The following is a 57,671-nucleotide window of genomic DNA, read 5'->3' as shown; positions in this document are numbered from 1 at the left end:
CAGCGGGGCCGAAGCCAACTGAGCTCGGTGTCCACTATTCGTATCGAGAAGCGGGATCCCGTCGATCGGACCGAATAGTGGACACTCAGCGCACCACAACACTCAGCGCATCAGGAAGCTCGGCTAACCGCGCAGGCGAGCCGCCGCAGCCTCGATGCGTTCGTCCGTCGCAGTCAGTGCGATGCGGACGTGTTTGCCACCGTTCGGTCCGTAGAACTCTCCCGGTGCGGCGAGGATCCCGCGTTCGGCGAGCCAGTCGACGGTGTCGCGGCACGGCTCGTCGCGGGTGGCCCACAGGTAGAGCCCGGCCTCCGAGTGGTCGACGCGGAATCCGGCTGCCTCGACGGCAGACTTCAAAGTCGTTCGACGGGCGCGGTATCGCTCTCGCTGGATGTTCTCGTGCTCGTCGTCGGCCAGAGCGGCGGTCATGGCGGCCTGAATGGGCAGCGGCACCATCATCCCTGCGTGCTTGCGAACCTCGAGCAACTCGGCGATCAGGGCCGCGTCGCCGGTGACGAAACCGGCGCGGTAGCTGGCCAGATTCGAGGTCTTCGAGAGTGAGTGCACTGCAAGGAGGTTGGTGTGATCGCCGTCGCAGACGCGCGGGTCGAGCACCGAGACTGCGTCGGCTGCCCAGGTCAGACCCAGGTAGCACTCGTCGGAGACGACGATGGCGTCGCGCTCGCGGGCCCACTCGACGACCTTGCGCAGGTGCTCGACTCCGAGCACCTTCCCCGTCGGGTTCGACGGCGAGTTGACGAAGATCAGCGAGGCACGTTCGGGGCCGAGACGATTCAGTCCGTCTGCACGAAGAATTCGTGCGCCGGCGAGCAGCGCACCCACTTCGTATGTGGGATATGCCAGTTCGGGGATGACGACCAGATCATCGGCACCCAGACCCAGCAGACTCGGCAACCAGGCGATCATTTCTTTGGTGCCGATGGCAGGAAGCACCGCGTCGGTCGAGATACCGGTGATCGAGTAGCGACGTTCGAGCGACGCCACCGCGGCCTCCCGAAGCGCCACGGTACCGACGGTCGTCGGGTACCCGGGCTCGTCGGCCACCGAGTTCAACGCGACCCGAATCACCTCGGCGACCGGGTCGACGGGCGTGCCGACGGACAGATTCACGATGCCGTCCGGGTGCGCCGACGCCTTCTCCTTGGCAGCGGTCAGCGAGTCCCACGGAAAGTCGGGCAGCGTCGCTGCCACCGCTCTACGTGCCAAGGCGTCAGTTCTCGCCCATGGGAGGCAGAGCCTTGATGAACGGCGGGTCGTAGTCGGTCTTGCCGAGTTTCGCTGCGCCACCCGGAGATCCGAGATCGTCGAAGAAATCGACGTTGGCGCTGACGTATGCACTCCACTGCTCGGGCACGTCGTCTTCGTAGAAGATGGCCTCGACGGGGCACACGGGTTCGCAGGCTCCGCAGTCGACGCATTCGTCGGGGTGGATGTACAGCATTCGGTTACCCTCGTAGATGCAATCCACCGGGCACTCTTCGATGCACGCTTTGTCCAGTACATCTACGCACGGTTCTGCAATCGAGTAGGTCACTGCTGCTCTCCCCTCCTTGTATAGATCGTGGGCGCTCTCGCGCCCTCAGCATCCTAGTATCGCGGTCCGAACCTGGGACAATCCGACCAGGGTGACCTCACCTGCTCCGGCCTGCTATCGCCGGAGCTGCTTCGCGGGCTGGGCCACCGAAGCCGACGCCGTCTTGTGGGCGGCGAGCCACTTGCGTCCCTGCTTGGCAGCGCGCGACAGTGCGCCCCGCTCACCGAGATATCCGGCGACGCCACCGACGAGCGGGATGGCTCCGAGTACCCGGTAGAACCCGCGTGGATGCGGGCGCTTCTCCAGCTCGCCTGCCACGTCGCGCAGCACGTTGGCGATCTGCCACATTCCGCGCAGCAGTGCGAACGGGCCGGATTTCGGCGATTCTTCCTTCTTCGCAGGAGCACTGTCGGCCAAGGACGTCAGGTCACGCTTGCACAGCACCGACCCGAGCAGCGCCACGTGCGTCTCGCGGTCGGTCACTCCGGATTCGCGCGCCACGGCGACGAGCACCATCGCCTGGTTGGCGAACCCGAGCAGATCCTGGATCGGCAGACGGTTGACCAGGATGCCGAAGACGCCGGGGAAGGCGACGGCGACAGTGTTGAGAGCTCCGATGCGATTGACCCACCACTGCGAACGAGCATCACTGTCGAGCTTCTCCCAGCCGGCGGTGCCCGGGAAGTCGGTGGTGTCGAACGCCTTGGCCAGGAAGTCGATGACGTTGTCGAGGGTCGAATCGTCCGCGGAGGACTCGCGGAACGTCCGTCCCTTCAGTCCGATCGGGTCACGTGTGGCCAGGATGTCGAGCACGGGATGAATGATGGCGACGGCACTGCTCAGTACCGCGGCGACTCGACGGTCGTCCATGTCGGGCAAACTCCGTTTCGGGTAAAGACCTGTAGGTCAGATCAGGCCGGCGACCGACACCGCCGGTGCCGGGCCGTACGTGGTGGTGCGCTGACGAACCGGTCGTCCGATGCCGTCGGCGATCTCGTGCAGTTCCGCGACGGTCTTCTCCGAACCGTTCTGCGAACCCGCCATGCGCGAGATCGTCTCTTCCATCAGGGTCCCGCCCAGATCGTTCGCGCCTCCGTTCAGCATCGCCTGGGTACCCGTGATTCCCAATTTCACCCATGACGTCTGAATGTTGTCGATACGGCCGTGCAGCATGATCCTGGCCAGGGCATGCACCGCGCGGTTGTCCCGATTGGTCGGGCCGGGACGCGAGGCACCCGCCAGATACAGCGGCGACGACTGGTGCACGAACGGCAGCGGCACGAACTCGGTGAATCCACCGGTCTTGTCCTGGATCTTCTTGAGTACGTTCAGATGCCCGACCCAGTGCGACGGATTGTCGACGTGGCCGTACATCATCGTCGAGCTCGATCGCAGGCCCACCTCGTGCGCGGTGGTGATCACTTCGATCCATTCGGCTGCGGGGAGCTTGCCCTTGGTGAGCACCCACCGCACCTCGTCGTCGAGGATCTCCGCGGCGGTACCCGGAATCGAGTCCAGGCCGGCTGCCCGCAGCTCGGTGAGCCACTCGCGGATCGACTGGCCGCCGCGAGAGGCCCCGTTGACGATCTCCATCGGCGAGAACGCGTGCACGTGCATCGACGGCACTTTCGCCTTGACCGCACGGACCAGATCGGCGTATCCCGTCACCGGCAGTTCGGGGTCGATGCCGCCCTGCATGCACACCTCGGTGGCCCCGACGACGTGCGCTTCCCACGCACGGTCGGCGACTTCGGCGGTGGACAGCGTGAACGCGTCGGCGTCGCCCTTGCGCTGCGCGAACGCGCAGAAGCGGCATCCGGTGTAGCAGATGTTGGTGAAGTTGATGTTCCGGTTCACCACGTAGGTGACGGTGTCCCCGTTGACCTGCTTACGCAGATCGTCGGCGAGCGCGGCAACGGCGTCCATGCCGGGGCCCTCGGCCGTCGCCAGTGCGAGGTACTGCTCGTCCGACAGACCGGCCGGGTCCTTCTCCGCTGCTGTCAATGCCGACACCAGGTCGCGGTCGACTCGTTCGAGACCGGCCAGATCGCGCACCTGCTCACGAATGGAATCCCAGTCGCCGAACGCATTCGCCAGATCCGAGCGCGTCTCGGTGTTGCGGCCCTGGGTGTCGATCTCGGTGTTCAGATCCACGCGTCCCGAGGACTCCCATTCCTCGTCCGGCTCCTGCCACGGCAGACCGGTCGGGTTGACGCCCTCGCGTGCCATCCCGGTCTCCGGGTCGGCCACTGCCCGCACGTGTGCCGAGATTCGCGGGTCGATCCACGGTGCACCGGCCAACACGTACTGCGGCTGCGCGGCAGTACGTTCCACGAGCGTGTAACCGGCGGCCGCCGACAACTCGGCGAGAGTGTCGAGGTTCGGCCAGGGCCGCTCGGGATTGACGTGGTCGGGAGTCAGCGGCGAGACACCGCCCCAATCGTCGACGCCTGCGCCGAGCAACGCTGCGGTCTCCTCCGCTGCGACGAGGTTCGGCGGGGCTTGAATTCGCATCGACGGACCGACCACCATGCGCGTCACCGCGATGGTCGCCAGGAATTCTTCGAGACCGGCATCGGGCACCGACCGCATCGCGGTATCGGACTTGGCCAGGAAGTTCTGCACGATGATCTCTTGCACATGACCGAAAGACTTGTGCACCTTACGAATTGCCATGATGGACTCGGCCCTGTCCTGCAACGTCTCACCGATGCCGACGAGGATGCCCGTCGTGAAGGGAATGTTGAGCCGGCCCGCGTCGGTCAGCGTGCGCAGCCGAACCTCGGGATCCTTGTCGGGACTGCCGTAATGGGCCTGCCCCTTCTCCTCGAACAGCCGACGCGACGTCGTCTCGAGCATCATGCCCATCGAGGGGGCCACCGGCTTGAGGCGCGAGAGTTCCTGCCACGACATCACTCCGGGATTGAGGTGCGGCAGCAGGCCGGTCTCTTCGAGTACCCGGATCGACATGGCGCGCACGTAGTCCAGAGTCGAGTCGTAGCCGCGTGAATCGAGCCACGCCTTGGCCTCGGGCCACCGCTCCTCCGGCCTGTCGCCGAGCGTGAACAGCGCCTCCTTGCAGCCCAACTCGGCCCCCTTGCGGGCGACGTCGATGATCTCGTCGGGATCCATGAACATCCCGTGCCCGGCCGCATTGAGCTTGCCCGGCACCGTGACGAACGTGCAGTAGTGGCACTTGTCGCGGCACAACCGCGTGATGGGCACGAACACCTTGCGTGAATACGACACGGTCTTGGGACGGCCCGCCGACTCCAACCCGGCATCGCGAACCCGGGACGCCGACGCCATCAGATCCACGAGGTCGTCACCGCGAGCGTGCAGCAAGACGGTTGCCTCGTCGACGTTCAGCGACACCCCGTCGCGGGCGCGACGCAGGACGCGGCGCATGGCGGAGGCGGCTGGAGCGGTATCAGGCTGCGAAGTCACCAGTCGATCATGCGCCTTCTTGGTACGCACGTGCCACCCGCGGGTGGGCCTGCGGCCCTTGTGCGCGTTTTGCGTACCTGGAAGGGCGCACAACGCGCACGACGGGGCAGCGCTAGGTTTGTACCGTGACAACGATGACAGACCCACAGTGGCAGCCTTCTCCCCGTGCGCGTCTGCTCTGGACCCTGAGCGCCGGACTGCTGTGGCTACCGGTCTTCATCGCTCAGATCGTCTGGTTTTTCGTCGACTCGAACCGGACGTCGTGGCTGCACGTCACCGTCCTCGTCGTATCGGTCGTGCTGACCGCACTGCACCTCGCGATCGTGCCGCAGTGGCGCTACCGGGTGCACCGCTGGGAGATCAGCGATACCGCCGTGTACACCCGCACCGGTTGGCTCAGCCAAGAACGACGCATCGCCCCCATCTCGCGGGTGCAAACCGTCGACACCGAGCGCGGACCACTCGATCGTCTGCTCGGGTTGGCGACGGTCACCGTGACGACGGCATCGTCGGCGGGCGCGGTGAAGATCACCGCACTCGATCAGGCCGTTGCGGACGAGACCGTCACGCGACTGACCGATATCGCCGGCCGCACCGTCGGAGATGCCACATGACCGATCAGGCGGAGTTGCTGGCAGTCGAAGAGGAGCAGCCGTGGTTGCGCCTGGACAAGCGAATGTTGTTGGTGCATCCGGTGAACGAGGGCATCAAGATCCTGCCGGTACTGCTGATCTCGTTCTTCGTCGGCAGTCAGAGCGGTAATCACTACTGGAGTCTGGGCATCCTCGCGGTCGTCGTCGTGTTCGCGATTGCGCGCTGGTTCACCACCAGCTACCGGATCGGGCCGGTGCACGTACAACTGCGCACCGGGGTGTTGCAGAAGAAAGTACTGTCCATCCCGCGCAACAGGATTCGGTCGGTCGACGTGGAAGCGAACGTACTGCACCGAGTGCTCGGCCTGTCCATTCTTCGCATCGGGACCGGCCAGCAGGCGGGCAAAGGCGAGGCTTTCGAGCTCAACGCCCTCGACACGTCACTGGTGCCGGAGCTTCGCGGCGAACTGCTGCAGCGGGTGTCGGGCCGAACAACGCCGAGCGACGGAATGCCCGTTGCCGCAAACGACCCCGGCGTCGAGATTGCGCACTGGCAGTTCTCGTGGGTGCGGTTCGCGCCGTTCTCCATCACCGGCATCGTCACCATCGCCGCGGCAGTGGGCGTGCTGTTCCAATACGGCATCGGACAGACGTTGGCAGAGACGTCGGTGGTCTCGAACAGCGTCGAATCGGCGCAACGGTTCGGCATCGCACTGTTCGTCGTCTTCGCACTGATCGTGCTCCTCGTGGTGTCCAGCATCTTCGCCTGCGTTCGATACCTGATCACCTACGGCAACCTGACCGTCACCGACCAGGGTCGCACGTTGCACGTCAGCCACGGGCTGCTCCGCACCCGTCAGTCGACCCTCGACCGCAAGAGACTGCGCGGCACTTCTCTGTCGCTGCCTCTACTACTGAGGTCGGTCGGCGGGGCCCGACTCGACGCCATCATGACCGGAGTGAGCGCCGAGAAGAAGGAATCGTCGCTACTGCTTCCCCAGGCTCCGCGGGCCGAGGCGCTGCGCATGATGACCACGGTGCTCGGCGATGCAGGCATGCACGGCAATGCCGACCGCCCGCTTCTGCAGCACGGACCTGCCGCGCGGCGACGCCGCTACACCCGGGCGGTTCTACCGCTGCTCGTCGTCGCGGCCGGACTGGGAATTGCGCAGTCTCTCGGCGCACCGATCCCGATCCTCGCGTGGATCGCCGTGGCCGTGCTGTTCGTGGCCGCCGTCGGACTCGCTCACGACCGCTACCGCGGCCTCGGGCACGCCGTCCTGCCCGGCTGGCTGATCACCCAGCACGGATCGCTCGACCGCACCCGGCACAGCCTCGAAGCCGGCGGCATCATCGGTTGGACGGTGCGGCAGACGTTCTTCCAACGTCGCGCCGGCGTGGCCACCGTCGTGGCAGCGACACCGGCGGGCGTCGGACGCTACGAGGTGGTCGACATACCCATCGAGAACGCGTGGGCCATGATCGACGCCGTCACACCGGGTGCCGGCGACATCTGGCTTCGACGCAGCACGTGAAGACGCAGCCGGTAAAGAAGGAGCCGATGAAGAAGGAGCGCCCGCAGACCATTGCGCAGCTCGACCTGGCGGTGTCCCAGTGTCGCGCCTGTCCACGGCTGGTGCAGTGGCGCGAACAGGTCGCTGCCGAGAAGCGCGCCGCGTTTGCCAACGAAACGTATTGGGGGCGAGCCGTTCCCAGTTTCGGCCCGGCCGATGCGTCGATGTTGATCGTCGGACTCGCCCCGGCCGCCCACGGCGGCAATCGCACCGGACGGATGTTCACCGGGGACCGCAGCGGAGACGTGCTGTACCGAGCCATGCATGCCGTCGGGCTCGCCAGCCAACCGACCGCGACGCACATCGGCGACGGGCTGACTCTCAACGGAGTTCGTATTGCAGCCCCCGTGCACTGCGCTCCGCCGCAGAACAAGCCGACTCCCGCCGAGCGCGATCGGTGTCGCCCCTGGCTCGACGACGAATTGCGCTTGCTGCGTCCGCGACTGAAGTCGATTCTCGTGCTCGGGGCGTTCGGTTGGCAATCGCTGCTGCCGATTCTCGCCGCGAACGGGTGGGAAATACCCAGGCCTGCAACGAAATTCGGGCACGGCGTGCAGCTCGATCTGGGCTCGATCACCGTGTTCGCCAGCTACCACGTCAGTCAGCGAAACACGTTCACCGGACTGCTGACTCCGACGATGATCGAGGACGTGCTCCGGAATGCGGGTCGGCACGCACGCTTGCTGTGATGGCTTTCATTCTGAACATGAACAGCAGCACACCGGCCGGCCCGGCACCGGCCACGATGAGCAGCATCGTGCGCCAGTCGGCCAGCAGCAGAACATCGTTGCCGGGGCCGCCGAACATGCACAGCACTACTGCGACGAACCATCCGATCAGCGGCGACGCCACCCAGATCGGCCGTTCGGCGACCTTACGCGCGGCCAGAACCAGAGCGACGTTCGCGATGCCCCCGAGCAACGCGCTGATGGGAAACTGCACCGACCCCACATAGGTCGGGAGAAAGAAGACCGACAGGATTCCGGACAGGAAGCCGTCGAACACCAGTACTGCGACCGTCGCCCACGACACCAGGGCGACAGTATTGGATGCGGCCTTCGAGATCATGCGCCCAATACTGCCTTGGCCCGGGTCGTTTCAGTGCACCGCATTCGAAGACCGGGCATCGCATTCGAAAAACCGGGCACCGGCACTCAAGAAACCGGCGGATAGCCCAGCGAGGTGAGCAAGTTGCTCGCACCCATGGCGATCTGACCCAGAACGTACTGGTACAGATCTGCCTGTGCGCCGAACTGCGGCTTGAGAGAATCGACGAACGCGACGATTGCGTCCTGCACTACCCAGTTGTACATGTGTGTTCCGCCCCTGTTGTCATGAGATCAGTGATTCGGAACACAGCCTAGTACGCCCGCGAACAAGTCGTTCTCCCTGCCCGCCCCGTCGGAGCCGAGCACGCCCCGCACGAGTACGTACTGCTCGTCGAGCAGGATCGGCTGAACGATGTCGTTGGAGAGTGCGTACTCGGCACCCGAGGGCGCAACCGTCACCTGAGTTGCGTGCGCACGCAACGCGTCGGTCTTCGCGTCGAGCACACCGCGGACATCGATGCTGGTGGTGATCATGTCCTCGGCCACACTCGGCAACTCACCGTCGAGGGGCATGCGCCACCCCTCGGGGATATCGGCGATCGCCCGTAGTCCCGCGTCCAGTTGATCGCGGCCGGTGACGGTCCAGTAGAACTTCGCTACCTCCCACGGAACTCCGGCCGTGGGATGGGCGTCCGTTCCGCAGACCTCGACCGCCTCGGTCACCAGGGAGTGGACCTGCTGATGATCGGGGTGGCCGTAGCCGCCCTCGGGGTCGTAACCGACGACGACCTGAGGCCGGAGTTCGCGGATCACCGACACGAGCGCCCCGAGCGCCTCCTGCCGGTCGGCGTTGACGAATGCGCGCGGTTTGAGAGCAGCCGGGGTTCCGGCCATTCCAGAATCTCGCCAGCGGCCGGCACCACCGAGAAAGCGGGGCGGGTTACAGCCCAACGCCGCGAGCGCGCGATGCAGTTCCAGAATCCGGTAACCACCGAGTTGGTCGGCTCGGTCGACCACGAGATCGGCCCACGTATCGCCGATCACCTCACCCTCTTCACCGAGCGAGCACGTGAGCACGGTGACGTCCACGCCCGCGCGCACGTAATGGGCGATGGTCCCGCCGGTGGTGATGCTCTCGTCGTCCGGGTGCGCATGGACCAGCAGCAACCTCTGCGGCTGCGTCATTGCTTGTTCTGTCACAACCTGCTCTGTCACAACCTGTTCCGTCATGCCTCGTCGCTCGCTACTCGCTGTGTCATCGTTTGTCTCGGTCTCTGGGTCGGGCAGCCGTTCATCGCTCGCCGAGCATTCGCGCCACATCCGGTAACGACTGCGCTGTCACATCGGCAGGCACGAAATGGTCGGGATAAGGACGGTTCTCGCGATCGAGCCACGCCGTCGACAGGCCTGCCCGGTGCGCACCGTCGATATCCCAGGGGTGCACGGCCACCAGCATCGCGTCGCCGGGTTCGACACCGCACTGCTCCAACCCGTAGCGGTAGGCATCGGCGTGCGGCTTCCACCGTCCGGCGTCCTCGACCGAGAGCAACAACTCGAAAGCACTCCGCACGCCGGCTCGTTCGAGCAGAGACTGCGCGAGCGACGCGGACCCGTTACTGAGGGTGATCATCCGAATACCTTGCGCTGCAAGCGCATTCACTCCGGCTACCACATCGGGATGGACCTCGAGCTCGGCGAAACCGGCCATGATGTGGTCCACTGCATCGTCCAACCGGCGATCGATCGCGGCATCGGACAGCAACGCCTCGAGCACACCGGAACCGACCTCGGCGAACGGCCGAGCGGTACCTGCGACCGCGAGCGCGAACCCGTCCCGCAGCACTCCTGCGAACCACGTCGGGAACAGGTGCTCGGGCGCTCCGACGTCGGCGAATCGCGCCGCCATGGGAGCCATGTCGGACAGGGTCTCGTTCACGTCGAAGATGATCACCCGAGGCAAGCGCACGGTGTTCACCGGACCGTCCGGATCCACTTCGCGGCATCGGCGAAGATGCCGACCTCCACCGGCCCGGTCAACGAGACGCCGGTGATACCAGGCACCGCAGCCACCACGGACTGGTCCTGCATGATCGGCAGCGTCGACGCCAGAGACCACAGCTTGGGCTCGATCTCCTCGGCAACGATCGTCGCATCGGCGCCGGTTATCAGGGCGCGGTCGATCGTCGGCTGTAATTCCGGAACACACAGACCGGACAGATTGCGCGGGGCGTCCACGCTGCCGCTGCTCCCCGGAGCCGGCTCGGCAACACAGCCGAAGCGCGAGGCCAGGGCCGTTGCCGGGTCCACGCCCGCACTGGTCCACCCGACCACGGCGTCGACGCCGCCGTCGGTCAGCGCCGTCGAGTACAACTCGTCCGCGGGCAGCGGAGTGACGGTCGCGTCGATACCCGCACTGACGAGCTCGTCCGCGGCGGTCCCGGCCACGGCCAGTGCGATGTCGTCGTTCTCGACGGCACCGATGACGAATCGCAGCGCGGTACCGCCGGCGTCTGCGAGTCGGGGTACTCCGGGAGCCGGCGCGCTCGTGGTCGGCGCGCTGGTGGTCGGCGGCGCAGCAGAGGTCGTGGATGCGCCCGCGCTCGGCGTCGAGGTCACGATCGCGTCGGGTGTCGGAACGAAGCCGGCGCGGCGAAGCAGGTCGAGGGCCGCGGTTCTGCCGATCGGGGCGGGTGCGGTCGCGGTGTACCCGGGGTCCGACGGCGACGACAACTGGGCCGCTGCTCGGCGATCCGTCGCCCCTCCGCCGGCCCCGACCGTGGCCAGCAGGTTCGGGTCCAGCAGACCCATGATCCCCTGCCGCACAAGCGACTCCGACATGTTCGGTGCCCGGCCGTTCACGGTCATCGACAACACTCGCGATTGGTGAATCGTGTCGGTGCGGACCCCGGGAATTGCCGAGAGTTGAGCGCGCGTCGCAGACCCACCCCGAACCTGTGCGATCTGCGCATCACTCGACCGCAACGAATCGGCCAACTGTGCGGGGGTGCCTCCGCGCCGAATCAGGATCTGGTCGGGCGAGGCGGGTTGGTCCCAGAAGCGATCGTTGCGTTCCAGCAGAATCTCGTCCCGGCCCTGGTCGACGGTCTTGATGTTGAACCGCGAACCGGAGACCGGCACGTTGTCGGTGAGGCCACCCTCGAAGCCGCCGGGCGAATCCTTGAGCAAGTGGGAGGGCACGAGGTCGGCGAACAATCGCTGCCACGCCGGATACGGCGACTCGAGGGTGACGTCGACGGTCTTGCCGCCGCCCGAAGAGGCAACATCGCTGATCAGTGCGTAGCCGGCCGGATCGACGACGCCCGGCTGCGTGATCATCTGCTGCCAGAGGTACCGGAAGTCCTCGGCCGCGATCGGTGCGCTGTCGGACCACTGGGCCTCGTTGCGTAGCTGGTACCGGATGGTGAACGGAGACTGAGACGTCACTTCGGCGGAGATCAACAGCGACAGGTCCGGCTCCCACATGGTCACGCCGGTGTCGGGGTTCAGGGTGGGACGGAACGGGCTGGGCAGCACGAGCGAACTGACCGCAGCGGTGGCGGGCGACTGGTCGGCCAGCAGGTGTGGGTTGAACCCGATGCCCACGTCGTCGATCGCCACGACAACGGGGTCGCCGGTCTTCGACGGCACGGTCGTCGTGGTGACCGGAGTTTCGACGCTCTCGATCGGTGGCGGTGGATCCGCGGTGCATGCGGTGAGTACCAGGGCAGTGGCGGAGGCCAGAACCACCGGCATCAGTACGTTACGCAACGAGGATCTCCTTCGTGATCGGCTACAGGTACGGCAGAAGCGACGTCCCACGATGGTGACACGTCGCTTCTGCCGTACAGGATCTGTCTTACAGAGCAGCCTTGTCGCGCGTCTTGCTGCGCGAACGCTCACGGGCGCGCTCGTTGGAATCGAGGTGCACCTTGCGGACGCGGACGACCTCGGGGGTCACCTCGACGCACTCGTCGCCTGCACAGAACTCCATGGCCATTTCCAGGTCCAGCTTCTTCGGCTTGGCCAGGGTCTCCATGACGTCGGCGGAGGACTGACGCATGTTGGTCAGCTTCTTCTCGCGAGTGACGTTGATGTCGAGGTCTTCCTGACGCGGGTTGATGCCCACGACCATGCCCTCGTACGTGTCTGCGCCCGGCTCGACGAAGAACGTGCCGCGGTCGGCCAGCTGGATCATCGCGAACGGGGTCACGGTGCCGTGACGGTCCGAGACGAGCGAGCCGGTGTGGCGGGCGCGGATCTCGCCGGCCCACGGCGCGTAACCGTGGAAGACAGCGTTGGCGATGCCGGTGCCGCGAGTGTCCGTGAGGAACTCGGTGCGGAAACCGATCAGGCCACGCGAGGGAACGATGAATTCCATGCGAACCCAGCCTGCGCCGTGGTTCGTCATCTGGACCATCTTGCCCTTGCGTGCGGCGAGCAGCTGCGTCACTGCACCGAGGTATTCCTCCGGTGTGTCGACCATCAGCTCCTCGAAGGGCTCGTGCAGTTTGCCGTCGACCTGCTGGGTGACCACCTGGGGCTTGCCGACGGTGAGCTCGAAGCCTTCACGACGCATCTGCTCGACGAGGATGGCGAGCGCGAGCTCTCCACGACCCTGGACCTCCCAGGCATCGGGGCGACCGATGTCGAGGACCTTGAGCGAGACGTTACCGATGAGCTCCTGGTCGAGGCGGCTCTTGACCATGCGCGAGGTGAGCTTGTGGCCGCTGACGCGTCCGACGAGCGGGCTCGTGTTGGTGCCGATGGTGACCGAGATGGCCGGCTGGTCGACGGTGATGCGAGGCAGAGCGACCGGGTTCTCCAGATCGGCGAGGGTGTCGCCGATCATGATGTCCGGGAAGCCCGCGACGGCGACGATGTCTCCTGCGACACCCTTCTCGCCGGGAACGCGCTCGACGCCGATGGTGTTGAGCAGCTCGGTGATCTTGGCCTTCTGGACGACGGGCTCGCCGTCGACCTCACGCATCCAGCTGACGGTCTGGCCCTTGGAGAGCTGGCCGTTGTGGATACGAACCAGGGCGAGGCGGCCGAGGAAGGCCGACGCGTCGAGGTTGGTGACGTGTGCCTGCAGCGGCGCGTCGACGTTGCCCTTGGGCGCGGGGACGTAGCTGAGCAGAACCTCGAACAGCTCGTCGAGGTTCTCGGCGTCGGGAGCGTGTCCGTTCTGGGGCTGGACCTTCGAGGCCTTGCCCTCACGGCCGGAGGCGTAGAGAACGGGGAGGTCGAGGGCGAGCTCGGCTGCCTCGGACGCTTCGTCGTCGAGATCGGACGCGAGGTCGAGCAGCAGATCGTGGCTCTCCGAGACGACCTCTTCGATACGCGCGTCGGGACGGTCGGTCTTGTTGACGACCAGGATCACCGGCAACGACGCGGCGAGCGCCTTGCGCAGCACGAAACGGGTCTGCGGCAGCGGGCCCTCGGAAGCGTCGACAAGGAGCACGACGCCGTCGACCATGGACAGGCCGCGCTCGACCTCTCCGCCGAAGTCGGCGTGGCCGGGGGTGTCGATCACGTTGATGACGGTGATGGTGCCGTCGGCATTGCGCTTGTGAACGGCCGTGTTCTTGGCCAGGATCGTGATGCCTTTTTCTTTTTCGAGGTCACCCGAGTCCATGACGCGGTCGATCGCTTCGGCACGTTCCTCGAACGCGCCGGACTGCCGAAGCATGGCGTCGACCAGGGTGGTCTTGCCATGGTCGACGTGTGCAACGATGGCGACGTTGCGAAAAGTAGTGGTGCTGTCGATGTTGTCTGCACTGCTTGGGGCGCTCACGCGAAAAATTCTCCTGGAGTCGAATGCGGGCTCTTGTTCGCTAGCGGGCTTATGTCGCTAGAGAAGCGCGCTGCACCGCGAGGTTCTCGCGACTGATCGAGTTTACCCGTAGTCCGGCAGTGCCCCGCGCCACCCTCAGGTCTGTGACCTGCGCCACCCATTAGTCTTGGTGCCCATGGGCAAGATAAAGGCCGCAGATGTCTCGGGGATGAAGCCCAAGAAAAAATGCTGCCGCAAGAAAGTTCGTTGCATCAAATGCCCCGTCGTGATCATGCGAATGAAGAAGTTGGAATCCGCGGGCGCGACCAAGAAAGACCTCAAGAAAGGTCTGAAGACCGCTCGGGCGAAGTGAGCAGAATTTCCTGTAGGTCCGGCAGCCAGAGTCGGTCCGCATCGACCAGATCCACCGTCGGCAGCGTCGCGGCATCGACCCACCGTAGAGCCGAATGCTCCAGCGGCGCAGGGGTTCCCGAGACAATTGAGGCTCGGTAGGCCCGCAACACCATGCCACCGGAAAGCTCGACGTCTCCGCTGAGCGCGGCACCGATCGAACACTCGACCCTCAGTTCCTCGCGCAGTTCGCGCGCCAGGGCGACGTCCTCGGACTCCCCCGGCTCGACCTTGCCGCCGGGCAGCTCCCACCGACCGGCCAACTCCGGCGGACGAGTTCGTTGCGCGAGCAGCAGACGACCGTCGTCGATCAACGCGGCCGCGACAACCACAGCGGTAGGGGTACCGGACATGCCACCATCTTTCTATGACCGAATTGCTGACCGACCGCGATATCGAGGGCGCACAGCTCACCCACTGGACTGTGACGGAGAAATCTCTGACCCGCACCGTCGAGCTGACGTCGTTTCCCGCCGCGATCGAGGTGGTGAACCGCGTGGCCGACGCCGCGGAGGAGGCGGACCATCACCCCGACATCGACATCAGGTGGCGGACGCTCACGTTCACCCTGTCCACGCACAGCGCCGGCGGTCTCACGCAGAAGGACGTGGATCTGGCGCGTCGGATCGATGCACTGACCGCGAATTGATGCGTCCCGCATAGACGACCCAGCCGAGGAACAGGGCCGATCCGATCACGTCGACGGCTCCGGCCCAGGCCTCGAGCCCGGGACGGGGAATGGTCCAGATCGATTCCTGGAAGAAGCTCAGCAACCAGGGCACCCCCACCGTGACCGTCACCAGCCAGTAGCCGGCAACGATCTTGGCTCCGGCGATATCGCGCAACGGCCCGTGCAGCAGCCAGATCACCATCGGAATCACCCAGATCCAGTGGTGCGACCACGAGATAGGCGACACCAACAGGCCCAGGAGTTGGACGATGACCAGGGTTCCCAGGTGGTCGCGGCGATCGAGTGCTCGCCATGCCAGCACAGCGAGGACCACGGCGATCACTGCGGCGGCGATCCACAGCGGTCCCTGGCCGACGTCCTCGCCCACGATCCGGCTCAGAGCTCCACGCAGAGACTGATTCCAGACCGAGCCGACGGGTCCGATGCGGTCGGCATCGCCGAGCAACGTGGTGAAGTACGTGGCCGCCTGACGCCCCAGCACCGCGTAGCTGACCGCGACACTGAGTGCGAATGCCACCGCCGAGAATGCTGCAGCTTTCCACCGCCGAGTGGCGAGGAAGTACAGGCCCGTGATGGCCGGGGTCAGCTTGATGCCTGCGGCGAACCCCACGAGTCCGCCCGCCACCCACCAGCGCGAGCTGCGTACCGCGAGTAGCGCGAGCAGCACCAGGAACACATTGACCTGGCCGTAGTCGAGTGTGGTGCGTACGGGTTCGGACCACAGCCCCAGCGCGGTCCACAGCATGGCGATTCTCACCCAGCGGTTCTCGGCGGCCCGGTCGTCGCCGAGAACCATCGACACGGCGAGCCGGACCACTGCGAACAGCGCGATCATCGTCGCGGCCTGCCAGACGATGCCGACCACCGTGAACGGCAGATAGTGCAGCGGGAAGAACACCAGGGCGGCGAACGGTGGATACGTGAACGGCAGCGGGAAGTCCGGGGTCTGCACCGAGTACGTGTAGTCGTACAGGTTGTCGCCGAGCAGCGCAGCGGAGCCTTCGACGTAGACGTGCAGGTCGACGAGGTTCATACCGTTGGGGGTGACGAACGCCCACACGAATCGGCTGATCACCGAAACTGCCAGCAGAACGGGGGCCAGCCGAACAAGTCGGTTCACGGTGCGTGTGGTTCCGTTCGGTATCGATGCCGTTTATCGACAGCCGAGCTTATAGGGCGATCGATACCCACCCTAACCGTGCCGATCCCCTCGTAACATTTACATCACCTTTCACACTGGTCACTCGTGTAACACGCTATTGTTCGATTCTGCGGAGAATTCGCAGCGCGTGGCCCATAGAATCCTCGATAGAGTTCAGCCGGGGAGGACTGGACCTACTACGGCTGTACATCCGGGATCGCTCTACATAGAGTGACCCCTCGGGCACCGGCTGTCGCCGTGGACCTGCGTCATGATCAGAATGGGGAATATCACCGTGCTTCGTACTCGCGGAACGCGTCGCGTCGTCACAGCTCTGGCTGTGGCCGCAGCCGCCGCACTCGTTGTGCCGACCAGCGCATCCGCTCAGCCTCTGGTGCCCATGGCTCCGGCAGATCTGCCGGCTGCTCCGGCCGATCCCGCAGCGCTGATCGCCCAGTTCCTGCCCGCTCCCGGTGAACCCCTGCCCAACCTCTCCGACATCGAGGCACTCGCGTCCTTCGCGCCTGCCATCGTCGGTGCAGCTGCAGGACCGGCCGATGTGGGTGCCGCTCCCGCAGCAGATCTCCTCGGCCAGGCTCGCGCCCTTCTCGAATCCGCGCAGCTTCCGGACCAGGTCAAGTCGCTGCTGGAATCGGTCATCACCTTCCTGGACGGATCCGGCGGCGGCGGGCCCGAGCTGCCCTCCGACGGCCCCGTCATCGCACAGTTCCTGTACCCGACCCTGGGCAAGGGCTGCATCTCCGACACCGCAGATTCCGTCGGAACCGCCTTGGCCGTTCCCGGACCGGCCACGTTGCCGCCCCCCGGACCGGCTGCAGGCCAGGCCGGTTTCGTGTTCACCGCCCTCGGTACCGCGCCTCTCGCCGCGCAGCAGTCCGCTCCGCTCACCGTGACGTGGCTCAACATCGACAACCGCCGATCGGGAACCCAGGACCTGACCGGCGCAGCCAAGATCAACGCCGACGGCCCCGCGACGTTGTCGGCCATCGCTGACACCGGTCCCGGTCGCGTGCTGTCCGTGGTGTCCGGATCGATCACCACTCAGTCCAAGGAAGACGCCGCAGCGCCGCCGCGCAGCTGCAACTTCCTGCCGACGATCGGCACGGTCTACGTTCCGTAGCTCACGAGACCACAGCAATTCGCCCCCGGCTTCCTCGAAGCCGGGGGCGAATTGTTTTCGTGCTTATCGGCCGGGGAAAAGACCACCGAATTACACGGATGGTATTCAGATGATGTCGGCACCGGATTTCGACCACTGGCCGTAATCGGACTTCAAGACATTGTTGATATCCACTTTCACTCCACCCACCGTGTCCTTGTCGATACGAATCTGGTGAATGTGCGCTTCGGGATGTACGAACCCCTTCGGGGTCCCCCAATTGTGCTGCCAATACCACTGGCCCAGCCCTGCGACGGACGCCAATTCGATGGTCGGAGCATTTGCGTAGATACCGGTGTTCTCCGCTCCGATCACCGACTGCCAGCCCAGGATGTACGGCGCGATGAGGGTGGCGAACTCGACGGCTGTCGGGTTGTCGTCGATCGATGCGTAGATCGGCCGATCGGACGGGCCACCGGCCGCCAGATGGAGCTCGAGTCCACGTTTCGCATGCTTGACGCCCGCAACGTACCCGCCTCGCCAATCCGCGGTGGCACCCTTACCGAACTGGTAGTTGGAGACCACCTCCAAGCCGGCCTCGGTGAGGGACTGCGCCTCCGACGCGGTCATCGGCTTGCCGACCATCCAGGTCGCGTCGGGACGCCGATCCGAGACGTAGCGGACAGCTCCGAGATGGCCTGCGCTCTTGATGGCCGACGCCGACGGCACCCCACCCGCGTAGTCGACGAGCGTTCCCAGCCCCGCGTCGGCGTGAGCGGTGGCCGAACCCCACGCGGCCAGGCCGACGGCGGCTGCGGAGCCGGCCGCGGCGTACTTGAACAGTTCACGTCGCGAAACCTGCACAAAATCTCCCATGCCGTTCGATTGCCACGGCGCGCCTACGTAACGAAACGCGCCGTCACTGCTATTTTCTGATGTTTTGTCGTATCCCATCACAAACACATGTGCACCGCCAGCCCCACTGCTCACACCCCACCCGCGTGGCTCGTCGTTCACACATGCAACTCGAGCACCGCACCCGCAGTCATGAATAGGGTGGGGAGGACGAAGCACGAACGACGCGTGAAGGAGTGGTTGGACATGGGCGTAACACTCGCCAAGGGCGGAAATGTCTCCCTGACGAAGGAAGCACCGAACTTGACCGCGGTCACCGTCGGACTGGGCTGGGACGTTCGCTCCACCACCGGCGGAGACTTCGACCTCGACGCGAGCGCGATCGGCCTCGGTACCGACAAGAAGGCGCTCAACGACAACTACTTCGTCTTCTACAACAACCTGCGCTCCCCTGACGGCGCGATCGAGCACACCGGAGACAACCGCACCGGCGAGGGCGAAGGAGACGACGAGAGCATCGACGTGGACCTTGCAGCGCTGACACCCGAGGTGGATTCCATTGCATTCCCGGTCTCGATTCACAACGCGGACGCGCTGGGACAGAACTTCGGTCAGGTCGTCAACGCCTTCATTCGCGTGGTCGACAAGTCCGACGGCCGCGAACTCGCGCGCTTCGATCTGAGCGAGGACGCGTCGACCGAGACTGCGATGGTCTTCGGCGAGTTGTACCGCCGCGGTGCCGAGTGGAAGTTTCGCGCAATCGGTCAGGGCTACGCGTCCGGCCTGGAGGGCATCGTGCGCGATTTCGGCATCGACGTCGGCTGACGCAGGGTGCGCGAGTCCGTCTCGATTGCACAACGGTCTACAGCTGAGCTTGTGACGCCAAGATGATGTGTGGTGATATCAGCGCACACGCAACATCAGCCACATAAGTCACAGGAGTCACACATGTCTCGTCGCCTCAGCCGTCTGGCGGGCGCGCTCGCGCTCTCCTGCGCGGCATTGCTCGCCGTTCCAGCCACTGCGGCAGCGGACCCGGCTCCCGCTGATCCGCTCGCCCGGGCGATCGCCGCATTACAGGGGCAGGACGGTGCTTCGCTCGCCGCAGCGAATGCCATCGCCGACTCGCGCACCCCGGTCGCCGAGAACACCTCCGCAGACCCCTTCGCGGCCCTCGACGCGGCCAACAAGGCTCTCACCGACTTCGGCATCACGCCGTTCTTCTACCCGACCGCTGCGATCAACTGCGCCGCCACACCGGGCGCGCCGCTCGGAATCGTGCCGGGCGTCGCCGGTGGTGCCGGCGGACCGTGGCCGCAACTGAAGGCATCCGCCATCCCCACAATCCCAGGTGTGCCGTCCTTGCAGATTCCCGATCTCAATGCCGTCGACAAGGGCGAGACGATGTTCGCATTCGTTCCGGCCGGCATCGTCAACGACTCGGCCGACAAGTCCGGCATGCAGGTGGCGTGGTTCAACGTCAACACCCTGCAGGGCGGCTTCGCCGACTTCGGCGGCCTGGTCACCACCATGGCCCAGTCGATCCTCGACAACTCCGGAATTCCGGCGGAGTTCAAGGACTTGGCCCGGCCCCTCGTGGTCAACGCACTCAATGCGTTGCCCGCTGCCGGTGCGCGCGCTGTCCCCGTGCAGACCGGATCGGGAACCGTTCTGGCCGCGGTGTTCGGCACCGTGAACCACAAGGCAGTCGACGGCTCGGACAAGAGTTGCTTCTTCTTCCCGACGGTCGGCCTGGTGAACGTCGCCTGACTCAGGTCCAATCGAACGATCGAAAAGCCGTGCAGCTCTGCGCTGCACGGCTTTTCGCTGCATCAGGAGCGATCGATGCGGCCGAGCCGACCCAGAACCGCCTGCATCTCGGTGCGCCGCGCGCGTGCGGCCCAGGGACGCAAGCGGTTCCGTCCGCGCATCTGCATGACCGCTCCGGTCACGAGATCTCCGTTGGGCGCGAACCGGACCCGCACCATCTCGTCGAGAGATCGCCCGAAAACGGAGCCGGGGAAACCTCGACGGAACCCGTACGGAAACAGCGGAGCATCGGGTTCGTTGTACTTCCCACCGACGAAAACCGGTCCTGCAGTGCGGAAGTCGCGACTCTGCGCAATGAAGCCGTGGAATGCGCGACCGGCCTCCCGCCCGTAGTACGAAATTCCGACGCGCCCCGATCCGGTGGCGGTGATCGCACCGAACCGCGCCCCTCGCACTCCAGGAGCGGACACCACGACGGGTCTCGACCAGCTGTTCGCGCCGTCGGAAGACCACGAAGCGTGCAGCAATCCGTCCCGGTCCGGCCACAGGGCGTACAGGGTGCCGTCGCAGTCGACAGCGACCGACTCCGGCAGTAGGTATCGGGAAGCGAGCAGCAGAAGGTGCAACGGGTTGTGATATTTGGCGAGCGCCGATCCGGGGACTATGCGGACATCCCAGGTCAAACCCTCGTCGCGGCTGACCGCGACCGCGAAACGACGGCCGTATCGGCCGCCGATGTAGACCGTGCCGTCCGGGCCGACGACACCGGTGCCGAATGCGACGTAGTCCGTACCGGGAAGTCCCGAAATGTTTTTCGGGTCGATGTCGAACCCGCCGGCTACCTCCCATTTGGTCCCGCCGTCGTACGAACGCCAGATCACCTGGCGAGTGGCGTTGATCAAAGGTCGCACGCGGAGGGCGAACGGCGTGGGAGCGGACAGGTACGTCACGCGAGCAGAAGACGGAGACGACGCGTCCGGTGCGGACACCCGAGGTCCGGCGAATACCTTGGCACCTGTCCTCGCCTTGGATGCCACCCTCCGGAAGCGCCACGTTCGACCTCGGTCGTCGCTGATTCCGAGGTCGAAGCCCGATCGAAACATGCGCGTCGGTGTCGAGTCGACGCGACCGGCGGTGAGAAACAGCCGGTCGTCGGCATCGTCGAAGTACATGTGCGCTCGGCGGCCGGTGTTCACCGTGCCGTCCGGCACCGATGCTCGCCAGGATTGTCCGAAATCGGAGGACTGCAGAACTCCGACGCCGTCGACGGTGTATGCCGGGGCGAGAAAGACGGTGTTGTCCGCGGCTGTTCCGAGGGTGCACGCGGACGACCCGTATTCGGTGTAGGAGATATCGGTGGCGTAGTCGGCCGATGCTGCCGCGTTGGTCGAAAAGCGAAGCCCTGCTCGATATCCCGACGCGACCCGCGGTGTCACGACACCCGCCCGCGGCGGCGCGGGCGTCGTGAAATCGGGACGCGGTGGTGCATTGGATCAGGCTAGCGTCGATTCACGCCGAAAACGCCGAGGCCGATGCAGAAGTCCTGGGCCGAACGTCGTGACAGCTCACAGAACGAAACCGGTCTGTTTCGAGACCGTCGACCGGCGATGCACGCCCTAAGCTTCTGGTGTGCCCTGTGCGATCGCCGAAACTCTGTTGTCGGGCTCTGCGCGTCTCCACCCGGTCGATGCGCAGGCGTACTGGATGGCGTCGAAGGTCCCCAGTGACCAGTTTCTGCTGTATTGCTTCGAGGGAGCGCGCGAACCACTGGAGTCCACGGTGCGACGGCTGCGCATTCGCAGCGCGGGTATCGAGGTGCTCGGTCTCCGAATTACAGAGGTTCCGTTCGGTCTCGAGCGTCCGCACTGGACTGCGATGGACCCCGGCACGGACACGATCAGCGTTCACCCCGAACCCCGGACGTGGCAGGAATGTCTCGACGCCGTCGCGTCGTCGTTCGAGCGTCAGGTCGACCCGCGACACACGGTCTGGCATCTGCACCTGTATCCGAACGTATCGGGTGCTCCTGCGTGTGACGGACCGAGTCTTGTTGCTGTTCTGCAACTGTCGCACGCAGCCGCGGACGGAACACTGGCCGCCCGAACTGCTCGCGAGCTGTTCGGTACACATTCCGTGCCCTCTCGGCCCGTTACACCGACTGCGCCACCCGCACCCCTGACCGCCGCCGTAGCCGCCCTGACTCTGCCTGTGCGAGTAGTGCGCATGGCTCGCGCCGGCATTCGGGCGCGACGCGACGCACTGCGATTGGAGGAAGATACCGCGTCGGGTTCGGTCCCTCCTCCTGCACGTTCTCGCGCGTTGACGACTCTCGACGTTGCGCCTACGGACCGGACGGATCTGCGAACGATCGTGCTGCCCAAGCCGGCTCTCCAGTTCGCCGACACCTCGATCACCGTCACTGCCCTGACCGCCATTTCCGTTGCACTCCAACGGTTCCTCGGCGATTCGGACGATGCTTCGGCCGATCTCGCCGCCGAGGTCACCGTCGCACGGACGGCTGCAGTGGGCGCACGCAACAACTTCGGCAACGTCGGCGTCGGCTTGTTTTCGGCCGAACCGGACCTGCGGACTCGCAGCCGACTCGTGGCCGCAGACCTGGCCGAGCGCAGAGCGCGAGCAGGTCACCCGGTGTCGTTGACAGCCCGCGCATCTCAGAACGAGACAGAACGCCATGTCCCGGCATTCCTGGCGGCGTGGGGAGTCGCACAGTTCGATCCGACTGCGGTGCCGCCGACCGTCACGGGCAACACGGTCGTATCCAGTGTCTCGCGCGGTGCAGCGGACCTCACGCTCGGCGGCGGGCACGTTCGATTCACGGCAGGGTTCCCTGCCCTCTCCCCTGCCATGAGCCTCACGCACGGCGTGCACGGTATCGGCGACACCGTCGCGATCAGCGTGACGTCCAACCGAGCGGCCGTACCGGATCCGGATCGCTACGAGATACTTCTGCGCGATGGCCTCTACGACGTACGTGCCGCACTGAGCTGAACGCGTCAATGCCAGACAGTTCTCAGCATTTGTCGGGCGTTCGGCTCAGGTTCGTCGGCCACACTCGGTAACCATGAACCAGGAGCAGGTAACCGTACTCGCGGTCGGCGGCACCGGCGAATCGCGTCCGGCCGACCATCGGACCCGCGTCACCGGTCTCCTGTCGTGTGTCGTCGGTGCACTCGACGATCGTTTCGTCGGCCGCTGGGTGGGCTACCCGGCGTCGTACGGGCCCGTTGCGTTCGGGGGACTGAGCTACCGGCACAGCACCGAACTCGGAGTTCGTCGCCTGCGTCGCGCGATCGAGAACACCACTGGCCCTCTCGCTCTGATCGGATATTCGCAGGGAGCCACGGTCGTTCGCGAAGTACTGGGCCTCGTTCACGACGGAATCGTCGACGGCAGCCGCATCGTCGCGGCCGGTCTGGTCTCGGATCCACAGCAGCCGGCCGGTGCGGTGCCCGGCTGCACCGGCCGCGGGGTTGCCGGAACCGGGCCGGCTCTGCCGGAGTCGATTCCCACCCACTGGATAGCTCTCGCGTCGGACATGATCTGCAACGCCAGCGACGACAGCCTCGTTCGCGACATCGCCGACCTGACGCGCTGGATGTCGTTCCGCACGCCCAAGACCTGGTTGCGCGAGCTCTGGCTACTCGTGCGCAGCAACAGCTTTCAGAACGCGACTCGTACTCGCCTACGACCGGCCCAGTGGGCGAAGGATGTTCGACGCCTCCGCACCGCGGCCACCGAGGTGTCCGGGTACCTGCCCACGTCGCTCGGCTGGAGACGATGGGTGTGGACCAACTCGGGTGGCGGTCGGCACATCGCCTACGCGTCGGAGCCGTACGCAGACGGCCTCACCGGATGCCAGGTTCTCGCCCGCTGGCTCGGTGAGCAAGAGGATGAGCGGCTCGGCCGAGCTGTACCGGCCGCGCAGGTCGCGCAACGCAGATCAGTCTCGCTTGCAGAGACAGAAGATGTGGCCGACCGGGTCTCGGTACACCCAAAACGACTCGTGCGCGTCGTCGATCAATGTCGCTCCGGCACCGACGACGAAGTCGCGGGCCCGTTCCATCTCGTCGACGACGAAATCGAGGTGAATCTTGATGCCGTCGTTCGGCCAGTCCACCGGGGTGAAGTCGGGGGCCTTCTGGAAGGCCAACCGCAGTTCGCCCGGACCGTGGACGACCACCCAATCTCCGTCGTCGCGCACCGGTTCCCAGCCGAGGATCGTGCTGTAGAACCGGGCGAGCGTTGCCGGATCGGGACAGTCGAGAACCGTGTAGTCCACGGCGATGACGGGTGCATTCATGTCGGAATCGTAGCGAGAATCACCCGGGTCGGACTATCGATTACTCGCTGCCGATCAACCGCCGACTGCCGGGGCAATGGTCTCGAACCACGCCTCGTGCAGATGCTGCTGCCAGTGGTTCCACCAGTGCACGCCGGTGCCGGTGATCTTGACGTTGGGTCGACCGCCTGCGGCCTGCAACAACGGAACGAATGCCCGACTGCTCATGCCTGCGGCGGTTTCGAGCGGCACCATCTGCGCGAACTTGACGGGGTCGAAGCGGCTGCTGGCCGGGTTGAACACCGGGTCCGTCGCCGGTGAGCCGCTACCCGAAGAGACGAAGACTGCCGTGTTGCGCAACGCGCCGACATTGAGCGACGGATCGTTGCGGATCCAGTCTGCCGACGGCCAGGTGCCCCACATGTTGCGCGCGTTGCCGCCCATCTCGCCGACGGCGACCGAGATGCCCTGAGCGAATCCGGGGCTGCTGGCCGTCGGGTAGCCACTGAACGACGCCACCGCCTTGTAGAAGTCCGGCCGGTGAGCCGCCAGGTTCAGTGCCGAGGTGCCGCTCATCGACAGGCCGGCGACGGCGTTGTTGACGTTGTCGCTCCCGAAACGATCGGCCATGAAGGGCGGCAATTCCTGGGTGAGGAACGTTTCCCACTTCACCCGTCCGAGCTTGGGGTCGTCGCGCTGCCAGTCCGAGTAGAAGGTGCCGCCGCCGCCGAACGGAATGACCACGTTGACGTGCTTGTCGGCGAAGAAGCTCTCGACGTCTGTTTCGATGAGCCAACCGCTGTTGTCCTCGGGCGCACGCAGCCCGTCGAGCAGATACAGCGTGGGTGCAGGGCCGCCACCAGCAGCTCGGAGCACCTTGATCGGGATGTTCTTGTCCATCGACGGCGAGTAGACGTAGACCAGCTCGGAGTCGGCTTTCGCCACGCCGGTCCCCATCAGCACCGTTGCCATCGTGGCGACCATGACCGCTACCAGAGCGAGCACCGTACTTCGTAACCGACCGCGCATCGAGATTGTCCCCTGTTCGTATCCAGCCCCACCGTCCCGGGGAGGGTAACAGCTCGGTTACGGTAATGCGTCCTCTAGCGCGACGGGCTGTCGACGATCCACCAGGCCGCGTACGGCGGCAGCCATACCGATCCGTTGTCGTCGACCGCCAGGTCGTGCTGCGAGAGCACCTCGGTGGGGGCCGGGATGCCGAGCTCGATCAACTGCGCATGGGGGAACGGGCGGTGCTCAGAAGTGACGTTGTAGAGCCCCACCAGGGTGCCGCTGGGATGACGTCTGCGCACCACGAGCAGGCCGTCGTCGGATTCGGTCTGGACGTCGACCGGCGCCTCGGCGTGCAACATCGGTAGACCGGAGCGCACCTTCGCGATGCGAGCGATGCCGTCGAACACTCGTTGGGCGTCGCTCCCCTGCTGAAATCGGCCGGCGCGGTCGGCGTCGGTGACGCGGGGTCGATGCACCCACCTGTTGTCCTCGGCATGAGCTGGTTCGTCTGCCCAGTTCGGGTCTCCCGGGGAGCCGAGCTCGTCACCGCTCCACACGACGGGAATGCCGCCCCATCCGGCAATGATGGCGTGCGACAGAAAGATTCGCCCGAACGCGCCGTCGGGATCCAGGCGGGCCGGGCCCAGACCGGTGAGCGCGGCTGCGGTTCCACTGATCCGGCGATCCCCGGTGTCCGGATTGTACTGGAACACAAGCCCTTCGGCCCAGGAACCATCGAACTCGCCGGAGTACCAGTCGGCCAGAAAATGCCGATGGCCTGCACCCGACAGTCCGAGCGACGCTGCGTCACCGTCGTCGATGGCCCAGCCGATGTCGTCGTGGCATCGCACGTAGGTCACCCAGGTGCCACTCGGTGGCGTGGGCGGTAACGACGCCAGGGCATGACGCGCCAAAGCCGTACTGCCCGTGGCCAACATCGACCAGACCTGCACCATCAGCGAGTTGTGGTAGGCGATGTCCGATACTCGCCCGGTGTGTCTGCCCTGCCCCAGATACGGCAACAGATCGCGTGGGCCGACGATTGCTTCGGCCTTGAAGAGCGTTGCCGGAGCGGCAAGGCGAGCGGTCGCTCGGAGAGCCTGGGTGACCGCATGCACTTCGGGCTGGTTCTGGCAATTGGTGCCGAGCCGCTTCCACAGAAATGCGATCGCATCGAGGCGGAGCACTTCCACCCCGAGATTGGCCAGGTGCAGCACGATGCTCGCGAACTCCTCCAGCACAGCCGGATTGGCCCAGTTCAGATCCCACTGCCACTCGTTGAACGTGGTCCACACCCACTCGCCGAGTTCGTCGTCGAACGTGAAGCTGCCCGGCGCGAAGTCCGGAAATACCTCGGGGAGGGTGCGCTCGTAGGAATTCGGGGTCGTCCGATCGGGGTAGATCAAGAAATAGTCGCGGTACACGGGATCGCCGGCTCGCGCCTTGACAGCCCATTCATGTTCGCGAGCAACGTGATTGAGGACCAGGTCGACCACCATGCTGATACCACGTCCGCGCAAAGTCTCGGCGAGAGTACGCAGATCCTCGTTGGTGCCCAGATCTTCTCGCACCGCGCGATAGTCCATCACTGCGTAGCCGCCGTCGTTGTCGCCCGGCCGCGGTCGAAGCAACGGCATCAGATGCAGGTAGGTGACACCCAGATCGGTCAGATGATCCAGTCGTTCACCGACTCCGCGCAGCGTCTCGCCGTAACGGTCCACATAGCAGGCGTAGCCGAACATGTCCGGCTGCTGAAACCAATCGGGTTCGAGCAGTCGACGCTGATCGAGTCTGTGCAGATCCTCGGACCGTTCCGCGTACGCACGGGCGGCGATCTCCACGAGCGTGGCAGCCACTGCATCAGGCTCGGGGTAGACAGCCGTGACGGCGTCGTGCAGATCGGGAAACCACTGTTCGAGGCGGAGCTCGAACGTCTCGCGTCGATGGGCGGGCAGTTCGGCGAGGATGTCGCGGGTGACGTCTGAGACCGTGGTGTGCGCCATGGACTCATCATGGCATCGAGCAGTCGCTGCCGACGCGCATACATCCCGACTCCCCGGGGTACTGCCGCAGCATGTCATTGCTGAGCCGCACGGTGGACACGATTCTCGACAGAGCCGTCGTTCCCGGCTACTCCCGAATCGGTGCCACGGTGCGTCGGCGATTCTGGGCCGCCGATCCGTTACCGTTCGCCTCCCCCATCGACATGGTGGTGACCGGCGCATCCTCGGGGTTGGGAGCAGCTACCGCGAAGCAGCTCGCCCGCCTCGGAGCGCGGGTGCACCTGGTCGGACGATCGGCCGAGCGACTCGACGCCGCCGCTGCTGCCATCCGAACCGAAGTGCCCGACGCCTCGCTCGTGGTGCGTGAGTGCGATATCAGCGATCTCGATTCGGTGGCGGCCCTGATCGCGGCATTGGCGTCCGAACTGACAGCGGTGCACGCGCTCGTACATTGCGCCGGGGTGATGCCGGACGAGCGGCGGTTGTCGGCACAGGGACACGAATCCGCTTTCGCCACCCATGTTCTCGGACCGGTCGCACTGACGGTGGGACTGAGAGAATTGTTCGACGCCGGATCGCGGGTGGTGTTCGTATCGAGCGGCGGCATGTACGCGGTGCCCCTTCAGAACCCGGACTTCGAGTACGAGAACGGCAAGTACTCCGGCATGACGGCGTACGCCCGAACGAAACGAATGCAGGTGGTGGTGGCCGAGCAACTGGCCGAACGCTTTTCGTTCGAGGACGATCCGGTGGTGCACAGCATGCACCCGGGCTGGGCGTCCACGCCGGGCGTCACCGGCTCTATGCCACTGTTCGATTCGGTGATGAAGCCCATTCTGCGCAGCGCCGACGACGGTGCCGACACCATCGTCTGGCTCGTGGCCGCCGATCCCGCGTTGACCAGCACCGGCACATTCTGGCACGACCGAGCGCCGCGGCCGACGCACTATCCCTCCTGGCGCGGAGATTCCGTGCGGGTGCGAGATGCATTGTGGGCGAATGTGGTCGAGGCAACGGGAATCGAGATCTGATCGCTTCTCAGCCCGGGCTCTAGCCACTTGCGCCCAACCTGGCCCCGATCCGAAGAGCCCGATCGACGTCACAGACCCAACAGGTCGGCCGATCTGCGCAGCCGCATCAGGACCTGAAGATCGAGAGCATTATCCGGGTCGCGCCAGTGCGTTCCGATCAGGCGGTCGATCGCGTCGAGTCGTTGATAGAGCGTGTTGACATGCACCCCGAGAGCCGACGCGGTTGCCGAATGATGGCGTCCACGCGCCAGATAGGTCGAGAGTGTCTCCATCAGCGGAACCCCGCGCTTGTTCTGCTCGGCCAACAGCGGACCCAACTTTTCCTGCGTGAGTTCGTCGAGATGTTCACGCGCCAAGTGGCTGAGCAGAATTCGATAGATTCCCAGCCCCCGCGCCGAACATGCTTCCCCCTCGCGGCCGAGGGTGACCAACACGTCGACGGTCTGCCGAGCTTCCCGATAGCCCTTTGCCAGTGCCTCGGGTCCGGTGCTCGGCTCGGAGATTCCGACGGTGGCACCGGCGAAGAACATCGGTGTGACCGTCGCCGAATCGTGCGCGGGCACCACCACGATCAGGCGCGAACCTTGCTCCGCGACAACAGATCCTGCCGGAAATCGGCCGAGCTTCGTTCTCGACGCACCCTGCGCGACGGCTACACAGTAAGACGTGTCGGGGGCAAGTCCGGCCAAATGGAGTTGTCGCCGTTCGGCATCCGGAGTGGACGCCGGGTGCGAGAGCAGGTCCACCAGGAACGCATCCTGGGCGCGCCGCGCGGAATCGGCGGCGGCCCGCTCCTCGGCAAGTGACAGGGCAACTGCAGGCGCGGCTCGGTCGAGCAGCAGACGCGTCCTGGCATCGTCCGGTCCGATCGAGATCAGCGCGCCGAGGAATTGACCGGCTGCGGCCACCCGATGAGCCGTCATCGACGGCGTCGATACGGAGTCTTTGCCGTCGCCACACATGCGTAGCAGTTCGTCGACCTCCGCCGAGTGGACGGCCAGTGCCACGGGAATCGCAGCGGCATCCGGAACGAAGTACGCCGGACGCTCGGTCAATACGGCAATCTCGCGCACCAGTGTTCGTACGCCGCCGCCGCGCAGGACCACCTGGGTCAACGTTCGGTCCCACTGCAGTGTCTGTTCGAGTTCGGCTGTGCGTTCGGATAATTCGGCATTCAGCGTCTCGAGCCGGTCGATGGTCCGAACGTTCTCGATGGCGATGGCCGCGTGCGCGGCCAGCGCCGAGAGCAGGGCGATCTCACTGTCTGCGAAGTCGCGTTCCTGGCGCTTGCATGCAAACAGTGCGCCGATCACTCGATCGCCCACCCGCAACGGCACGCCGAGCAGACCGCGCATGTTCTCCGAGCGGGCCGCGCTGTCCGCACCGGTAATGTGCTGGAACGCCGGCTCGCTCTGGTAGTCGGGGGTCCACGACGGCGACGCACTGCGCACGATGAGTCCGACGAGCCCTGCATCCTGTTCGAGCCGAAGACCGACGAGCCTAGGAGTCAGGGCTCCGCTGGTGACGTCGATGACGAACTCGTCTCCCTGTACGGACCCCATGTAGGCGAGGTCGACGCCGAGAAGCCTGCGTGCCTGATCGACGACCTCTTGGAGAAGAGCACGGTTGTCTCGCACCGTCGTCAGTCGCACGGCGATGTCGTTGAGTGCCGCCAACTCCGTGCTGCGTTGACGTCGCTGATCCAGCAGGGCGCGTAGCCGCAGAGCTGCGTGCGCCTCGGCACCCGGAAATGCCTTCCGGTGCTCCTCGAGACGATCGATAGACGCGTCGTCGAGCAGAAGTTCCATCCATGACTTCTCCGCGGACATAGAGAGAACCTACATTGGCCGAGACCCAGCTCACAGCTAGAGTCGAGAACATGACGCTCGTCGAACAACTGTCCGAGGCCTTACCCACCGATCGCATCGTGGTCGACCCGGACGTCATCGCCTCCTACCAGCACGACGAGGCGGAGTGGGCCCCGTATTCGCTGCCCGTTGCCGTCGTGCGGCCCCGGACCGCCGAGGAGGTGCAGACCGTCGTTCGAGCCTGTCTTGCCCACGGAACGCCGATCGTCACCCGCGGGGCGGGTACCGGTTTGTCCGGCGGAGCCAATGCCACCGAAGGCTGCGTCGTGCTCGCGCTCGACGGGATGGACACCATCAAGGAGATCGACGCACTCGAGCGTTATGCCGTCGTCGAACCCGGAGTCGTCAACGATCACCTCAGAGCAGCCGTCGCAGAGCAGGGCCTGTGGTATCCGCCGGATCCAGCCAGTGCGCCGTGGTCGACGATCGGCGGCAACGTGGCCACCAACGCCGGTGGGCTGTGCTGCGTCAAGTACGGCGTCACCCGCGACTACGTCATGGGGATGCAGATCGTCACCGGTACCGGAGAATTGGTACGACTCGGGCGTAAGACCGCGAAAGGCGTTGCTGGATACGATCTTGCGGGTCTGATGGTCGGATCCGAAGGAACACTCGGAATCATCACCGAGATCACCGTCAAGTTGCGCCCGCTGCAGGATCCACAACGCACCGTCGCCGGCTACTTCGACAGCATCGTCGATGCCGGTCGTGCCGTGGCCGCGGTCGCGGCCGCAGGATTGACGCCATCGGCGTTGGAGTTGATCGACAAGCAGTGCCTCATCGCCGTCGATGCCTGGAAGAACATGGGCCTGTCGGTCGAGGCGAATGTGGTGCTGCTCGGTCGGATCGACGATCCGGGCCTGATCGGAGACCAAGAAGCCGAGAAGATGCTGACGTGCTTCGACGAGGCCGGAGCCACGTGGTCTGCGGTATCGACCGATCAGGAGGAGGCCGACGCCCTGTTCTCTGCTCGGCGGTTGGCGTATCCCGCGATGGAGCGACTCGGACCGGTATTGACCGAGGACGTCTGTGTGCCGAAGAAGCATGTGCCCGAGATGCTGTCGCGTATCGAACAGATCGGCCTGCGATACGAGACGACGATCGCCAACATCGCCCATGCGGGCGACGGAAACCTGCATCCGCTGCTCATCACGCCGCACGACGACATCCCGGCCCGCGAGCGCGCTCAGGCCGCCTTCGCCGAGATCATCGACGCCGCACTGGAACTCGGAGGCACTGTCACCGGCGAACACGGCGTGGGACTGCTCAAGATGGACGGACTGGCACAGGAGCTGGACCCAGTTGTGCTGGACATGCACCGCGCAGTGAAAAAAGCACTCGATCCGCACGGAATCCTGAACCCGGGCAAGGTATTCGCACCCTGAGATCGCAGCCTCCCAAGCCCTGGGACGATGGACCTATGACTAGCAAGCTGACCATGGACTTCGGCTCTGCGTTGCCCATCGGGTGGACCGAACTCGACCGAAGCGTGACATCGGAGCATTGGTCGCTGTTCGACAAAAAGTTCGAGTTTCGGCCCGGGACCACACCTGACTCGTGGCCGGCCATTGCTGAGCCTGCCCCGTCGATGACATTCGACCTCGACGCAGACACCGTACGCACGATGGCCTCATGGTCTGCGAGAGTCGACGCAGTCAATGCGGAAGCCCTGCGCTGCTTCGTCACCGAATTTGCGGATGACCCCACGTTTGTGGCCCTGGACTGGCAACACCCCTGCTACAGCTTCGATGCCCAAGCGCACGCCGATGCGGCCGAGAACGCCGAGTGGCGGGTACCCGTCCACCCGAACGGCGACTACTACATCTTCGCCCGCGACGAATTCACCGAAGGGACCTTCGGCCACCCGTGGGAACGCACCTTGTGTGTCTTCGGAACCCGCATGGTCGCCACCCTCGGGCGCACCTTGGCGACGTGGCTCCCCACGATCCGGGTCGACGGGCGACGGGTCGCGGATCGATAGTCGATCCGCTCGGCGTCGAGACGACTTGCCGCTCCGGATCCACTCGGTCGTCAGTGCGAGACCGGCGCTCCCGCATCACTGCTCGTGCTGTCACCCACCGTGCGACGGTGCAGCGCCAGTACCAACCCGACGGCCACCATCATGACGCCGCCTACGACCCACAGTCCGGCGCGCGCGTTCCCTGTCGCGTCGAGTAGCCAGCCCGTCACGTACGGCGCGCCGAAGCCGGACAGGTTGCCCACCGAGTTGATGATCGCGATGCCAGCGGCCGCGCCTGCCCCGGTGAGGAATGCACTGGGCAGGTACCAGAACACCGGCAGCGCGCAGAACACTCCGACTGCGTTGACCGTCACGGCGATCATCGTGGTGAACGGCGAATCCATGTACAGCGCAAACGGTATGGAGACCGCGCCGATCAACGTGGGGATCGCGACATGCCAGGTGCGCTCACCCGTCCGGTCCGAATGCCTGCTCCACAACACCATGGCGAGGGCACCCACCGAGAAAGGAACCGCGACGATCAGCCCGGTTGTCACGAGGGAGAAGTCGGTATAGAACGTCTTCTTGAAACCGGCGACGATGCTGGGTAGGAAGAAGCTCAGCGAATACAGGCCGTAGGTGATCCCGAAGTACACCAGTCCGAGCATCCATACCCGTGCGTCGGTGAGAGCCCGCTTGACCGAGCCGGTGATGTGCGCGCTCTTCGACGACCCCTCGGACTCCAATTCCGCTGTCAACCAACTCTTCTCGTCGTCGTCCAGCCATGTGGCCTGCGACGGCCGATCGGTGAGGTAGAACCAGGTGATCACACCGAGAACGATTGCCGGGAGGCCCTCGAACAAGAACATCACGCGCCAACCGGAGAGTCCGAACAGTCCGTCCCAGTACTGAATGATGGCACTCGACAGAGGCGCACCCAGTGCCGAGGAGACCGGCAGTGCCAGCATGAACAGGCCCATCAGTCGAACTCGGTACGCGCGAGGGAACCACATCGTCATGTACAGCAGAACACCGGGGAAGAAGCCCGCTTCGGCGATGCCGAGAACGATGCGGAGTCCGTATAGCCAGCCCGCTGTGGGTACGAATGCCATGGCGGCGGCCACGATTCCCCACGAGACCATGATGCGTGCAATCCACCGTCTGGCACCGAATTTGTGCAGCGCCAAGTTACTGGGCACCTCGAACAGCAGGTAGCCGATGAAGAACAGTCCCGACGCCAGGCCGAACATCGTTTCGGTGAGGCCCAATTCGTCGCTCATGGTGAGCTTGGCCAGGCCGATGTTGGTGCGATCGAGATAGTTGACGAAGTAGGCCAACCCGAGAAACGGGATGATGCGTCGGGCGACCTTCTTGACCACCCTCGTTTCGATCTCGGGCTTTGTCGTGACTGCAGGCATTGGCTCGGCTTTCCATCGAACGGAAGTGACTTGGACCACACTATGGACCAGTCGGTCGAGGGTCTATGGAGAAATCACCCATCGAAGACGGAGATCCGAGGGCGAAGTCTCCAACGCTCGACGAGGGTTGCCGTGTTGCAGTCGAATGCCCACGCTGCGATCCTGTGCTTGTGCGAGTAGCTCTCATTGCCGATATTCACGGCAACATCGCGGCGCTCGACGCCGTCCTCGAAGACATCGAACGGCAATGCGTCGACTCCGTGGTGAACCTCGGCGATCTGCTCTCCGGCGGACTGCATCCGCGCCGAACTGCGGATCGATTGATGGCACTGGGTTTCCCCACCATCGCCGGCAATCACGATCGCTACCTCCTCGAGCAGGAGCCCGATTCCATGGGCAGTTGGGATCGGCATGCCCACGATCGACTCGACGACGAGCATCGACGTTGGCTGGGTTCGCTCCCGTTCTCGCTGGAGCTGGGCAACGGAATCCTCGCAGTACACGGAACACCCACCGATGATCAGCAGTACTTCCTGCACTCGGTGTACCCTCACGGCTCTCGCGAGGCAACCGAGGTCGAAATCATTGAAAGGGCAGCAGGTTTCACGGACCGATCTGTCATCGCCTGCGGCCACACCCACCTGCAACGCCACTGGACTCTCCCCAGCGGCACGCTCGTAGTCAATCCGGGCAGCGTCGGCGCGCCCGCATACGACGACGATCAGCCCTACCCCCACGTCATGGAATCGGGGTCTCCACACGCCCGATACGCAGTGCTCGACGATCACGGCACAGGCAGCTGGACGGTGTCGTTCGAGCGCGTCGAGTACGACCACGTCGGAGCCGCCGACGATGCCCGCGCGCACGGAATGGCCGATATCGCCGACGCGCTTCTCACCGGTTTCGTCGGTCCTGCTCCCCGCGAGCAGTCACACTGAGCCCGTGAAGATCACCGACGCCCAGCGGCGACAGCGGCTCGTCGCGCAGCACTTGTCCGACGCCCCGAGCGCCGAATCCGTGGTGTCGTCGTTGCTCGCGCTGCATGCCACCGATCCGGCTACGGTGTATCTTTCCGTGCTGGCACGCGCCCGCTCGCTGGGATTGTCGGACGTTCGTGACGCGATGTACGAACGCCGTAGCTTGGTTCGCTTGATGGCGATGCGTCGCACGATGTTCGTCGTCGCGCACGACGACGTTCCGATGATCCACGCTGCCGCCAGCCTCGGAGTTGCCCGCACGATGCGAACCCGGTTGATCAAGCAGGTGTCGACGCTGCCGACCGAACCGGTGATCGACGACGTCGAATCCTGGCTCGCAGCAACCGAAGCCGAGACCGATTCCGTCTTGCGCTCGATGGGTACGGCGACCGGGGCGGAGCTGTCCGCAGCAGTACCCGGACTCAAGACCGCTCTGCTGCCGACCACGGACAAGGTGTACGACGTCAAACGCTATGTCACCTCCGAAGTCTTGGTGATGATGGCCGCGGAGGGGAAGCTGGTACGGGTCGAGCCGCGCGGCGCGTGGACGTCGCGCCGACATGCCTGGGCACCGATCGATCAGTGGTGGCCCAACGGGATTCCCGAGTTGGACGAGACTTCCGCCCGAGCCGACGTGGCCCGGCGCTGGCTCGACGTGTTCGGACCGGCGACCTTGGACGACCTGCAATGGTGGACGGGATGGAACAAGACGCAGACCCGTGGAGCGGTCGCCGAACTCGACACCGTGGCCGTCGAACTGGCCGAGGGTGACGGAATCATGTTGACCGACACAGTGTTCCAGGATCCCCCGCCTCGGGCGATGCTGCTTCCCGCCCTGGACCCCACGCCGATGGGGTGGAAGCACCGACACTGGTATCTCGGCGAACACAAGGCCCCGCTGTTCGATACCTTCGGAAATATCGGTCCGACCATCTGGTGGGAGGGGCGCATCGTCGGCGGATGGGCCGTGGATTCCAATGGTTCGGTGGTCACGGAAGTACTCGAGGACGTCGGGTCTGCGGCGTCGAAAGAGGTTGCAGCAGAGGCTGACCGGATCACCGCCCTGCTCGACGGTACCGCGGTGGTCCCGTCGTTTCCGACGCCGTTGGAGAAGAGACTGCGCGGAAAGTCGTAGCCATATCGGTCCGAGGTGACAGTCGAACTGTGTGTGTGTAAATGGCGGTGCCACACAACCCTTCGAGCTATGTGATCCCCACTCCTACGGTTGGGATGCCTAACCAAACAGCACCCGGATTTCGTTGTAGGGTCACAACGTGCCTATCAGTCTGGTTTCCATCGTCCTCCCCGTGTACAACGGTTTGCCCGAACTGAACGAGCAGCTCCACGCGCTTGCTGCGCAGGACTACACAGGCGATGTCGAGCTCATCGTCAGCGACAACGGCTCGACCGACGGCCTCCGCTCACATCTCGAAGAACTGTCTCTACCTCTGACGATGCGCATCGTCGACGCCTCCGCCAAGCGTGGCGTCTCCTACGCCCGCAACCTTGGCGTGGAAGCCGCGCGGGGCGACATCATCGCCTTCGTCGACCACGACGACGTCGCTTCTCCGACGTGGCTGACTTCCATGGTGCGCGCACTCGACAGCTACGACGCCGTGGGCGGCGCAATCGAACACGATTCCCTCAATCCGCCCGAGGTGACGGCGTGGCGAGACAACCCGCCGAACGGCACCCTGTTTCCCACCGCCTACCTGCCGTATGCCCCGGGAAGCAATTTCGCGCTGTGGAGGCGCGTCTTCGACGAGGTCGGAGGCTTCGACGAAGACCTCGTGGGCGGTGCCGAAGACGTCGACTACTCGTGGAGGCTTCAGCAAGCAGGATTCACTCTCGGACATGCCGCGGATGCGTCGGTCGCCTACCGCATCAGAACTACGGTTCGTCGATCGTTCTTGCAAGGCCGCGCGTACGGACGCACGTCGTACCAACTGTCGACCAAGCACCGTGCTGCGGGCTGCCCTCATCCGTCGTCACTTGCCCGGATTCCCGCGCACACTGCGGCGATCTTGTATCTCGCGACAATTCGCAATCCGTGGTTGCCGAAGGTACTACGACCGATGCCCAGCGGTCTGTGGGCCCACTACATCGGAATCCACTACGGCGCACTCCGAATTCGGGTGGCCGCGCTCGGCCGCAGCCTGCGACGGAGTCCCCGATGACATACGAGATAGTCGACGCGATACGCGAAGAGACCATGGCCGTCCTGCGGCAGCATGCCAAACCCGGAGATCGGGTGGCTCACTTGGACTTTCCGAATCACTTCAATGCCGGTGACTCGCTCATCTACGCCGGTGAGGTCGAGTACCTGAAGCGGTTGGACGTGCACGTCGACTACGTGTCCGATCCGTTCACCCACAACCACGATCTGCTCGAACAACGAGTCGGTGATGGGACCCTGTTTCTGCAGGGCGGAGGAAATTTCGGTGACCGCTGGCCGATGGACCAGAAATTTCGTGAAGCAATCGTTGCGCGGTTTCCTCGCAACAAGATCGTGTGCCTCCCCCAAAGCATCGACTACTCCGACGCCGACGCCATGCACAGGACCGCGGCCCTCTACGCACAGCACCCGGACCTCACCCTCATGCTGCGTGAACAGCGTTCGTACGAGCTGGCGCTCGCCCATTTCCCGAACAACCGCGTCGAATACTGTCCGGACATGGCTTTCGGTGCCGAGATCGCACACAGCGCCGAAGACTCTGCAGTGGACGTCGTGAAACTCGTGCGCGACGATTCCGAAAGCCTCGGTCATGCTTCGGTGAACGTCGACGCGTCGTCCGTCCAGTACGACTGGGGTCTGCACGGAAGGGATCTGGCGATCTCGACGGTGGTGACGCTGCCGACCCGAATCGCATACAACTTCCCCAAAGCGAATCGCCTGCTGTACCCCGCTCTCGTTCGCTCGTACGAGCAGACAGCGAAGCTCAACCTCCGTGTGGCGCAGCGCATTCTACATCTGGCGCCCGTCGTGCTCACCGATAGGCTGCATGCGGCGGTACTGGCCGCGATGATGGGCAAGCGCGTCGTGGCGATGGACAACGCGAACAGGAAGGTATCCGGCATCTACGACGCCTACCTGCACCGGTTCGACAACGTTCAGTTCGCAGCGACACCCGACGCCGCCGCCGACATGGTTCGGCAGGCCGTGTCCGACAGTCGACGATGAACGCTGGTCGACACCCCGTCCGTTTTCAGAAGGGGTAACGGCCCTCGGCCCAGGCACGCGCGGCGGGAGGAGTCACCGCGTCGACGGGTTCGCCGTCGCGAAAGTAGTTGGTGTGCAGGATCCGACCCGCGTCGACTGCCTCTTGCCAGGCCTGCGTCGGACCTTCGCCGAACCAGAGCCACGGCGTGATGTCGTCCATGATGACAACCGATTCCGGGGTGGCGAGCGCACGAAGATCGTCGAGGTCTGCGCGGGCACCTTCCACAGAATGGTCACCGTCGATGAAGATGACATCGAAGCGCGCGTCCGGGTGTTGCTCGGCATAAGCCTTGATGGTGGTGTGGGAATCTCCCTGGATCAAAGTATGTCGGCCCGGGAAGTGTTCGTCGACATGGGCTTTCGCGGCGTCGCTGTAGGCATACGCGGCCAGATCGAAGGATACGACGGTCACGTCGGGAGAGGCTTCGAGGAACGCCCAGCTCGAGAAGCCGGCATTGAACCCGACCTCGCAGATCGACGTCGTGCCGGGCCTCGCGGCCAGTGCGGACAGGTATCCGAGTTCCGACTCGTCGGCTCCACGCTCGAAAGGCTCCCCCGCTGTGGCAGTTCGATGCACCAACGACTCGAGGTATTCCAGGCCCATCCATGTCCTCCTGTTCGACTGCTTCGGAGCGTAGCCGACGGTCGATCGTGCGCGCAGACGACAACTGCCACCTGGCCGACACCGATGCCTGTAGCGTTCGCACCGAATGACCTGCCGGTCGTGGAACTACCATCGCGGGCTTGGCAATCGGAGTGATCGAACTGCTCGTGGTCGCAACTGTCGTCTACGGTTTCGGTTCTCTCACGCCGAGAACGTCGGCATCCGTCGAAACACTTGTTCCGTACTCCTTACCGGCTACCGCACTGTTCACAGTTCCTTCCACTACGGAGCCACCGGCTCCGGTCGAGACCACTGTGGACGCGACCGAGGCCCCCTCGGCCTCACTGCCCGAGGTGGACGGACCATGCGATCCGGGCGTCGACAATCACGGAACCTCCGCCGATGGCACGTTCCTGAAGTGCACCTATGCAGGGTCGACTCGCGCGCATTGGGTGCAGTCGGCACCGATCATCGATGGCAATGCGGAGCCAGGGTCGGAATGCGACCCCGCAGCGAGAGGGATTGCGGTGTCGCCGGACGGATTCGACATGTTCTGCGTCTCCGACGGCGCGAACGGTGGCGGCTACTGGTCACCCGGACCGTAGACGGTTGATCGATTGCGTCGTCCCGCGAACCGAAGTCTCATCGATCGAGGACCAAACGGTCAGAAGCGGCTACGAAGAGACAAAGCGGCCGAATGGAAGTAGCTGCGGCGAATGGCTTTCCTCAAAGCCTTGCGCACGCCGGCGTCGAGAGTTCCCGACTTCTGCATAGCCGCAAGACCGTCCCGCAGTTGGCGTCGGTCCCAGACCATCAATTTCATCCGACGTGCAGCGTCCTTGTCGATCGAGCCCGGGAGCGTCGCGCTCTCGGCACCTGCAAGTGCCAAACCGACTTTCGTGCGAGTGCATTTGCCACAACGCCCGCAATTGAAGCTGCCGTTGGGGTTCTCCCAGCAGACCCGCAGGTGGTTCATCGCGGTCTCGTTCCCGCCAATGCGACGGATCTTTCCGTAGCGGTCTTGTTCGAGCTCATGATGCTCGAATGCGACGGCACCACTGGACCACAGGGGGTCGAGATCCGGATGGGATCCCCATGGATGTAACTGCCGGTAGCTGTAGGACGACGGGATGATGACCGTGCTCAGGTGCTCCGACAATGCCAGACCGACATGCGCCAGCGCGGGGCCGTGGAAGACCCCGCCCCATTCGAGCTGCAGGGGATCGCCCAGCGCCGACCTGACCGTGGTCTCGAGCTCGATCAACGGTTTGCCCAGATCCGCAGCCGCTTCTCGGGCCCCGGCCAAGGCTTTCGACGCCAACTCCTCGTCGTCGATGTGGATGTCCAATCCATGCACGAAGATCAGGTGGGTGATGCGTTCGGACTGGGTGATCGCCGAATAGAAGCTGTCGACGCCTCCGCTGAAGAAGCAACCGACGCCCTTAGCCTCGGAGACGCTGTGTACGGGGTCTGCCGCAATCGATATCTTGTGAAACCGCCTCGGGTACCAGCTGCGAAGAACACTCTGAGCCTTCGACGCATTGCGAAGTGCCACCGAGTCCACGGGAGCGTCGAAGTCGACGTCCCACCTGTGCCGCATACCTGCTGCCAACAGCGGAGGAAGCCAGGGAGTCACGGAGTGGTCCAGGCTGTAGTTCGACCCGGTAGTCACGCGAACCTCGACGCCGGATGGTGTCTCCATCCGCGCTGAGATGCAGTTGGGACCTGCGGCTTCGGCGCAGAGCGTCAGCGAGCTGTTCACCGCCGGGAGTGTGCCACAGTCCGGGCTTGTCCCAATACGAATCGAGTCACCGCACGAGACCGGCCGAGCAGAACTACACGTTGAAGCGGAACTCCACCACATCGCCGTCGGACATGACGTAGTCCTTGCCCTCGATGCGCACCTTGCCAGCAGCCTTGGCCGAGGCCATCGAACCTGCGGCAACCAGGTCGTCGAACGAGACGATTTCGGCCTTAATGAAGCCGCGCTCGAAGTCGGTGTGAATGACGCCTGCGGCCTGGGGTGCGGTGTCACCCCGGTGAATTGTCCACGCACGGGCCTCTTTCGGGCCTGCGGTGAGGTAGGTCTGCAAGCCCAGAGTGTGGAAGCCGGCGCGCGCCAACGCGTCGAGGCCGGGCTCGGTCTGACCGACGGATTCGAGCAGCTCGGCCGCCGACTCCTTGTCCAGTTCGAGCAACTCCGACTCGATTTTCGCGTCGAGGAACACCGCATCTGCTGGAGCGACCAGGCGAGCCAGTTCGCCGATCTTCGCGTCGTCGGTCAGCACCGACTCGTCGGCGTTGAAGACGTACAGGAACGGCTTGGTGGTGAGCAGCTGGAATTCACCGAGCAGCTCGAAGTCGAGCTTCGCCTTCGCCGAGAACAGCGTCTTGCCGTCGTTCAGAACGGCCTGCGCAGCCAGAGCCGCGTCGAGCGCCGGCTTGCGGTCCTTCTTGATCCGCACCTCTTTCTCGAGGCGCGGGATCGCCTTCTCGAGAGTCTGCAGATCGGCGATCGCGAGTTCGGTCTCGATGACCTCGATATCCGCGGTGGGGTCGACGCGACCGTCGACGTGCACCACGTCATCGTCGGCGAACACGCGCACGACCTGACAGATGGCGTCGGCCTCACGGATGTTGGCGAGGAACTTGTTGCCCAGGCCTGCGCCCTCGGACGCACCCTTGACGATGCCGGCGATGTCGACGAACGACACCAGCGCGGGCACGAGCTTCTCCGAACCGAACACCTCGGCCAGCTTCTCGAGCCGAGGATCGGGCAGCGCGACCACGCCGACGTTGGGCTCGATGGTCGCGAATGGATAGTTCGCGGCCAGCACATCGTTGTTGGTCAGTGCATTGAAGAGAGTGGACTTGCCGACGTTGGGCAGTCCGACGATTCCGAGGGTGAGGCTCACGGTCTATGGAGTCTACTTTGACGACAAGGCCAGCCCGGACAGTGCCCGGCCAGCGTCGATACTCGATGCACCGAGTGGTGCCAGAACTACGTGATCCGCGCCGGCAGCGTGGTGAGCGGCCACCCGCTCGGCGATGTCGTCGACACTCCCCCACACCACCAGGTCGTCGACCAGACGGTCGCTGAGATCCTCGACATCCGCGTCGGTGAACCCCATGCGGAGGAAGTTCTGCCGATAGCCGGGGACGGTTGCGAGGAAGCTCAGCGGCTCCCGAGCTGCAGCGCGTGCTCGATCCGGATCGGACTCGACCACGACGAACTGGTCGACCACCAACGTCGACACACCGAGCGCACCGCGCGCCTGCGACGTCCACTCGGGCGTCACGAGCAACCCGATCGCGCCGGCCGCGCGGTCGCGAGCCATCTCCAACTTCTTCGGCCCGAGCGCCGCGAGCAGCGTCTGATCCGCTGGTACGGCGAGTTCGTCAAGGTATCTATGCAACTCGGCGAGAGGTCGAGCACTCTGCGGCCCACCGAGACCGAGGACGAATCGACCGGTGTCCGAGAGCTCGTCGAACAGTGTTCCGGTCTGTGCAGGTGAGTACACATCGACCGGCACGATCCCCGGAACGACGGTGGCGGTCTCGGTCGCGTGAACCAGATCGGCCAGCCTGCCGAGCCGATCGATCTGCCCGCCCGGCAGCCAGAACGAGGTGAATCCGAGTGATTCCAACGCGCGTGCCTCATCGAGATACGACGATGACACGTCGATGGAAATGCCGATTGAGCCGAGCCCCAATGTGTCCATGGCTGCGACGCTAGAACCTGAAGCGTTGTTCAGGTCAAGAGGTGATCGCCGAGTTTGCGTCCCAGCTCGCCAGGATTGGCATGACTTGTGCCGTACTGGAATTCTCCTCGACCGTGTAGACGATCAGACTTTGATCCTGCGCGCTCGGCGAGGTCAGAAACTCGATTCCGAATTGCAGGGTGCCCGCCGCCGGGTGCTGGATGATCTTGGTTGCACCTGCGAATTCGGCGACCTCGTGATCGCTCCACCATTGCTCGAAACAAGGCTCCGTCGAACGCAATTCGTCGATCAGCGCGGTCAGGGTCGGATCGCCCGGCCTTCGGGCAAGCTCTCTGCGCAGCGCGGCAACCGAGGCCGCCGCGAACTGCGACCAGTTGACGATTCGCTCCCGCGCGATGGGCTTGCGAAACAGATAGTGGAACAGCGAATCCCCGGCGGACGACTGCAGACTCAACACCGCACGAACCAGCGCATTGCTGGCCAAGATGGTTCCCGAGCGCCCGAGCAGTAGCACCGGCACGTGATCGAGCGCCCGCATCACCTGCAGCAATCCCGGATCCGGTCGCTCCGGGGCGCTGCCGACCGGCACAGCCGGAGATGCGAGATCGAGCAGATGCGCGGACTCCACCCGGTCGAGTTTCAACGCCCGAGCAATTGCCCGCAGCACCTCGGGTGAGACGTTGGCCTGGCGACCCTGTTCGAGCTTGCTGTAGTAATCCGGACTCACTCCGGCCAGCGCTGCGAGCTCTTCTCGCCGCAGGCCCGGGACCCGTCGCGCACCGGGATAGGTCGGTACTCCCGCCTCGGCTGGAGTGATGCGGTCGCGTCGATCACGCAGAAACGCGCTCAGCGCCGACCTGTCGTTGTTCACGAAATCCACAGTAGCCACGCGAGCGATGGCCAACCTGGTCATGACAGACCTAGGTCGAACGACGCCTGGTCCGCCCGATTCCGCGACCGTAGACATGGCGTCATGACATCTTCCAGTTCCACACAACTCCATGGACGCACCGCCGTCGTCACCGGATCGACCAGTGGGATCGGTGCTGCCATCGCGCTCACCCTCGCCGCCCACGGGGCATCGGTGGTCGTCAGCGGCCGCGACGCCGAGCGCGGCAAAGCCCTGGCGGCCCGCATCTCGGAAGCCCGCGGCACAGCGGCATTCGTCGACGTCGATCTCTCCGGCAGCTACGACGAACTTCGCGAGTTCGCCGCCCGCACTACCGACGCCCTCGGCGGCCGCGTCGACATTCTCGTCAACAACGCCGGTATCTATCCGGCCACCGCGACAGCCGATCTTCCCGACGACCAGCTCGACGCCATGCTCGCCGTCAACGTCCGAGCACCGCACGTGCTCGTCGGTGAGCTCGCACCGGCCATGGCCGAGCGAGGCAGCGGAGTCATCGTGAACATCGGGTCGTGGATGGCCACGATGGGCAGTCCGTTCGCTGCGATGTACTCCGCCACCAAAGCCGCCGACGAGCAGCTCACTCGCAGTTGGGCCGCTGAGTTCGGCTCACACGGTGTGCGAGTGAACGCCCTCGCGCCCGGAGCCACTCTGACCCCGGGCAACGAGGATGCACGCCAGGTACTCGACGCCATGACGGCCGGAACCCCGGCAGGCACAGTGCTGTCGCCGCAGAACATTGCCGACGGTGTGCTGTTCCTGGTCTCGGACGATGCCGCGATGGTGCATGGAACCACGCTCTACGTCGACGGCGGAATTTCGGTCACCCGCGGGTGATCAGCACACCGCCGTCGACCCGTCACATGTTCGAAACGACCAAGCCGATGAACGCCAGGTAGAGAACGATGAAGACGCCGAAGATGATGAGGGACAGCTTGCCGAAGAACGCCGCGCGCTGCGACGAGTACTGCGCGCCCTGGACATCACCCATCGACCACAGTGGATGGACTTTCAACGCATGATTGAACGCGGGGATGGCCAGTGGCCAGAAGAAGATGACTGCCACCACTGCCCACCCTGCGTTCGACGCCGGCAGCACCGGCGCAAAGGGCTGCGCCGCGGGAAAGTTCTGCTGATGAGTTTGCTCGTACGGTCCCGACATGTGGTGTTCCCCCCGAATGAATGAAGTGATGACACCCGGTACGACGCAGCCCAGCACCATCCGGTTCCAGGCCGCCGCCACTCGGCGCACACGAGTGACCGCCGGGCGCACCGCGAAGTGTCGATTCGAGGACGTGCAAGTGCGTCACGCATAGGGTGATCGCAGTCACACCTGCGACCATGGAGACCCCACACATGTCACTGAAAGCGGCCGACGATCCACACGTCGAATTGCTGAAGACAGACCCCGACCTACCACCTGTCGGAGTCGTCGATTCCCATCCCATGACGCCGATCAAGCGTCTGATGCTCGTCGTGATCGGCCTGCTCGGCGGCGTCGCCTGGACGATCATCGCCATCGTCCGCGGCGAGAATCCCAACGCAGTCTGGTTCGTCATCGCCGCGGTGTGTACCTACATCTTCGCGTTTCGCTTCTACGCCAGACTGATCGAACGCAAGATCGTCTTTCCTCGCGACGACCGAGCCACGCCCGCCGAGATCTTGGAGAACGGCAAGGACTACATGCCGACGGACCGTCGGGTGTTGTTCGGCCATCACTTCGCCGCGATCGCGGGAGCGGGCCCCCTCGTCGGACCGGTTCTGGCGGCCCAGATGGGCTACCTGCCCGGCACCATGTGGATCATCATCGGCGTCGTGTTCGCCGGAGCCGTCCAGGATTTCCTGGTGCTGTGGATCTCGACGCGCCGCAACGGCCGCAGCCTCGGCCAGATGGCCCGTGACGAACTCGGAGTAGTCGGCGGAACCGCCGCGCTGATCGCGGTGTTCGTCATCATGATCATCCTGATCGCGGTTCTTGCTCTCGTCGTCGTCAACGCGCTCGCCGAAAGTCCGTGGGGCGTGTTCTCCATCGCGCTGACCATCCCCATCGCCCTGTTCATGGGTGTGTATCTGCGCTACCTGCGGCCGGGCAACGTCACCGAGGTCTCGCTCATCGGTGTCGTCCTGCTTCTGCTCGCCATCGTTGCCGGCGGCTGGGTCGCCGAAACCGAATGGGGCACAGACTGGTTCACGCTCTCCAAGGTGACGGTCGCCTGGCTGCTCATCGGCTACGGTCTGCTGGCCTGCATCCTGCCGGTGTGGTTGCTGCTCGCCCCGCGCGACTATCTTTCGACGTTCATGAAGGTCGGCACCATCGCCCTGTTGGCCGTCGGAATTCTCATCGCCCGCCCCGAGATTCAGATGCCCGCCATGACCACCTTCGCCACCGAAGGCAACGGACCGGCATTCGCAGGATCACTGTTCCCGTTCCTGTTCATCACCATCGCCTGCGGTGCGCTCTCGGGTTTCCACGCTCTGATCTCCTCCGGCACCACGCCGAAGTTGCTCGAGAAGGAAAAGCAGATGCGCATGATCGGCTACGGCGGCATGCTCACCGAGTCGTTCGTCGCCATCATGGCTCTGATCACCGCATGTGTTCTCGATCAGCACATCTACTTTGCACTCAACGCTCCGGCCACTCTGACCGGCGGCACCCCGGAGACTGCGGCGACGTACGTCAACGGGTTGGGATTGAGCGGCGGAGACATCTCGGCGGCCGAATTGAGTCAGGCGGCAACCGATGTGGGCGAGGAATCGATCATCTCTCGCACCGGCGGCGCACCGACCCTCGCGTTCGGCATGTCCGAGGTTCTGCATCAGGTGTTCGGCGGCGAATCGCTAAAGTCGTTCTGGTACCACTTCGCGATCATGTTCGAGGCACTGTTCATCCTCACCACGGTCGATGCCGGCACCCGCGTCGCACGCTTCATGCTCTCCGACAGCATCGGCAACCTGCCCGGAGCCTCGGCCAAGAAGTTCAAGGACCCGTCGTGGCGTCCCGGAGCATGGATCTGCTCGCTGATCGTCGTCGCAGCCTGGGGCGCAATCCTTCTCATGGGAGTCACCGACCCGCTCGGCGGCATCAACACCCTGTTCCCGCTGTTCGGTATCGCCAATCAGTTGCTCGCCGCCATCGCCCTGACGGTGGTCATGGTGATCGTCGTCAAACGAGGTCTGTACAAATGGGCGTGGATCCCTGGCATTCCACTTGCCTGGGACCTCATCGTCACGATGACGGCCTCGTACCAGAAGATCTTCTCCTCCACCCCGGCCATCGGTTACTGGACGCAGCATTCTCAGTTCCGTGACGCGAAGGAGCAGGGCCTGAGCAGCTTCGGCAGCGCAAAGACCCCCGAGGCCATCGACGCGGTCATTCGCAACACGTTCATCCAGGGCACGCTGTCGATCATCTTCGCGGTACTCGTCCTGGTCGTCGTCATCGCCGGAGTCATCGTGTGCGTCAGAGCCGTTCGCGGAGCAGATCTGCCGGACAACGAGGAGCCGGAGGTGCCATCGAAGATCTTCGGTCCTGCCGGATTCGTCCTCACCCCCGCCGAGAAGCAGATCCAGGCCGAGTGGGACGAACTGATCGATGCGGGCACCGTTCGACGCCCCGGGTCGGCGCACTAGATGCGCGGGCTGTGGTGGTGGATCACCTCGGTGATGGGTGATCACGATTACGACCGCTACGTCGCGCATCTGGCCCGGCACCACCCGGGCCAGGAGCCACCGACCGTGCGGCAGTACTGGAAAGACCGGCACGCCGAGGCGGACCGAAACCCAGGGGCTCGATGCTGCTGACACGGTGCTGTCCGATTTCCGCTAGCACTGGCGGGATCGCGCTGACACAGTAGGAGCATGAGCAGCGAACGGCAGGTGCAAGAACTGGACTTCGATCGGTGTTATCGCGCGGTCTCCTCGCGTGACGCACGGTTCGACGGCCAGTTCTTCACCGCCGTCTCCACCACCGGCATCTACTGTCGACCTTCCTGCCCGGCGCGCACTCCCAAGCCCGGCAACGTCTCGTTCATGGCCACGGCAGCAGCGGCTCAGCAATCCGGCTACCGCGCCTGCCGACGTTGCCAGCCCGACGCCACTCCCGGTTCCCCACGATGGAACATCCACTCGGATCTCAGTTCTCGCGCGATGCGGCTGATCTCCGACGGAGCCGTCGAGCGCGGGGGCGTCGACGGCCTCGCGAGCACCCTCGGTTACTCGAGCCGCCAACTGACCCGCGTCCTGACGGCAGAGGTGGGTGCCGGACCGCTCGCGCTGGCTCGCGCCCATCGCGCGCATACCGCCCGCACGTTGATCCAGACCACCGACATGTCGATGGCCGACATCGCCTTCGCCGCCGGCTTCTCGAGCGTCCGCCAGTTCAACGACACCGTCAAAGAGGTCTTCGCGGTCGATCCGACGACCCTGCGGCGAGAAGCGCACCGCTCGGCCGTACCTACTGTGGGTGGCACCGTCACGTTGCGCCTGCCGTACCGCGCGCCGCTGGACCGCGGCTGGGTCGAGTGGTTTCTCCGAGGCCACGTGGTCGAGGGCATCGAATCGTTTTCCGACGACGGCGAATACGTGCGTTCACTGCAGTTACCGCACGCTGCCGGACTGGTGGCACTGCGCATCCTGGACGGATTCGTCAGCGCCGCACTGACTCTGCAGGACATGCGCGACCTCGCTCCGGCCGTGGCCAGGATTCGACACCTGCTCGATCTCGACGCCGATCCGCTTGCCGTCGACGAAGCCCTACGCGCCGACCCCCAACTCGCGCCGAGCGTCGAGGCCCATCCGGGCATCAGGGCCCTCGGGGTCGTCGACGGAGCGGAGATGTTGCTGCGCACCGTCATCGGGCAACAGATCTCGCTGAAGGCAGCGGCCACCCACACCGCCAGGCTCGTCGACGCGCTCGGGGCACCACTGGATTTCGGCGACGGACGCGTCGGACGGCTGTTCCCCGACGCTGCCGTCATCGCCGAACGCGGCCACGAGGTCCTCACCGGCCCGGCGGCTCGGGTCCAGACCGTCATCCGCGTCGCCGACGCCATCGCGTCGGGAACGGTGGCATTACACCCCGCGCGGGAGGGTCCGGATCTGGAACGAGAACTGCTCGAACTCAAGGGAATCGGGCCGTGGACGGCCCGCTATGTCGTCATGCGACTGCTGGGCGACCCCGACGTTCTGCTCGACACCGATCTCGTTGTCCGCCAAGGCGCGCAGGCGCTGGACATTTCTTTGAAGAACTCCCAACGCTGGGCACCGTGGCGCTCCTACGTCTCGATGCACCTGTGGATCACCGCACTGGAAAGAAGGCAGGCATGATGGCCACCTCCGCAACGCAGGACACCCCTATCGGTCCGTTCACCACCATCGTCGACGCCGATCAGCGCGTGCTGGCGTCGGGCTGGACCGCCGATGTCGAGGAACTCCGAGTGTTGATCCATCCGACGTTGCGACCCACCGACGTCCGCTCGGCGACCGACCTCGGCGCCGTCACCGCAGCTGTCGACTCCTATCACCGCGGCGACGTCGACCGCATCGACGACATCGACGTCGCACAACGATCGGGCGAATTCCTGATGCACGCCTGGGACGTGCTGCGCACTGTCGAACCCGGAGCGCCGGTGACGTACTCCGCGTTCGCGGAATTGTCCGGACGGCCGACGGCGATTCGCGGTGCCGCGTCGGCGTGCGCGCGCAATGCCGCCGCCCTGTTCGTACCGTGCCACCGAGTGGTTCGGATCGGCGGTGCGCTCGGTGGATTCCGTTGGGGACTGCCGACGAAGAAGTGGCTGCTGGCCCACGAGGCGCTCTGACCGACACCGCGTCGGAGTGGGACGTTAAGGTTCTTCACGAACCGCCACCCGCCGAATGTGAGGACCCACCGTGACCGAATCGGCAGTTCCCGGCAGTACTGCGAAGCCCGCGAAGTCCGGACGAGATCGCGGGGACCTCATCGGAACCGGTGGCCTCTGGCTGGCGAAATGGTCGCTCATCCTGATCTCCATCGCGGCCGGCGCGTGGGTGTTCGGTTGGCTGATCGGTCATCTCTGGGTGATTCTGCTACCGGTTCTACTCGCGGTGATCGTGGCCACGGTTCTGTGGCCACCTGCGAAATTGATGATGCGCCTTGGCTTTCCGCCTGCGCTGGCATCGTCCGTGTCGCTCGTGGTGTTCTTCGTCGTGATCGGCGGGGTCATCACTCTGATCATTCCGTCGGTGGCCGAGCAGGCTCCCGAGTTGGTCGATCAGGCGTCGGGCGGCATCGGTCAGGTGCAGGACTGGCTCAAGGGACCTCCGCTCAACATCGGCGACGACCAGATCGACAATGCGGTATCGGCCATCGTCTCGCGGCTGCAAGACAGCGGCGACGTCATCGCGACCGGCGTGTTCAGCGGCGTCTCGGCAGCCGGTTCCATCCTCGTGACCCTTGCCCTGGTGCTCGTGCTGTCGTTCTTCTTCGTCAAGGACGGCCCGAAGTTCCTGCCGTGGCTGCACGGATTCTCCGGCGGCCGCGCGGGACGCCATCTCGGCGAAGTCCTCTCCCGCATGTGGGTGACGCTGGGCGGTTTCATCCGGACCCAGGCCATCGTCAGCTTCATCGACGCGTTCTTCATCGGGCTCGGATTGGTGATCCTCGGTGTCCCGCTGGCATTGGTGCTCGCCACCCTGACGTTCCTCGGTGGCTTCATCCCCATCGTCGGTGCGTTCGTCGCGGGCGCTCTCGCTGTGCTCGTCGCATTGGTAGCCAACGGTCTGACGACCGCGTTGATCGTGCTCGCGATCATCCTCGCGGTGCAGCAGCTCGAAGGCAACGTGCTGCAGCCGATCCTGCAGAGCCGCAGCATGAATCTGCATCCAGCGATCGTGCTGCTCGCCGTCACCGGAGGCAGCTCGCTGTTCGGGATCATCGGCGCGTTCCTCGCAGTGCCCGCTGCCGCGGTGGCTGCTGTGCTGATTCGCTACGTCTCCGAACAGATCGACGAGCGATCGAACGAGCCCGATCAGGACGAGCTCGAGGATCAGATCCCCGCACCCGAGGGACTGACCGACGAACAGGCCGGCCTCGAGGACGAGGACGACAGGGCTGCGCCGGGGAAGAAGTAGCCCCGATCAGGACGCGACGACCTGCAGTGTCGAGCCCGCGCGTCCACGCTTGACGTAGAGGCGGCTCGGAATGCGCTGACGCATTTCGTCGACGTGACTGACGACTCCGACGACGCGGCCGCCCGCACGTAATTCGTCGAGCACGGCCATCACCGATTCCAGCGTGTCCGCATCCAGCGTGCCGAACCCCTCGTCGATGAACATGGTGTCGAGAACGACCCCGCCGGATTCGGCGGCCACGACATCGGCGAGACCCAGCGCGAGCGAGAGCGACGCCAGAAAAGCCTCGCCGCCCGACAACGTCTTGGCCGAACGCACCACACCGGTGTAGTCGTCGCGGATGTCGAGACCGAGTCCACCCCGCTTTCCGCGAAGGCCGGCCTCGTCGGAGTGCACGAATTCGTATCGACCCGAGGACATCCGACGCAAGCGTGCCGATGCCGACTCGGCGACGTCCTCGAGACGGGACGCAAGCACGTAGGACCGCAGCGACATCTTGCGTGCATTCTGCCCACGCCCGGCGACCACATCCGCCAGGTTGGCGAGCTCGTCGAACTCGGCGCGTTGCGGCGCGATGGCCGCAGCCGCGACGAACAGTTCGGCGACCAACCGCTCGAGATCGTCCGCGCGTCGGCGACACTCGGCCACCTCCCCCGCGGCGACCTTCGCCTCGCCGTCCAATTCGGCGAACCGGGCACGCAGCGGATCCAGGTCGATCGGCGGTTGCCCGCTCTGGGCGACGATGCCGGGTTCGAGCAGCACGTGTTCGGCGTGTGCCCGACGCTCCTCTGCCAGACGAAGCTCGGTCTCGATCTGCTCGACGCGGTCCTTGGTGAGAACGGCATCTGCTGCTGCATCGGCGGAGTCGAAGTTCGATGCCGATACCCGTCGATCCAGTTCGCCGCGCAGCGCGGCATGCTGCTCGCTGGCGTCGAGCCAGGCGATTCGCGCTTCCTGCAGTCGGCGGGCACCGTCGATCAGCTTCTCGCACTCGGCAATTCGCTCGGTCAACGATGTGCCTTCGGCAATTTCCTCGGCTACCGACGCTCGCATCTGCGCCACCGATCGCTCGGTGGCTGCGATGCGTTCGTCCAGCGCGCTGCGCCTGGCGACGAGATCCTGCAGCGTGACCGCCAGCGCATCCGACTCGGCGCGCAGCCGGCGCAGCTCGGTCGTCGCCGGGTCGAGGTCGGCGGCCCTCGCTCGGGCGTCTCGGACGGCAGTCGTCGCCGCATCGAGGGTGTGAGCAAGCTCCGCGGCGGAGGCTCCGCCCGTCCGGTCGTGCAGCAGATCGACCGCACGACTGGCGTCGGCGACGGCCGCGATCGACCGTTCCAGCTCGGCAGCGCATTTCCGCTCCGCGGCAGCGGCCTTGTCCTCCTGCGCTTTCGTGACCGTCGACGTCGCGGCAGCCGCCGGATTCGGGTGTTCGGCCGACCCGCACACGACACACGGCGCACCGGACTCGAGGCGGGCCGCCAGCTCTGCGGCCATGCCGTCGATGCGGCGTTCGCGCAGCTCGAGCAAGTGTTCCCAGGCGCTGTTGCGCGCGGTTGCGGCACGGTCCCTGACGCGTTCTGCCTCGACGAGAACGGCTCGGGTCCGCACCAATTCGAGGGCCGACTCAGCGGCCGCCTGAGCGCGGGCGCACCGCTCGTCCAGTCCCGGAAGCTCGGCAGCGGCCGCAGCTGCGCGCACCACCCGCGCTTCCACAGCGGCGAGGGTTTCGGGAAGTGTCGCCTGTTTCGTCGTCGTGCGTTCGATGGCAGCAACGGTCTCGGCGCGCTGTGCGCGCTGTTCTGCGAGCTCGGCGTCCAGCCGGTCGGCCTCACGGGCTGTCCCGAGCAGCGACTGCAGCCGTGCGACATCGGTGGTCCATGCTCGCACGAACTCGGCAACCACTGCCCGCTCGTCGGCCGGATCGTTCTGTACCGGCGGCCACTGCAGTGCGTCGTGGAAGCGCCTGCCCTCTGCGGACGTCGGCAGTGCCTGTTCCGCGGCGGTCAGCGCTGTGGTGGCCGCATCTGCGGTGGTGGCGGCAAGGCGCAGATCGGCGACAGCGTCGGCGATGGGACCCGCAGCAGCAGAATCGGCCAGTTCCGCGCGTCGCGCTGCTCGGGCGGCTTCGCCGTCCCGGTACTGCGCGAGTTGCTCTTCGGCGATGGCGCGTCGGCGCTGCAGGTCCAGGGCGCTGGTGGCCTCGGCCAGCGCGGCGGACGCACGCCCGGCCGCCGCGTCGACCAGCACCGCACGACCCTGGGCGAGAGTTCTGTTCTGCCGTGCACCGTCCAGAACCCGTGCCGCCCATTCGAGGGGATCCTGGGCCTGCTCACCGGGCGCGGCGTCGTCGGTGGACGGCTCGGGTACGCCCGCGGCCTGGGACACTCTGCCCAGCATGATGTCGATGGCCTGGTCGGCGTCGGCAAGACCGGCGGCCAATTCTCGACGCCGCTCAGCGAACCATTCCTCCACGTCGCCGAATCTGCCTGTGTCGAAGAGTCTTTCGAGTAGGTTTCCGCGCTCGTCGCTGTCTGCTCGCAGAAACTTCGCGAACTCGCCCTGCGGCAACAACACCACTTGAAAGAACTGATCGGCACTCATTCCGAGCAACCCGTTGACCGCGTCGCCGATCTCGTTGAGCCGCGTCAGGTTCTGCCCACGCCCATCGAGCCACGTGAGACTCGCCTTGGCATGCTGCTTGGTGGTGCCGGCAGTCCTGAGCTTGGGGCGCAGGAACTCCGGACTGCGCACGATCCTGATTCGTCGCCCACCGAGCGTCGCTTCAAGGGTCACCTGCGGGACGGCACCTCTCGCGGCGTGGTCGGACAGCAGCCTCTTGCCCTCCCGCCGCGCTCCGGGAACGGTGCCGTAGAGCGCAAAGGCAACGGCGTCGAGCACTGTCGTCTTCCCGGCTCCGGTCTGACCGTGCAACAGAAACAACCCGTCGGCCCCCAGCGCGTCGAAATCGACCGTCTCCGTTCCCGCGAAGGGACCGAAGGCGGTGATCTCGAGTGAGTGCAGCCTCATGCAGCGCCGCGGTCGACGGTGCTCTCCGGTGTGCGCGTGGATTCGGCCTCGCGCTGCACGGAAGCAAGAGCGCGCTCGAAGAGCGCGGACTCGGCTGCGGTGGGCGCGCTCCGCATGTCCGTCAGGAACGACGTCGCGATCTCGAGGTCGCTGCGGCCGCGGACACGATCGCGATACCGAAGCCCACCGTCGCCTTCGGGTCGACGCCACTCGAGATGGATCGCATGCCGAAAACGCTGTTGCAGCAACCGCATTGCATCGACAGGACGTACCTCGTCGGTCAGCACTGCCGAGACGTAGTGGTCCTCGTATTCGGAAAAGGCTGCGTGAGTGGTCAATTCCTCGACCGTGCCCTCGATGCGGGCGAGACCGCGAACCACCGGCAAGTCCACTCGATCGACGCTGCCGAGCCCGTCGGCGTCGAGTTCGAGAATCCACACGGCCTTACGGTGCGAGCGTTCGCCGAACGAGTACGGCAACGGGGAGCCGGAATACCGGACCCGCTCGGTGAGTGTCTGCGGAGAATGCAGATGACCCAGTGCCACGTAGTCGACGCCGTCGAATGCCGATGCCGGTGCGGTTTCGATTCCCCCGGACGAAATCGATCGCTCCGAACCTGTCGCTTCGCCGCCGACGATGAACGCATGCGCGAGGACGACGGACCGAACATGTTGCCCTGCTTCGTCTCTCGCTGCGAGGTCGGCGCGCACCAGGTCCATGGCAGCATCGAGCACCTCGGCGTGCGTCCGTGCCGCCGGAACGTCGAGTTCGACTCGGGTGGTCTCGGGCTCGAGGTACGGAATGCCGTAGAACGCAACCGATCCGTGCTCGTCATCGACGACCACCGGGGTCGCGACGTTGCCGACCTTGGTCATCAGATGCAGTCCACCGGCCGAGGCGAACGCAGCTCCGGCACCCAACCGAGCGGGTGAATCGTGGTTACCCGACGTCGCGACGATGACGGCTCCGGCGGCTCTGATCGCTTCGAGTCCGCGATTGCACACCACTACGGCATCCGCGCTCGGCACGGCGCGGTCGTAGATGTCACCCGGGACGACGACCACGTCGATCGACTGTGCGGCAACCAGTTCCGCGATGGACTCGAGCACTGCGCCCTGATCGGCCAACAGGTCGACACCGTGAAAGGTGCGACCTATGTGCCAGTCCGAGGTGTGCAGGATTCTCATGTCCACGACGCTATCGGCAACCACCGACAAACTATTCGAGGCTCGTCGGCCTGTCGGGCGTGAGCATCGACCCACAGCTCGTCTCGCCCGAACTTGTCGGTGGCGTGCTGCATCATCGGCACCATGAACATTCTCACCGCGCTCGGCCTGCTCGTCGCCCTCGCCATCGGCGGCGTGGTGGGGTGGCTGTTGCATGCCTCTCGGGTGGGTGATCGGGCCGTACGAGCGGAGGCCCAGCTGGCGGCTCTACGCCAGAACGAGGCGCTGCTTCGCCAGTCGCTGAGCGCGGTGAACGAGGATTCCGCGCGGCGCAATTCGACGGTCATCGGCCAACAGGTGTCCCATCTGGTGGAGCCACTGCACGACGCCGTCGATGCTCTCGCCGAGCACGTGCGAGAAGTCGAGCACCACCGCATCAGGGCGTACGCGGGCCTGTCGGAACAGGTCACCGGAATGCATCGCGCGTCGATGCAGCTCTCCATGCAGACCGGACAACTGGTCACCGCACTGCGCGCACCGCAGATCCGAGGTCGGTGGGGCGAGATCCAGCTCGAACGGGTCGTCGAACTCGCCGGAATGGTCAAGCACTGCGACTTCGACACTCAGGTGAGCAAGGACGGCTTTCGACCCGACATGATCGTTCGCCTCGCCGGCGATCGGCAGATCGTCGTCGACGCCAAGGTGCCGTTCGCGGCCTACCTCGACGCCGCGCAGGACGAAGAACCCGGTGCTCGCGACAAGCATCTGCGCCGCCACGCCAAGCAGTTGCGCACCCACATCGATCAACTGGCAGACAAGGCTTATTGGGAGGCGTTCGAGCCGACGCCGGAGTTCGTCGTCCTGTTCGTTCCCGGCGACCCGTTTCTCGACGCCGCGTTGACGTCGGATACGAGCCTGCTGGAGTACGCCTTCGGCCGGAACGTGATTCTTGCCACCCCGACCACTCTGGTCGCTCTGCTGCGCACCGTCGCGTACACCTGGAAGCAGGAGTCGATCGCCGAGGACGCGGCGCGGATCCACCAGCTGGGCCGCGAACTGTACGGCCGCATCGGAATCGTCTCGACACATCTCGACAAGCTCGGAGCCCACCTCGGCAAGGCCGTGGAGTCCTTCAACTCCACCGTCGGGTCGGTCGACAGCAGGGTGAGTGTCACCGCACGCAAGCTGCACGAGCTCGAGCTGTTCGACGCCGAACCGGTGGAGATCGCACGCGTGGACGAGCGTCCCAAGCTGTCCGATTCGTCCCGCTACCGGCACGACTTCGGTCATGTCAGCGATGCAGTGGGCTGAACTACGGCTAACCTCGAGGGGTGTCTACCTCCCAACGTGCCCGATCCGGGGTACCGCTGGATCACCGATCCATCCTCGCGACCCTGCCCGGCGTACCAGCGTGGGGTGCCGTTGCGATCGCCGCAGGGCTGACCTTTCTCGGATTTCTCATCGACGCCGCGCGTGGAACCGAGCTGACCGGTGCGTTCGCGTTCCTCTACATCCTCGGCTGCATCGCGGCGGTATTGCTGGTCCGCTACCGCGGACTGTTCACCGCGATGGTCCAAGCCCCGTTGATTCTGTTCGTGGCAGTGCCGCTGTCGTACCAGTACTTCACCGACAACGCGGGCACCAGCCTCAAGGACATCATCCTGAACGTGGCGATTCCGCTGGTCAACCGATTTCCATTGATGCTGCTCGGCACCCTCGTGGCCGTCGGCCTCGGTGCCGTACGCATCGTGCTGAAGCGGCAGAACACGCACGCGCCCGCAGTTCGACGCAGCACGAAGACCGCCGACACCGCTCGGCGTCGCACGAAATCGGAAGACGCCCCTCGTCGAAGCACCAAGGCCGGAGACTCCGCTCGCCGGAGCCCGACCTCCGAGGACGACACACTCACCCGGGCACCGCGGCGAGCGCAGGAAGACCGTCCGTCGCGCGCACGTAGCCGTCGAGCTGCGGCGGACCGTGACGACGTGTCCGCGGTCGAGGCCACCGACATCGTGCCCGAGCCGTACGTGGGCCGCCGAGGAACCTCTCGCGCCGCAACCGACTCCGGTGCCGCGCCAAGACGGTCGGCAACAACCCCCGGGGCGACGCCCGGATACGCACGTCAGGCGAGTCCGCAGCCCGAGTACCAGCGGCCCTCCCGCTCCCACGCCCAGTACCCGCAGGATCGCACGCCCCCACCCGGCGTAGCGCGCCCATCGCGGCCCCAGCCGTCCGAGGCACCGTATTCGACGGAACCTCGCCGGGAGCGTTCACCTCGGGTTCAGCCGCCGCGGGACGCCGTCGATCCGTACTCCAGCAGCGCTCGGCACACAGTCGAACCGGTTGTGAACGACGCGCCGCCGAACGTGCGCCGTGACGACATTCCTCCGCATCCGGTGCCGCAGGTTCGGTACCGCGACCGCCACGCCGACGACTGACCCCACCGGTACCGGCCGGTCATGGACCGGTCAGCGTGCGGGGCGCAGCTCGCGGGGCAAGGAAAAGACCAGGGTCTCGTTCGCGGTGGTGACGGGCTGCACGTCAGCGTATCCGTGCTCGGCGAACAGGTCGATGACGCCCTGAACCAGGATCTCCGGCACGGACGCTCCCGACGTGATGCCGATGGTCTCGACGCCGTCGAGCCACGCCAGATCGATCTCTTTCGCGTAATCCACCAGGTAGCTGGCCCGTGCGCCGGCACCGAGGGCGACCTCGACCAGGCGCACCGAGTTCGACGAGTTCTTCGAGCCGACGACGATCACCAGATCGCACTCCGGTGCCATCGCCTTCACCGCGACCTGACGGTTCTGCGTGGCGTAGCAGATGTCGTCGCTCGGCGGATCCTGCAAGGTCGGGAAGCGCTCCCGCAGCTTCGCGACCGTCATCATGGTCTCGTCGACGCTCAGCGTGGTCTGCGAAAGCCAGATGACCTTGTTCTCGTCGCGCACCGTGACGCTGTCCACCGACTCCGGGCCGTCCACGAGCTGGATGTGCTCGGGTGCCTCACCTGCGGTGCCCTCGACCTCCTCGTGGCCCTCGTGGCCGATGAGCAGAATGTCGTAGTCGTCTCGGGCGAACCGCTTGGCTTCCTGGTGCACCTTGGTCACCAGCGGGCAGGTCGCGTCGATCGTCCGCAGGTTCCGCTCGGCGGCAGAAGTGTGCACCGCAGGCGAGACACCGTGCGCCGAGAACACCAGCAGCGAACCCTCGGGCACCTCGTCGGTCTCCTCGACGAACACCGCACCGCGATCGGACAGCGTCTCGACCACGTGCTTGTTGTGCACGATCTCCTTGCGCACGTACACCGGCGCACCGTGCTGTTCGAGTGCCTTCTCGACGGTCTCGACGGCGCGATCCACGCCCGC

52 protein-coding genes and 1 pseudogene (1 of these 53 running past the window's edge) are annotated in these 57,671 nt (G+C 65.1%); 25 read left to right on the top strand and 28 right to left on the bottom strand.

The window, feature by feature from the left end:
* Nucleotides 1-123 precede the first annotated feature (123 nt).
* The 4 genes from dapC to RFA01S_RS19900 form a co-directional block, all read right to left on the bottom strand.
* Complete coding sequence (gene dapC / locus RFA01S_RS19915) at nt 124-1,227, bottom strand: succinyldiaminopimelate transaminase (RefSeq protein WP_032407282.1); 1,104 nt, start codon at nt 1,225-1,227, stop codon at nt 124-126.
* A gap of 4 nt (nt 1,228-1,231) precedes the next feature.
* Nucleotides 1,232-1,555, bottom strand: a complete 324-nt coding sequence (gene fdxA, locus RFA01S_RS19910) for a ferredoxin (RefSeq protein ID WP_027498080.1) — start codon at nt 1,553-1,555, stop codon at nt 1,232-1,234.
* A gap of 114 nt (nt 1,556-1,669) precedes the next feature.
* Nucleotides 1,670-2,425 carry a hypothetical protein gene (locus tag RFA01S_RS19905; RefSeq protein WP_027498081.1) on the bottom strand — a complete coding sequence of 252 codons (756 nt, stop codon included), beginning with the start codon at nt 2,423-2,425 and terminating at the stop codon, nt 1,670-1,672.
* A 36-nt stretch (nt 2,426-2,461) separates the two neighbouring features.
* Complete coding sequence (locus RFA01S_RS19900; protein WP_255283977.1) at nt 2,462-5,002, bottom strand: bifunctional FO biosynthesis protein CofGH; 2,541 nt, start codon at nt 5,000-5,002, stop codon at nt 2,462-2,464.
* 134 nt (nt 5,003-5,136) lie between these two features.
* Between RFA01S_RS19900 and RFA01S_RS19895 the strand changes: the two genes are divergently transcribed.
* The 3 genes from RFA01S_RS19895 to RFA01S_RS19885 are packed head-to-tail and all read left to right on the top strand — an operon-like array spanning nt 5,137 to nt 7,858.
* Nucleotides 5,137-5,616 (top strand): PH domain-containing protein, encoded by a 480-nt coding sequence (locus RFA01S_RS19895; protein WP_032369653.1) that lies wholly within the window; start codon nt 5,137-5,139, stop codon nt 5,614-5,616.
* On the top strand, nt 5,613-7,130 hold the full coding sequence (locus RFA01S_RS19890; protein ID WP_032407283.1) for a PH domain-containing protein: 1,518 nt from the start codon (nt 5,613-5,615) through the stop codon (nt 7,128-7,130). Before RFA01S_RS19895 ends, RFA01S_RS19890 begins: the two co-directional genes overlap by 4 nt.
* 26 nt (nt 7,131-7,156) lie before the next feature.
* Nucleotides 7,157-7,858: a uracil-DNA glycosylase gene (locus RFA01S_RS19885; RefSeq protein WP_032407442.1), complete on the top strand. Its 702-nt coding sequence runs from the start codon at nt 7,157-7,159 to the stop codon at nt 7,856-7,858.
* Here RFA01S_RS19885 and RFA01S_RS19880 read toward each other — a convergent pair.
* The 7 genes from RFA01S_RS19880 to RFA01S_RS19855 form a co-directional block, all read right to left on the bottom strand.
* Nucleotides 7,785-8,237, bottom strand: a complete 453-nt coding sequence (locus RFA01S_RS19880) for a hypothetical protein (protein ID WP_032386296.1) — start codon at nt 8,235-8,237, stop codon at nt 7,785-7,787. The two genes, RFA01S_RS19885 and RFA01S_RS19880, sit on opposite strands and share 74 nt — an antisense overlap.
* A gap of 86 nt (nt 8,238-8,323) precedes the next feature.
* The gene (locus RFA01S_RS27870) at nt 8,324-8,482 is read right to left on the bottom strand and encodes a hypothetical protein (protein ID WP_008714214.1); all 159 of its coding nucleotides are present in this window, start codon (nt 8,480-8,482) and stop codon (nt 8,324-8,326) included.
* Nucleotides 8,483-8,509: 27 nt separating this feature from the next.
* On the bottom strand, nt 8,510-9,403 hold the full coding sequence (gene mshB / locus RFA01S_RS19875; RefSeq protein WP_032407443.1) for an N-acetyl-1-D-myo-inositol-2-amino-2-deoxy-alpha-D-glucopyranoside deacetylase: 894 nt from the start codon (nt 9,401-9,403) through the stop codon (nt 8,510-8,512).
* A 106-nt stretch (nt 9,404-9,509) separates the two neighbouring features.
* Nucleotides 9,510-10,193 carry a haloacid dehalogenase type II gene (locus RFA01S_RS19870; protein WP_032407444.1) on the bottom strand — a complete coding sequence of 228 codons (684 nt, stop codon included), beginning with the start codon at nt 10,191-10,193 and terminating at the stop codon, nt 9,510-9,512.
* Nucleotides 10,190-11,971 carry an ABC transporter family substrate-binding protein gene (locus RFA01S_RS19865; RefSeq protein ID WP_032407284.1) on the bottom strand — a complete coding sequence of 594 codons (1,782 nt, stop codon included), beginning with the start codon at nt 11,969-11,971 and terminating at the stop codon, nt 10,190-10,192. The genes RFA01S_RS19870 and RFA01S_RS19865 overlap by 4 nt, the downstream gene beginning before the upstream one ends.
* A 103-nt stretch (nt 11,972-12,074) precedes the next feature.
* Entirely contained in the window at nt 12,075-14,012 is a 1,938-nt protein-coding gene (gene typA, locus RFA01S_RS19860; RefSeq protein WP_032365354.1) for a translational GTPase TypA, read from the bottom strand.
* Between the two features lie 317 nt (nt 14,013-14,329).
* Nucleotides 14,330-14,755, bottom strand: coding sequence for a (deoxy)nucleoside triphosphate pyrophosphohydrolase (locus RFA01S_RS19855; protein ID WP_032407285.1), 426 nt, complete (start codon nt 14,753-14,755; stop codon nt 14,330-14,332).
* A gap of 14 nt (nt 14,756-14,769) precedes the next feature.
* On the opposite strand from RFA01S_RS19855, the gene RFA01S_RS19850 reads away from it, so the two are divergent.
* Entirely contained in the window at nt 14,770-15,051 is a 282-nt protein-coding gene (locus RFA01S_RS19850; RefSeq protein ID WP_032407286.1) for a 4a-hydroxytetrahydrobiopterin dehydratase, read from the top strand.
* Here the strand turns inward: RFA01S_RS19850 and RFA01S_RS19845 are convergent.
* Nucleotides 14,996-16,213 carry a mannosyltransferase gene (locus RFA01S_RS19845; RefSeq protein WP_032407287.1) on the bottom strand — a complete coding sequence of 406 codons (1,218 nt, stop codon included), beginning with the start codon at nt 16,211-16,213 and terminating at the stop codon, nt 14,996-14,998. The genes RFA01S_RS19850 and RFA01S_RS19845 overlap by 56 nt on opposite strands.
* 301 nt (nt 16,214-16,514) lie before the next feature.
* Here RFA01S_RS19845 and RFA01S_RS19840 point away from each other — a divergent pair, with 301 nt between their 5' ends.
* Complete coding sequence (locus tag RFA01S_RS19840) at nt 16,515-17,375, top strand: Rv1157c family protein (RefSeq protein WP_052060737.1); 861 nt, start codon at nt 16,515-16,517, stop codon at nt 17,373-17,375.
* A 105-nt stretch (nt 17,376-17,480) separates the two neighbouring features.
* Here RFA01S_RS19840 and RFA01S_RS19835 read toward each other — a convergent pair whose 3' ends face one another.
* On the bottom strand, nt 17,481-18,230 hold the full coding sequence (locus RFA01S_RS19835) for a DUF1906 domain-containing protein (RefSeq protein ID WP_032407288.1): 750 nt from the start codon (nt 18,228-18,230) through the stop codon (nt 17,481-17,483).
* Nucleotides 18,231-18,455: 225 nt separating this feature from the next.
* On the opposite strand from RFA01S_RS19835, the gene RFA01S_RS19830 reads away from it, so the two are divergent.
* Together RFA01S_RS19830 and RFA01S_RS19825 are read left to right on the top strand one after the other, a co-directional pair.
* A complete protein-coding gene (locus tag RFA01S_RS19830) occupies nt 18,456-19,034 on the top strand; it encodes a TerD family protein (protein WP_032365486.1) in 579 nt (192 codons plus the stop codon).
* Between the two features lie 123 nt (nt 19,035-19,157).
* Nucleotides 19,158-19,979 carry a hypothetical protein gene (locus RFA01S_RS19825; RefSeq protein ID WP_032407289.1) on the top strand — a complete coding sequence of 274 codons (822 nt, stop codon included), beginning with the start codon at nt 19,158-19,160 and terminating at the stop codon, nt 19,977-19,979.
* 62 nt (nt 19,980-20,041) lie between these two features.
* Here the strand turns inward: RFA01S_RS19825 and RFA01S_RS19820 are convergent, their stop codons facing one another.
* Nucleotides 20,042-21,415, bottom strand: coding sequence for a sialidase family protein (locus RFA01S_RS19820; RefSeq protein WP_032407290.1), 1,374 nt, complete (start codon nt 21,413-21,415; stop codon nt 20,042-20,044).
* A 193-nt stretch (nt 21,416-21,608) separates the two neighbouring features.
* Here RFA01S_RS19820 and RFA01S_RS19815 point away from each other — a divergent pair, with 193 nt between their 5' ends.
* Both RFA01S_RS19815 and RFA01S_RS19810 read left to right on the top strand, forming a co-directional pair.
* Nucleotides 21,609-22,988: a WS/DGAT domain-containing protein gene (locus RFA01S_RS19815; protein WP_052060703.1), complete on the top strand. Its 1,380-nt coding sequence runs from the start codon at nt 21,609-21,611 to the stop codon at nt 22,986-22,988.
* A 73-nt stretch (nt 22,989-23,061) separates the two neighbouring features.
* A pseudogene (locus RFA01S_RS19810) lies at nt 23,062-23,877 on the top strand (PE-PPE domain-containing protein); the annotation flags it as partial.
* Between the two features lie 63 nt (nt 23,878-23,940).
* Here the strand turns inward: RFA01S_RS19810 and RFA01S_RS19805 are convergent.
* From RFA01S_RS19805 to RFA01S_RS19795, 3 genes are all read right to left on the bottom strand, one after another.
* Nucleotides 23,941-24,300, bottom strand: a complete 360-nt coding sequence (locus RFA01S_RS19805; protein WP_032369663.1) for a VOC family protein — start codon at nt 24,298-24,300, stop codon at nt 23,941-23,943.
* A 54-nt stretch (nt 24,301-24,354) separates the two neighbouring features.
* Complete coding sequence (locus RFA01S_RS19800) at nt 24,355-25,308, bottom strand: alpha/beta hydrolase (RefSeq protein ID WP_032369664.1); 954 nt, start codon at nt 25,306-25,308, stop codon at nt 24,355-24,357.
* Between the two features lie 74 nt (nt 25,309-25,382).
* Entirely contained in the window at nt 25,383-27,296 is a 1,914-nt protein-coding gene (locus tag RFA01S_RS19795) for an alpha-amylase family protein (protein ID WP_032407292.1), read from the bottom strand.
* 71 nt (nt 27,297-27,367) lie between these two features.
* On the opposite strand from RFA01S_RS19795, the gene RFA01S_RS19790 reads away from it, so the two are divergent.
* Nucleotides 27,368-28,327, top strand: a complete 960-nt coding sequence (locus RFA01S_RS19790; RefSeq protein WP_032407293.1) for an SDR family NAD(P)-dependent oxidoreductase — start codon at nt 27,368-27,370, stop codon at nt 28,325-28,327.
* A 68-nt stretch (nt 28,328-28,395) separates the two neighbouring features.
* On the opposite strand, the gene RFA01S_RS19785 is transcribed toward RFA01S_RS19790, so the two are convergent.
* On the bottom strand, nt 28,396-30,135 hold the full coding sequence (locus RFA01S_RS19785) for a helix-turn-helix domain-containing protein (protein ID WP_032407447.1): 1,740 nt from the start codon (nt 30,133-30,135) through the stop codon (nt 28,396-28,398).
* Nucleotides 30,136-30,206: 71 nt separating this feature from the next.
* Between RFA01S_RS19785 and RFA01S_RS19780 the strand changes: the two genes are divergently transcribed.
* Both RFA01S_RS19780 and RFA01S_RS19775 read left to right on the top strand, forming a co-directional pair.
* Nucleotides 30,207-31,580: an FAD-binding oxidoreductase gene (locus RFA01S_RS19780; protein ID WP_032407294.1), complete on the top strand. Its 1,374-nt coding sequence runs from the start codon at nt 30,207-30,209 to the stop codon at nt 31,578-31,580.
* A 35-nt stretch (nt 31,581-31,615) separates the two neighbouring features.
* A complete protein-coding gene (locus tag RFA01S_RS19775) occupies nt 31,616-32,176 on the top strand; it encodes a DUF2716 domain-containing protein (RefSeq protein ID WP_032407295.1) in 561 nt (186 codons plus the stop codon).
* A gap of 50 nt (nt 32,177-32,226) precedes the next feature.
* Here the strand turns inward: RFA01S_RS19775 and RFA01S_RS19770 are convergent, their stop codons facing one another.
* Entirely contained in the window at nt 32,227-33,573 is a 1,347-nt protein-coding gene (locus RFA01S_RS19770; protein WP_032407296.1) for an MFS transporter, read from the bottom strand.
* Between the two features lie 170 nt (nt 33,574-33,743).
* On the opposite strand from RFA01S_RS19770, the gene RFA01S_RS19765 reads away from it, so the two are divergent.
* The 4 genes from RFA01S_RS19765 (at nt 33,744) to RFA01S_RS19750 (ending at nt 37,731) form a co-directional block, all read left to right on the top strand.
* Nucleotides 33,744-34,511, top strand: coding sequence for a metallophosphoesterase family protein (locus RFA01S_RS19765; RefSeq protein ID WP_032407297.1), 768 nt, complete (start codon nt 33,744-33,746; stop codon nt 34,509-34,511).
* Nucleotides 34,512-34,515: 4 nt separating this feature from the next.
* Nucleotides 34,516-35,685: a winged helix DNA-binding domain-containing protein gene (locus RFA01S_RS19760; protein WP_032407298.1), complete on the top strand. Its 1,170-nt coding sequence runs from the start codon at nt 34,516-34,518 to the stop codon at nt 35,683-35,685.
* 139 nt (nt 35,686-35,824) lie between these two features.
* Nucleotides 35,825-36,727: a glycosyltransferase family 2 protein gene (locus RFA01S_RS19755; protein WP_052060704.1), complete on the top strand. Its 903-nt coding sequence runs from the start codon at nt 35,825-35,827 to the stop codon at nt 36,725-36,727.
* Nucleotides 36,724-37,731 carry a polysaccharide pyruvyl transferase family protein gene (locus tag RFA01S_RS19750; protein ID WP_032407299.1) on the top strand — a complete coding sequence of 336 codons (1,008 nt, stop codon included), beginning with the start codon at nt 36,724-36,726 and terminating at the stop codon, nt 37,729-37,731. The genes RFA01S_RS19755 and RFA01S_RS19750 overlap by 4 nt, the downstream gene beginning before the upstream one ends.
* 25 nt (nt 37,732-37,756) lie before the next feature.
* Here the strand turns inward: RFA01S_RS19750 and RFA01S_RS19745 are convergent, their stop codons facing one another.
* Nucleotides 37,757-38,374, bottom strand: coding sequence for an O-methyltransferase (locus RFA01S_RS19745; RefSeq protein ID WP_032407300.1), 618 nt, complete (start codon nt 38,372-38,374; stop codon nt 37,757-37,759).
* Between the two features lie 140 nt (nt 38,375-38,514).
* On the opposite strand from RFA01S_RS19745, the gene RFA01S_RS27295 reads away from it, so the two are divergent.
* A complete protein-coding gene (locus RFA01S_RS27295; RefSeq protein WP_052060705.1) occupies nt 38,515-38,979 on the top strand; it encodes a hypothetical protein in 465 nt (154 codons plus the stop codon).
* Between the two features lie 59 nt (nt 38,980-39,038).
* Here RFA01S_RS27295 and RFA01S_RS19735 read toward each other — a convergent pair whose 3' ends face one another.
* The 4 genes from RFA01S_RS19735 to RFA01S_RS19720 form a co-directional block, all read right to left on the bottom strand.
* Nucleotides 39,039-40,136: a hypothetical protein gene (locus RFA01S_RS19735; RefSeq protein ID WP_238325111.1), complete on the bottom strand. Its 1,098-nt coding sequence runs from the start codon at nt 40,134-40,136 to the stop codon at nt 39,039-39,041.
* A 73-nt stretch (nt 40,137-40,209) separates the two neighbouring features.
* Nucleotides 40,210-41,289 (bottom strand): redox-regulated ATPase YchF, encoded by a 1,080-nt coding sequence (gene ychF / locus RFA01S_RS19730; protein WP_032386277.1) that lies wholly within the window; start codon nt 41,287-41,289, stop codon nt 40,210-40,212.
* A 12-nt stretch (nt 41,290-41,301) separates the two neighbouring features.
* Nucleotides 41,302-42,096 carry a TIGR03620 family F420-dependent LLM class oxidoreductase gene (locus tag RFA01S_RS19725; protein ID WP_032407301.1) on the bottom strand — a complete coding sequence of 265 codons (795 nt, stop codon included), beginning with the start codon at nt 42,094-42,096 and terminating at the stop codon, nt 41,302-41,304.
* Between the two features lie 34 nt (nt 42,097-42,130).
* On the bottom strand, nt 42,131-42,967 hold the full coding sequence (locus RFA01S_RS19720) for a helix-turn-helix transcriptional regulator (protein WP_032407450.1): 837 nt from the start codon (nt 42,965-42,967) through the stop codon (nt 42,131-42,133).
* A 102-nt stretch (nt 42,968-43,069) separates the two neighbouring features.
* Here RFA01S_RS19720 and RFA01S_RS19715 point away from each other — a divergent pair, with 102 nt between their 5' ends.
* Complete coding sequence (locus RFA01S_RS19715; RefSeq protein WP_032407302.1) at nt 43,070-43,840, top strand: SDR family NAD(P)-dependent oxidoreductase; 771 nt, start codon at nt 43,070-43,072, stop codon at nt 43,838-43,840.
* 22 nt (nt 43,841-43,862) lie between these two features.
* On the opposite strand, the gene RFA01S_RS19710 is transcribed toward RFA01S_RS19715, so the two are convergent.
* Complete coding sequence (locus RFA01S_RS19710) at nt 43,863-44,165, bottom strand: CD225/dispanin family protein (protein WP_158514267.1); 303 nt, start codon at nt 44,163-44,165, stop codon at nt 43,863-43,865.
* A 194-nt stretch (nt 44,166-44,359) separates the two neighbouring features.
* Here RFA01S_RS19710 and RFA01S_RS19705 point away from each other — a divergent pair, with 194 nt between their 5' ends.
* The 5 genes from RFA01S_RS19705 to RFA01S_RS19685 all read left to right on the top strand — a co-directional run bounded on the left by RFA01S_RS19705 (nt 44,360) and on the right by RFA01S_RS19685 (nt 50,113).
* Nucleotides 44,360-46,633, top strand: coding sequence for a carbon starvation CstA family protein (locus RFA01S_RS19705; RefSeq protein ID WP_032407451.1), 2,274 nt, complete (start codon nt 44,360-44,362; stop codon nt 46,631-46,633).
* Nucleotides 46,634-46,804, top strand: coding sequence for a YbdD/YjiX family protein (locus tag RFA01S_RS19700; protein ID WP_072692145.1), 171 nt, complete (start codon nt 46,634-46,636; stop codon nt 46,802-46,804).
* Nucleotides 46,805-46,861: 57 nt separating this feature from the next.
* Complete coding sequence (locus tag RFA01S_RS19695) at nt 46,862-48,328, top strand: AlkA N-terminal domain-containing protein (protein ID WP_032407303.1); 1,467 nt, start codon at nt 46,862-46,864, stop codon at nt 48,326-48,328.
* On the top strand, nt 48,328-48,822 hold the full coding sequence (locus tag RFA01S_RS19690) for a methylated-DNA--[protein]-cysteine S-methyltransferase (RefSeq protein ID WP_174557298.1): 495 nt from the start codon (nt 48,328-48,330) through the stop codon (nt 48,820-48,822). The genes RFA01S_RS19695 and RFA01S_RS19690 overlap by 1 nt, the downstream gene beginning before the upstream one ends.
* 70 nt (nt 48,823-48,892) lie before the next feature.
* Nucleotides 48,893-50,113: an AI-2E family transporter gene (locus RFA01S_RS19685; RefSeq protein WP_032407304.1), complete on the top strand. Its 1,221-nt coding sequence runs from the start codon at nt 48,893-48,895 to the stop codon at nt 50,111-50,113.
* A 6-nt stretch (nt 50,114-50,119) separates the two neighbouring features.
* Here the strand turns inward: RFA01S_RS19685 and RFA01S_RS19680 are convergent, their stop codons facing one another.
* Together RFA01S_RS19680 and RFA01S_RS19675 are read right to left on the bottom strand one after the other, a co-directional pair.
* Complete coding sequence (locus RFA01S_RS19680) at nt 50,120-53,140, bottom strand: AAA family ATPase (protein ID WP_032407305.1); 3,021 nt, start codon at nt 53,138-53,140, stop codon at nt 50,120-50,122.
* Nucleotides 53,137-54,327, bottom strand: a complete 1,191-nt coding sequence (locus RFA01S_RS19675) for an exonuclease SbcCD subunit D (protein WP_032407452.1) — start codon at nt 54,325-54,327, stop codon at nt 53,137-53,139. The genes RFA01S_RS19680 and RFA01S_RS19675 overlap by 4 nt, the downstream gene beginning before the upstream one ends.
* Before the next feature lie 123 nt (nt 54,328-54,450).
* On the opposite strand from RFA01S_RS19675, the gene RFA01S_RS19670 reads away from it, so the two are divergent.
* Entirely contained in the window at nt 54,451-55,617 is a 1,167-nt protein-coding gene (locus RFA01S_RS19670; protein WP_032407453.1) for a DNA recombination protein RmuC, read from the top strand.
* A gap of 20 nt (nt 55,618-55,637) precedes the next feature.
* A complete protein-coding gene (locus RFA01S_RS19665) occupies nt 55,638-56,744 on the top strand; it encodes a DUF6542 domain-containing protein (RefSeq protein WP_052060708.1) in 1,107 nt (368 codons plus the stop codon).
* 30 nt (nt 56,745-56,774) lie between these two features.
* On the opposite strand, the gene RFA01S_RS19660 is transcribed toward RFA01S_RS19665, so the two are convergent.
* Nucleotides 56,775-57,671, bottom strand: the 3' portion of a protein-coding gene (locus tag RFA01S_RS19660; protein WP_027498130.1) for a 4-hydroxy-3-methylbut-2-enyl diphosphate reductase. 111 nt of this gene lie beyond the right edge of the window; the window shows 897 of its 1,008 coding nt (coding positions 112-1,008); the start codon falls outside the window, past its right edge; its stop codon occupies nt 56,775-56,777.

This window comes from Rhodococcoides fascians NBRC 12155 = LMG 3623 (genome assembly GCF_001894785.1).
Classification (GTDB): domain Bacteria; phylum Actinomycetota; class Actinomycetes; order Mycobacteriales; family Mycobacteriaceae; genus Rhodococcoides; species Rhodococcoides fascians.
Note: the sequence above shows the minus strand (reverse complement) of the source record. Positions and strands in the feature narration are given on the sequence as shown.

Coding starts and splice junctions, on each gene's coding strand:
- RFA01S_RS19675 (WP_032407452.1), bottom strand. CDS start 54,327: ATGAGAATCCTGCACACCTCGGACTGGCACATAGGTCGCACCTTTCAC.
- RFA01S_RS19800 (WP_032369664.1), bottom strand. CDS start 25,308: ATGCGCGGTCGGTTACGAAGTACGGTGCTCGCTCTGGTAGCGGTCATG.
- RFA01S_RS19825 (WP_032407289.1), top strand. CDS start 19,158: ATGTCTCGTCGCCTCAGCCGTCTGGCGGGCGCGCTCGCGCTCTCCTGC.
- RFA01S_RS19880 (WP_032386296.1), bottom strand. CDS start 8,237: ATGATCTCGAAGGCCGCATCCAATACTGTCGCCCTGGTGTCGTGGGCG.
- RFA01S_RS19680 (WP_032407305.1), bottom strand. CDS start 53,140: ATGAGGCTGCACTCACTCGAGATCACCGCCTTCGGTCCCTTCGCGGGA.
- RFA01S_RS19895 (WP_032369653.1), top strand. CDS start 5,137: ATGACAGACCCACAGTGGCAGCCTTCTCCCCGTGCGCGTCTGCTCTGG.
- RFA01S_RS19775 (WP_032407295.1), top strand. CDS start 31,616: ATGACTAGCAAGCTGACCATGGACTTCGGCTCTGCGTTGCCCATCGGG.
- RFA01S_RS19700 (WP_072692145.1), top strand. CDS start 46,634: ATGCGCGGGCTGTGGTGGTGGATCACCTCGGTGATGGGTGATCACGAT.
- RFA01S_RS19715 (WP_032407302.1), top strand. CDS start 43,070: ATGACATCTTCCAGTTCCACACAACTCCATGGACGCACCGCCGTCGTC.
- RFA01S_RS19835 (WP_032407288.1), bottom strand. CDS start 18,230: ATGGGAGATTTTGTGCAGGTTTCGCGACGTGAACTGTTCAAGTACGCC.
- mshB (WP_032407443.1), bottom strand. CDS start 9,403: ATGACGCAGCCGCAGAGGTTGCTGCTGGTCCATGCGCACCCGGACGAC.
- RFA01S_RS19790 (WP_032407293.1), top strand. CDS start 27,368: ATGTCATTGCTGAGCCGCACGGTGGACACGATTCTCGACAGAGCCGTC.
- RFA01S_RS19840 (WP_052060737.1), top strand. CDS start 16,515: ATGGGGAATATCACCGTGCTTCGTACTCGCGGAACGCGTCGCGTCGTC.
- RFA01S_RS19865 (WP_032407284.1), bottom strand. CDS start 11,971: ATGCCGGTGGTTCTGGCCTCCGCCACTGCCCTGGTACTCACCGCATGC.
- RFA01S_RS19745 (WP_032407300.1), bottom strand. CDS start 38,374: ATGGGCCTGGAATACCTCGAGTCGTTGGTGCATCGAACTGCCACAGCG.
- RFA01S_RS19725 (WP_032407301.1), bottom strand. CDS start 42,096: ATGGACACATTGGGGCTCGGCTCAATCGGCATTTCCATCGACGTGTCA.
- RFA01S_RS19750 (WP_032407299.1), top strand. CDS start 36,724: ATGACATACGAGATAGTCGACGCGATACGCGAAGAGACCATGGCCGTC.
- RFA01S_RS19785 (WP_032407447.1), bottom strand. CDS start 30,135: ATGGAACTTCTGCTCGACGACGCGTCTATCGATCGTCTCGAGGAGCAC.
- RFA01S_RS19885 (WP_032407442.1), top strand. CDS start 7,157: ATGAAGAAGGAGCGCCCGCAGACCATTGCGCAGCTCGACCTGGCGGTG.
- RFA01S_RS19695 (WP_032407303.1), top strand. CDS start 46,862: ATGAGCAGCGAACGGCAGGTGCAAGAACTGGACTTCGATCGGTGTTAT.
- RFA01S_RS19905 (WP_027498081.1), bottom strand. CDS start 2,425: ATGGACGACCGTCGAGTCGCCGCGGTACTGAGCAGTGCCGTCGCCATC.
- RFA01S_RS19805 (WP_032369663.1), bottom strand. CDS start 24,300: ATGAATGCACCCGTCATCGCCGTGGACTACACGGTTCTCGACTGTCCC.
- RFA01S_RS19690 (WP_174557298.1), top strand. CDS start 48,328: ATGGCCACCTCCGCAACGCAGGACACCCCTATCGGTCCGTTCACCACC.
- RFA01S_RS19855 (WP_032407285.1), bottom strand. CDS start 14,755: ATGTCCGGTACCCCTACCGCTGTGGTTGTCGCGGCCGCGTTGATCGAC.
- RFA01S_RS19770 (WP_032407296.1), bottom strand. CDS start 33,573: ATGCCTGCAGTCACGACAAAGCCCGAGATCGAAACGAGGGTGGTCAAG.
- RFA01S_RS19710 (WP_158514267.1), bottom strand. CDS start 44,165: ATGTCGGGACCGTACGAGCAAACTCATCAGCAGAACTTTCCCGCGGCG.
- RFA01S_RS19670 (WP_032407453.1), top strand. CDS start 54,451: ATGAACATTCTCACCGCGCTCGGCCTGCTCGTCGCCCTCGCCATCGGC.
- RFA01S_RS19830 (WP_032365486.1), top strand. CDS start 18,456: ATGGGCGTAACACTCGCCAAGGGCGGAAATGTCTCCCTGACGAAGGAA.
- RFA01S_RS19780 (WP_032407294.1), top strand. CDS start 30,207: ATGACGCTCGTCGAACAACTGTCCGAGGCCTTACCCACCGATCGCATC.
- RFA01S_RS19705 (WP_032407451.1), top strand. CDS start 44,360: ATGTCACTGAAAGCGGCCGACGATCCACACGTCGAATTGCTGAAGACA.
- RFA01S_RS19890 (WP_032407283.1), top strand. CDS start 5,613: ATGACCGATCAGGCGGAGTTGCTGGCAGTCGAAGAGGAGCAGCCGTGG.
- RFA01S_RS19795 (WP_032407292.1), bottom strand. CDS start 27,296: ATGGCGCACACCACGGTCTCAGACGTCACCCGCGACATCCTCGCCGAA.
- RFA01S_RS27870 (WP_008714214.1), bottom strand. CDS start 8,482: ATGTACAACTGGGTAGTGCAGGACGCAATCGTCGCGTTCGTCGATTCT.
- RFA01S_RS19850 (WP_032407286.1), top strand. CDS start 14,770: ATGACCGAATTGCTGACCGACCGCGATATCGAGGGCGCACAGCTCACC.